Annotated in this window: 56 protein-coding genes (2 of these 56 cut by a window edge); 11 read left to right on the top strand and 45 right to left on the bottom strand. The window is 49.4% G+C overall.

What is annotated here, in order from left to right; all coding sequences use genetic code 11:
* The 9 genes in view from rsmB to DSZ37_RS08515 are tightly spaced (at most 21 nt apart) and all read right to left on the bottom strand, a layout consistent with a single transcriptional unit that may run on beyond the window.
* Positions 1 to 1,190 carry the 5' portion of a 16S rRNA (cytosine(967)-C(5))-methyltransferase RsmB gene (gene rsmB, locus DSZ37_RS08555; protein ID WP_109726489.1) on the bottom strand. 103 nt of this gene lie to the left of the window's left edge, so 1,190 of the gene's 1,293 nt are visible here — the first part of the coding sequence; its start codon is at positions 1,188 to 1,190; its stop codon lies off the left edge, out of view.
* On the bottom strand, positions 1,190 to 1,951 hold the full coding sequence (locus tag DSZ37_RS08550) for a zinc metallopeptidase (protein ID WP_242978600.1): 762 nt from the start codon (positions 1,949 to 1,951) through the stop codon (positions 1,190 to 1,192). Before DSZ37_RS08550 ends, rsmB begins: the two co-directional genes overlap by 1 nt.
* 12 nt (positions 1,952 to 1,963) lie before the next feature.
* A complete protein-coding gene (gene fmt, locus DSZ37_RS08545) occupies positions 1,964 to 2,893 on the bottom strand; it encodes a methionyl-tRNA formyltransferase (protein ID WP_109726488.1) in 930 nt (309 codons plus the stop codon).
* The gene (gene def / locus DSZ37_RS08540) at positions 2,893 to 3,360 is read right to left on the bottom strand and encodes a peptide deformylase (RefSeq protein ID WP_109726487.1); all 468 of its coding nucleotides are present in this window, start codon (positions 3,358 to 3,360) and stop codon (positions 2,893 to 2,895) included. Before def ends, fmt begins: the two co-directional genes overlap by 1 nt.
* Before the next feature lie 21 nt (positions 3,361 to 3,381).
* Entirely contained in the window at positions 3,382 to 5,832 is a 2,451-nt protein-coding gene (gene priA / locus DSZ37_RS08535; protein ID WP_109726486.1) for a replication restart helicase PriA, read from the bottom strand.
* Positions 5,832 to 6,041: a DNA-directed RNA polymerase subunit omega gene (gene rpoZ / locus DSZ37_RS08530; RefSeq protein ID WP_109726485.1), complete on the bottom strand. Its 210-nt coding sequence runs from the start codon at positions 6,039 to 6,041 to the stop codon at positions 5,832 to 5,834. The genes priA and rpoZ overlap by 1 nt, the downstream gene beginning before the upstream one ends.
* Positions 6,034 to 6,639 carry a guanylate kinase gene (gene gmk / locus DSZ37_RS08525; protein WP_109726484.1) on the bottom strand — a complete coding sequence of 202 codons (606 nt, stop codon included), beginning with the start codon at positions 6,637 to 6,639 and terminating at the stop codon, positions 6,034 to 6,036. Before gmk ends, rpoZ begins: the two co-directional genes overlap by 8 nt.
* The gene (locus tag DSZ37_RS08520) at positions 6,632 to 6,889 is read right to left on the bottom strand and encodes a DUF370 domain-containing protein (RefSeq protein WP_028519597.1); all 258 of its coding nucleotides are present in this window, start codon (positions 6,887 to 6,889) and stop codon (positions 6,632 to 6,634) included. The genes gmk and DSZ37_RS08520 overlap by 8 nt, the downstream gene beginning before the upstream one ends.
* A gap of 4 nt (positions 6,890 to 6,893) precedes the next feature.
* Complete coding sequence (locus DSZ37_RS08515) at positions 6,894 to 7,772, bottom strand: YicC/YloC family endoribonuclease (RefSeq protein WP_109726604.1); 879 nt, start codon at positions 7,770 to 7,772, stop codon at positions 6,894 to 6,896.
* Positions 7,773 to 8,281: 509 nt separating this feature from the next.
* Here DSZ37_RS08515 and DSZ37_RS17980 point away from each other — a divergent pair.
* A complete protein-coding gene (locus tag DSZ37_RS17980; RefSeq protein ID WP_242978598.1) occupies positions 8,282 to 10,741 on the top strand; it encodes a cellulase family glycosylhydrolase in 2,460 nt (819 codons plus the stop codon).
* A 550-nt stretch (positions 10,742 to 11,291) separates the two neighbouring features.
* Here the strand turns inward: DSZ37_RS17980 and DSZ37_RS08505 are convergent.
* Complete coding sequence (locus DSZ37_RS08505) at positions 11,292 to 13,844, bottom strand: glycoside hydrolase family 48 protein (RefSeq protein WP_109726483.1); 2,553 nt, start codon at positions 13,842 to 13,844, stop codon at positions 11,292 to 11,294.
* Between the two features lie 575 nt (positions 13,845 to 14,419).
* Between DSZ37_RS08505 and DSZ37_RS08500 the strand changes: the two genes are divergently transcribed.
* The 4 genes from DSZ37_RS08500 to DSZ37_RS08485 are packed head-to-tail and all read left to right on the top strand — an operon-like array spanning position 14,420 to position 19,081.
* Positions 14,420 to 15,463 carry an ABC transporter ATP-binding protein gene (locus tag DSZ37_RS08500; protein WP_109726482.1) on the top strand — a complete coding sequence of 348 codons (1,044 nt, stop codon included), beginning with the start codon at positions 14,420 to 14,422 and terminating at the stop codon, positions 15,461 to 15,463.
* 1 nt (position 15,464) lies between these two features.
* On the top strand, positions 15,465 to 16,199 hold the full coding sequence (locus DSZ37_RS08495) for an ABC transporter permease (protein ID WP_109726481.1): 735 nt from the start codon (positions 15,465 to 15,467) through the stop codon (positions 16,197 to 16,199).
* Between the two features lie 6 nt (positions 16,200 to 16,205).
* On the top strand, positions 16,206 to 17,711 hold the full coding sequence (locus DSZ37_RS08490; protein WP_109726480.1) for a Gldg family protein: 1,506 nt from the start codon (positions 16,206 to 16,208) through the stop codon (positions 17,709 to 17,711).
* A complete protein-coding gene (locus DSZ37_RS08485; protein ID WP_109726479.1) occupies positions 17,711 to 19,081 on the top strand; it encodes a DUF4340 domain-containing protein in 1,371 nt (456 codons plus the stop codon). Before DSZ37_RS08490 ends, DSZ37_RS08485 begins: the two co-directional genes overlap by 1 nt.
* A 370-nt stretch (positions 19,082 to 19,451) precedes the next feature.
* On the opposite strand, the gene DSZ37_RS08480 is transcribed toward DSZ37_RS08485, so the two are convergent.
* Entirely contained in the window at positions 19,452 to 19,727 is a 276-nt protein-coding gene (locus DSZ37_RS08480) for a sporulation transcriptional regulator SpoIIID (protein WP_109726478.1), read from the bottom strand.
* Positions 19,728 to 19,882: 155 nt separating this feature from the next.
* Here DSZ37_RS08480 and DSZ37_RS08475 point away from each other — a divergent pair, with 155 nt between their 5' ends.
* Positions 19,883 to 20,326 (top strand): SpoVA/SpoVAEb family sporulation membrane protein, encoded by a 444-nt coding sequence (locus DSZ37_RS08475; protein ID WP_109726477.1) that lies wholly within the window; start codon positions 19,883 to 19,885, stop codon positions 20,324 to 20,326.
* An 85-nt stretch (positions 20,327 to 20,411) separates the two neighbouring features.
* On the opposite strand, the gene DSZ37_RS17490 is transcribed toward DSZ37_RS08475, so the two are convergent.
* Entirely contained in the window at positions 20,412 to 20,600 is a 189-nt protein-coding gene (locus tag DSZ37_RS17490) for a hypothetical protein (RefSeq protein WP_146198171.1), read from the bottom strand.
* A 586-nt stretch (positions 20,601 to 21,186) separates the two neighbouring features.
* On the opposite strand from DSZ37_RS17490, the gene nifJ reads away from it, so the two are divergent.
* Entirely contained in the window at positions 21,187 to 24,714 is a 3,528-nt protein-coding gene (gene nifJ / locus DSZ37_RS08470) for a pyruvate:ferredoxin (flavodoxin) oxidoreductase (RefSeq protein ID WP_109726602.1), read from the top strand.
* Between the two features lie 195 nt (positions 24,715 to 24,909).
* On the opposite strand, the gene DSZ37_RS08465 is transcribed toward nifJ, so the two are convergent.
* The 3 genes from DSZ37_RS08465 to DSZ37_RS08455 are packed head-to-tail and all read right to left on the bottom strand — an operon-like array spanning position 24,910 to position 25,999.
* A complete protein-coding gene (locus tag DSZ37_RS08465; protein ID WP_109726476.1) occupies positions 24,910 to 25,338 on the bottom strand; it encodes a hypothetical protein in 429 nt (142 codons plus the stop codon).
* 17 nt (positions 25,339 to 25,355) lie between these two features.
* Positions 25,356 to 25,781, bottom strand: a complete 426-nt coding sequence (locus DSZ37_RS08460; RefSeq protein ID WP_109726475.1) for a hypothetical protein — start codon at positions 25,779 to 25,781, stop codon at positions 25,356 to 25,358.
* Positions 25,782 to 25,792: 11 nt separating this feature from the next.
* Positions 25,793 to 25,999 carry a helix-turn-helix transcriptional regulator gene (locus tag DSZ37_RS08455; protein ID WP_028516074.1) on the bottom strand — a complete coding sequence of 69 codons (207 nt, stop codon included), beginning with the start codon at positions 25,997 to 25,999 and terminating at the stop codon, positions 25,793 to 25,795.
* 342 nt (positions 26,000 to 26,341) lie between these two features.
* On the opposite strand from DSZ37_RS08455, the gene DSZ37_RS08450 reads away from it, so the two are divergent.
* Complete coding sequence (locus DSZ37_RS08450) at positions 26,342 to 27,022, top strand: dockerin type I repeat-containing protein (RefSeq protein WP_109726474.1); 681 nt, start codon at positions 26,342 to 26,344, stop codon at positions 27,020 to 27,022.
* Between the two features lie 179 nt (positions 27,023 to 27,201).
* Here the strand turns inward: DSZ37_RS08450 and DSZ37_RS08445 are convergent, their stop codons facing one another.
* Both DSZ37_RS08445 and DSZ37_RS17695 read right to left on the bottom strand, forming a co-directional pair.
* Entirely contained in the window at positions 27,202 to 28,839 is a 1,638-nt protein-coding gene (locus DSZ37_RS08445) for a recombinase family protein (RefSeq protein WP_109726473.1), read from the bottom strand.
* Positions 28,840 to 28,935: 96 nt separating this feature from the next.
* Entirely contained in the window at positions 28,936 to 29,094 is a 159-nt protein-coding gene (locus tag DSZ37_RS17695; protein WP_173385565.1) for a hypothetical protein, read from the bottom strand.
* 818 nt (positions 29,095 to 29,912) lie between these two features.
* On the opposite strand from DSZ37_RS17695, the gene DSZ37_RS08435 reads away from it, so the two are divergent.
* On the top strand, positions 29,913 to 32,111 hold the full coding sequence (locus DSZ37_RS08435; protein WP_242978597.1) for a DEAD/DEAH box helicase family protein: 2,199 nt from the start codon (positions 29,913 to 29,915) through the stop codon (positions 32,109 to 32,111).
* Positions 32,111 to 32,635, top strand: coding sequence for a hypothetical protein (locus tag DSZ37_RS08430; protein ID WP_109726471.1), 525 nt, complete (start codon positions 32,111 to 32,113; stop codon positions 32,633 to 32,635). The genes DSZ37_RS08435 and DSZ37_RS08430 overlap by 1 nt, the downstream gene beginning before the upstream one ends.
* A 290-nt stretch (positions 32,636 to 32,925) precedes the next feature.
* Here DSZ37_RS08430 and DSZ37_RS08425 read toward each other — a convergent pair whose 3' ends face one another.
* The 5 genes from DSZ37_RS08425 to DSZ37_RS08405 form a co-directional block, all read right to left on the bottom strand.
* Positions 32,926 to 33,375, bottom strand: coding sequence for a hypothetical protein (locus DSZ37_RS08425; RefSeq protein WP_109726470.1), 450 nt, complete (start codon positions 33,373 to 33,375; stop codon positions 32,926 to 32,928).
* Positions 33,376 to 33,379: 4 nt separating this feature from the next.
* Positions 33,380 to 33,877, bottom strand: a complete 498-nt coding sequence (locus tag DSZ37_RS08420) for a hypothetical protein (RefSeq protein ID WP_109726469.1) — start codon at positions 33,875 to 33,877, stop codon at positions 33,380 to 33,382.
* Between the two features lie 292 nt (positions 33,878 to 34,169).
* Positions 34,170 to 36,518: a glycogen/starch/alpha-glucan phosphorylase gene (locus tag DSZ37_RS08415; RefSeq protein WP_109726468.1), complete on the bottom strand. Its 2,349-nt coding sequence runs from the start codon at positions 36,516 to 36,518 to the stop codon at positions 34,170 to 34,172.
* A gap of 51 nt (positions 36,519 to 36,569) precedes the next feature.
* The gene (malQ, locus tag DSZ37_RS08410; RefSeq protein WP_109726467.1) at positions 36,570 to 38,069 is read right to left on the bottom strand and encodes a 4-alpha-glucanotransferase; all 1,500 of its coding nucleotides are present in this window, start codon (positions 38,067 to 38,069) and stop codon (positions 36,570 to 36,572) included.
* Positions 38,062 to 38,736, bottom strand: a complete 675-nt coding sequence (locus tag DSZ37_RS08405; RefSeq protein ID WP_109726466.1) for an EcsC family protein — start codon at positions 38,734 to 38,736, stop codon at positions 38,062 to 38,064. The genes malQ and DSZ37_RS08405 overlap by 8 nt, the downstream gene beginning before the upstream one ends.
* 90 nt (positions 38,737 to 38,826) lie before the next feature.
* Here DSZ37_RS08405 and DSZ37_RS08400 point away from each other — a divergent pair, with 90 nt between their 5' ends.
* Positions 38,827 to 39,249 (top strand): putative ABC transporter permease, encoded by a 423-nt coding sequence (locus DSZ37_RS08400; protein ID WP_242978595.1) that lies wholly within the window; start codon positions 38,827 to 38,829, stop codon positions 39,247 to 39,249.
* A gap of 3 nt (positions 39,250 to 39,252) precedes the next feature.
* Here the strand turns inward: DSZ37_RS08400 and DSZ37_RS08395 are convergent, their stop codons facing one another.
* The 23 genes from DSZ37_RS08395 to DSZ37_RS08285 form a co-directional block, all read right to left on the bottom strand.
* On the bottom strand, positions 39,253 to 39,687 hold the full coding sequence (locus DSZ37_RS08395; protein WP_109726465.1) for a zinc ribbon domain-containing protein: 435 nt from the start codon (positions 39,685 to 39,687) through the stop codon (positions 39,253 to 39,255).
* A gap of 124 nt (positions 39,688 to 39,811) precedes the next feature.
* A complete protein-coding gene (locus DSZ37_RS08390) occupies positions 39,812 to 40,246 on the bottom strand; it encodes an amino acid-binding protein (RefSeq protein ID WP_109726464.1) in 435 nt (144 codons plus the stop codon).
* Between the two features lie 42 nt (positions 40,247 to 40,288).
* Positions 40,289 to 40,519, bottom strand: a complete 231-nt coding sequence (locus tag DSZ37_RS08385) for a hypothetical protein (protein ID WP_109726463.1) — start codon at positions 40,517 to 40,519, stop codon at positions 40,289 to 40,291.
* A gap of 43 nt (positions 40,520 to 40,562) precedes the next feature.
* Positions 40,563 to 41,870, bottom strand: a complete 1,308-nt coding sequence (locus DSZ37_RS08380; protein ID WP_109726462.1) for a phenylacetate--CoA ligase family protein — start codon at positions 41,868 to 41,870, stop codon at positions 40,563 to 40,565.
* Positions 41,871 to 41,935: 65 nt separating this feature from the next.
* Entirely contained in the window at positions 41,936 to 42,295 is a 360-nt protein-coding gene (locus DSZ37_RS08375) for a four helix bundle protein (RefSeq protein WP_028519622.1), read from the bottom strand.
* A 48-nt stretch (positions 42,296 to 42,343) separates the two neighbouring features.
* The gene (locus DSZ37_RS08370) at positions 42,344 to 42,919 is read right to left on the bottom strand and encodes an indolepyruvate oxidoreductase subunit beta (protein WP_109726461.1); all 576 of its coding nucleotides are present in this window, start codon (positions 42,917 to 42,919) and stop codon (positions 42,344 to 42,346) included.
* Between the two features lie 28 nt (positions 42,920 to 42,947).
* Positions 42,948 to 44,306 (bottom strand): hypothetical protein, encoded by a 1,359-nt coding sequence (locus DSZ37_RS08365; protein WP_109726460.1) that lies wholly within the window; start codon positions 44,304 to 44,306, stop codon positions 42,948 to 42,950.
* Positions 44,307 to 44,328: 22 nt separating this feature from the next.
* The gene (locus DSZ37_RS08360) at positions 44,329 to 44,724 is read right to left on the bottom strand and encodes a hypothetical protein (RefSeq protein WP_109726459.1); all 396 of its coding nucleotides are present in this window, start codon (positions 44,722 to 44,724) and stop codon (positions 44,329 to 44,331) included.
* Positions 44,702 to 44,929, bottom strand: coding sequence for a hypothetical protein (locus DSZ37_RS08355; protein WP_109726458.1), 228 nt, complete (start codon positions 44,927 to 44,929; stop codon positions 44,702 to 44,704). The genes DSZ37_RS08360 and DSZ37_RS08355 overlap by 23 nt, the downstream gene beginning before the upstream one ends.
* Positions 44,930 to 45,206: 277 nt before the next feature.
* A complete protein-coding gene (gene iorA / locus DSZ37_RS08350; RefSeq protein ID WP_109726457.1) occupies positions 45,207 to 46,937 on the bottom strand; it encodes an indolepyruvate ferredoxin oxidoreductase subunit alpha in 1,731 nt (576 codons plus the stop codon).
* 242 nt (positions 46,938 to 47,179) lie between these two features.
* Positions 47,180 to 48,007 (bottom strand): HAD family hydrolase, encoded by an 828-nt coding sequence (locus DSZ37_RS08345; RefSeq protein WP_109726456.1) that lies wholly within the window; start codon positions 48,005 to 48,007, stop codon positions 47,180 to 47,182.
* A 316-nt stretch (positions 48,008 to 48,323) separates the two neighbouring features.
* Positions 48,324 to 48,752 (bottom strand): Hsp20/alpha crystallin family protein, encoded by a 429-nt coding sequence (locus DSZ37_RS08340; RefSeq protein ID WP_242978594.1) that lies wholly within the window; start codon positions 48,750 to 48,752, stop codon positions 48,324 to 48,326.
* A 204-nt stretch (positions 48,753 to 48,956) separates the two neighbouring features.
* Entirely contained in the window at positions 48,957 to 49,487 is a 531-nt protein-coding gene (locus DSZ37_RS08335) for a hypothetical protein (protein ID WP_109726455.1), read from the bottom strand.
* 139 nt (positions 49,488 to 49,626) lie between these two features.
* On the bottom strand, positions 49,627 to 51,408 hold the full coding sequence (locus DSZ37_RS08330; RefSeq protein WP_109726454.1) for a sensor domain-containing diguanylate cyclase: 1,782 nt from the start codon (positions 51,406 to 51,408) through the stop codon (positions 49,627 to 49,629).
* 35 nt (positions 51,409 to 51,443) lie between these two features.
* Positions 51,444 to 51,920: a Cys-tRNA(Pro) deacylase gene (gene ybaK / locus DSZ37_RS08325; protein ID WP_109726453.1), complete on the bottom strand. Its 477-nt coding sequence runs from the start codon at positions 51,918 to 51,920 to the stop codon at positions 51,444 to 51,446.
* 20 nt (positions 51,921 to 51,940) lie between these two features.
* Entirely contained in the window at positions 51,941 to 52,171 is a 231-nt protein-coding gene (locus DSZ37_RS08320; RefSeq protein WP_146198170.1) for a hypothetical protein, read from the bottom strand.
* Between the two features lie 64 nt (positions 52,172 to 52,235).
* Positions 52,236 to 52,847 (bottom strand): epoxyqueuosine reductase QueH, encoded by a 612-nt coding sequence (locus DSZ37_RS08315; RefSeq protein ID WP_109726451.1) that lies wholly within the window; start codon positions 52,845 to 52,847, stop codon positions 52,236 to 52,238.
* Positions 52,847 to 53,713: a PSP1 domain-containing protein gene (locus DSZ37_RS08310; RefSeq protein ID WP_109726450.1), complete on the bottom strand. Its 867-nt coding sequence runs from the start codon at positions 53,711 to 53,713 to the stop codon at positions 52,847 to 52,849. Before DSZ37_RS08310 ends, DSZ37_RS08315 begins: the two co-directional genes overlap by 1 nt.
* Positions 53,714 to 53,721: 8 nt before the next feature.
* Entirely contained in the window at positions 53,722 to 54,717 is a 996-nt protein-coding gene (locus tag DSZ37_RS08305; RefSeq protein WP_109726449.1) for an ATP-binding protein, read from the bottom strand.
* Positions 54,718 to 54,719: 2 nt separating this feature from the next.
* Positions 54,720 to 55,637 (bottom strand): diacylglycerol/lipid kinase family protein, encoded by a 918-nt coding sequence (locus tag DSZ37_RS08300; protein ID WP_109726448.1) that lies wholly within the window; start codon positions 55,635 to 55,637, stop codon positions 54,720 to 54,722.
* 55 nt (positions 55,638 to 55,692) lie between these two features.
* Entirely contained in the window at positions 55,693 to 57,234 is a 1,542-nt protein-coding gene (locus DSZ37_RS08295) for a GDSL-type esterase/lipase family protein (protein WP_109726447.1), read from the bottom strand.
* A gap of 78 nt (positions 57,235 to 57,312) precedes the next feature.
* Positions 57,313 to 57,660: a hypothetical protein gene (locus DSZ37_RS08290; RefSeq protein WP_109726446.1), complete on the bottom strand. Its 348-nt coding sequence runs from the start codon at positions 57,658 to 57,660 to the stop codon at positions 57,313 to 57,315.
* Positions 57,660 to 57,671 carry the 3' portion of a cellulase family glycosylhydrolase gene (locus DSZ37_RS08285; protein ID WP_109726445.1) on the bottom strand. The gene runs 2,049 nt beyond the window's last position, so 12 of the gene's 2,061 nt are visible here — the last part of the coding sequence; the start codon falls outside the window, past its right edge; its stop codon occupies positions 57,660 to 57,662. Before DSZ37_RS08285 ends, DSZ37_RS08290 begins: the two co-directional genes overlap by 1 nt.

Genomic DNA, 57,671 nt, shown 5'->3' with positions numbered 1-57,671 from the left:
ACAGCCTCCACCTCGGGATGCTCGCGGAGCAGTCTCTCGCAGACCTCCTCATTCTCAGCCCTTCTCACCGTACAGGTGGAATAGACCAGAGTGCCGCCTGCTTCGAGATAGTTCAGCGCATTGCACACTATTTTATATTGTATGTCGGGGAGCCCCGCAAAATCCGAGATGTCCTTGTATTTTATCTCGGGCTTGCTGCCGATGACTCCCAGTCCCGAGCACGGGACATCGCAGAGTATCTTGGTAAATCGGGGCAGTTCGGGGTTGAACCTGGTTGCGTCTCCTGCCGCTGCCCTGATATTGGTGAGCCCCAGTCTCTCGGCGCCCCTGCGGATCAGCTCCGCGCGCTTTTCGTGGAGGTCGAAGGCGTATATCTCGCCCTTGCCGCCCATGAGCTCCGCCATGGTGAAGGTCTTTCCGCCGGGAGCGGCGCATATATCCAGCACCCTGTCCTCCTCCGTGGGAGCCACTGCCTGACAGCAAAGCTGCGAGGCAAGCCCCTGAACGTGGAACCAGCCCTTGCGGAAGGCTTCCGTAGAAGCTGCGTCGCCGCCGCTTGTCTTAAAGCAGCAGTCCGCGATTTTCTCGGCACCGAATCCCTCAAGAGCACCGAGAAATTCTTCCTCAGTACATCTAATCGCATTCATGCGGAGATATGTGACACTTTTTTCCAGAGAAGCCGCAAGAAATTTTTCCGCAGCCTCGCTGCCGTAGTCCGAGCTGAGGCTCCTTACCAGAGCCACGGGCGCGGAGTACTTTACGGACATGGCTTTTTCCCTGTCTTTCGGGAGCTTTATCTCCCTGCCGCCGCGGATGAAGCTCCGCAGCACCGCATTGACCATACCCGAAGCGCTTGTCTTGCGGAATTTCTTAGCAAGGGAAACGCTCTCGCTGACAGCCGCGTTATCGGGGACGCTGTCCATATACATTATCTGATATATACCGCAGCGCAGTATATTCAGGATGATACTGTCGAGTTTCGCTATGGGACGGGAACTGAGACCGCCGATGATGTGGTCGAGGGTCAGCTTCCGCTCGATGACTCCGTAGTAGATAGCGGAGCAGAGCTTCTTTTCCCTGTCGTCAAGGTCCGAGTTTTTCAGACCGCTGTCCAGCTGGAGATTTGAATAGCTGCCGCTGCCGAAGGTCTTATCCAGCAGCTTCACAGCAAGGTATCTTGCATCTCCCATTATCTTCTCCTGACAGACATAAGGAGTCTGAGGAGCTGGATCATGGATGTCACAAGACTTGTAACGTATGTGAGAGCAGCTGCGGTGAGGACCTTCTTAGCCTGAGGCACCTCAGCAGACTCAAGGATACAGTCTCTTTCAAGGGTCTTGAGAGCTCTGCTGCTTGCGTTGAACTCACAGGGCAGTGTTACCAGCTGGAATAAAATAACAGCAAGGAACATAGCAATGGAGACATATATCAGTGAAGTACCTATAGTAAGGCTGCTGAGCACCACACCGATGATGAGCACGAAATACCAGAGCCTTGAACAGATATTGGTGATAGGCACCAGCTTTGTCCTCCAGATTATGGGTGCGTAGTTCTCGGCGTGCTGACAGGCATGACCGCACTCATGGGCGGCAACACCGATGGCAGCTACCGAACGCTGACCGTACACCGAATCGGAAAGTCTGACAACATTATCCCTCGGGTCGAAGTGGTCGGTAAGATTGCCTCTGATACGTTCTATCCTTATATGGTACAGCCCGTTTGAGTCCAGTATCATTCTTGCCACCTGATCGGCGGTAAGACCTCTTGCATTATACACCTGACTGTACTTCTTGAATGTTGAGCTTACATTGGCTTGTGCAATGATGGGAAGTATCATCATTACAAGGAAGAGTATGAAATACAGACCGTAGTTACCGCCTGCCGAGCGTGTGCCGTAGCCGTAATAGCCGTAGTATCTCAGAGCTGCCGAAACGAAATTCATAATATACATATATCTTCCTCCTTATCCGAGGAGCTCTCCCTCAGTGAGCTTCCTGCCTCTGAGAAAGTCCTCTGTTTTCATGCGTTTTTTGCCCTCGGGCTGTACCTCGGTGAAGATGACCGCCCTGCCGTCGCCGCACTTTACCGCGAATCGCTTCGTATCCACCACAGAGCCGTTCTCTGCGCTGTCAAAGCTGCCCTCGGCGATACGGGAAGCGAACACCTTCAGGCGCTTGCCCTCCAGCATAGTGAAGCCAGTTACGCCGCGGATGGTGTTGTGTACCTCCGCCGCTGTCTTTGAGAAGTCCAGAGCGCTCATCTCCTTGCGTATCATGGGAGAATAGCAGCTCAGGCTGTCGTCCTGCACCTCGGGGGAAAGGCTTCCCTTTTCCAGTGCATCTATTGTCTCTGCAAGCACCTCTCCGCCCATTGCGGAAAGCCTTGCATAGAGCTCCTCACAGGTCTCGTTCTCGCCTATGGGAGTCGCTCTCTTTATGAGCATATCGCCCGTATCAAGTCCCTCGCTCATCTGCATCGAGGTGACGCCTGTCTCCTTTTCGCCGTTGAGGAGCACCCAGTTTATGGGAGCCGCTCCCCTGTACTTTGGCAGAAGCGAAGCGTGGATATTGATACAGCCGTATTTCGGCAGCTCCAGTATCTCCTTGGGGAGTATCTGACCGTATGCCGTTACAACTATGAGGTCGGGAGCTATCTCCCTCAGCACCCTCATGGACTCCTCTGCGTCCTCGCCCTTTCTCAGCGAGAGGGGCTGATACACGGGGATATCATATTCTGCCGCCGCAGCCTTTACGGGAGTTGGTATGAGCTTATAGCCGCGTCCCTTGGGCTTGTCGGGCTGGGTGAACACCGCTGCCACCTCATGTGCGCTCTCAGCGAGAGTACGCAGGCACGGAACGGCAAAATCGGGAGTTCCCATAAATACTATCTTCATTACTTGCTCTCCTCGGGAACAAAGAATTCCTCCACTATCTCAGTGAAGATATGACCGTCAAGATGGTCGTTCTCATGGCAGGTACACTGTGCGCCCAGCTCGGTGAAATCGCGCTCGAACCAGTTTCCGTTCCTGTCCTGAGCCTTCAGGTGGCACTTTGCAGGCCTTGTGACATATCCCCATACATTGGGGCAGGAGAGGCAGCCCTCCTGAACGCGCTGCTTGCCCTCCTTCTGAGTCACCTCGGGGTTTATAGCCTCGACGATATCGTTTTCGTCAAGGTGCATGATGAATATCCTGCGGCAGATGCCTATCTGGGGAGCCGCAAGTCCCACACCCTCAGCCTTGTTGAGTGTCTCGTGCATATCATCGAGGAGCTGAGCCAGCTTCTCGTCAAACTTATCCACAGGCTTGCATACCTTGTGGAGTATCTCGTCCTTATCGGTTAAAATTCTTCTAAGTGCCATTCGATCATTTCCTTTTGCATTTCAGACGCCCACATCGCCGTTCATATCGGCGTAAAGGGACGTATTTCTCATTTCCTTCAGCTTTGCCGACTCTGTGAGGATACCGCTTATAAATCCTCTCATCTCGGCGGTGTTCTTGCATTTCATTATAATACGGTAGCGGTACTTTCCGTTTATCCTGCCGTATGAGCAGCGGACGGGTCCCAGCACTCTCACAGGAGTTTTGGGCTGTATCTCCCTGAGCCTGCCGTTCATGAGCCGCAGCACAGCCTCCGCGCCCAGTCTCACGGTGATGTCCTCATTTCCCGAAAAGCAGAAAATGCACATATCGCAGAGGGGCGGGAATATCATAGCGCGGCGTATGGCTATCTCCTCGTTGTAGAAGCCCTTGTAGTCCTGAGCCGCCGCAAGGTTCATGATATAATGCTCGGGGATAAAGGTCTGGAGTATAGCTCTACCTCGGCTGCCTCCGCGTCCGCCTCGTCCCACCACCTGAGTGATGAGGGAGAAGGTGCGCTCATAGCTTCGGAAATCCCCCGCATACAGCGCCTTGTCCACAGACAGCACGCCCACCAGAGTGACATTGGGGAAATCGAGTCCCTTTCCAATCATCTGGGTGCCTATCATTATATCGTACTTTCCCTCGCGGAAGTCGGTGAAGTTCTTCTCGTAGGAGTACCGTGAAAAGGTGGTATCCGCGTCCATGCGGAGCACTCTCGCCTTGGGGAAGAACATAGCCAACTCCTCCTCAAGCTTCTGTGTGCCGAAGCCCATATTTTTCAGGCGCTCCGAGCCGCAGGACGGACACACCGTCACAGGTTCGCTGACGTAGCCGCAGTAATGGCACATCAGCTTGTTGTTTTTCTTGTGGTATGTCAGCGGCACCGAACAGTTGGGACAGTACACGGGCTGATAGCAGTCACAGCAGCTTATGATGGTGTGATATCCGCGCCTGTTGAGCAGCAGTATGGACTGCTCCCCCTTTTGCAGGTTAGCGTTCAGCTCCTCAGCCAGTCTGCGGCTGAATTCCGTGCGATTGCCCTCGCCGCGCTCAAGGTTCATATCTACTATGCTCACCTCGGGCAGGGGCGCATTGCGGTACCTTTCCTTCATCTCAAGGAGCCTGTACGCTCCCCTTTCGGCGAGGTAATAGCTCTCGATGGAAGGAGTTGCCGAAGCCAGCAGCAGTGACGCACCGTGAAAGGCGCAGCGCTGCTTGGCGATGTCATGAGTGGTATATCTGGGGGAGCTGTCCGACTTGTAGGAGCGCTCGCCCTCCTCATCAATGATGATGAGTCCTATATTGTCAAGGGGCGCGAAAACGGCGCTTCTCGTACCGATAACGATGTCTGCATCGCCCCGTTTTATTCTCTTGTATTCGTCAAGTCTCTGACCCAGTGACAGACCGCTGTGAATGACAGCGACTCTCTCTCCGAACATCGACCTGAAGCGTTTCAGTATCTGCGGTGTAAGTCCTATCTCGGGGATAAGAAGCATAGCCTGTCTGCCGCTTTTCACGGTATCGTCGATGAGCTTTTCAAAGACCGAGGTCTTGCCGCTTCCAGTAACGCCGTGAAGCAGGAACACCGCAGGCTTCCCCGTGGCCATCTGCTCGTATACCGCGTCCCTTGCCCTCTGCTGCTCGGCAGAGAGGACAATATCCTCGGGGCGTCTCACCTCGTCGGCGAAGTCCTCCACCCTTCTCAGCACCTCCGCCTCGTACTCCTCGGCGGCGCCGTTGGCGCAGAGCCTTTTCACCACAGCCTCGGTGACGCCGCACATATATGCAGCCTCCCTGACCGCAGCTGCTCCGAACTCCGCAAGGAAGTCCGCGACAGTTTTCTGCTTGGGTGTGAGGTCAAAATCCTCGGGTGTGCTCATATACTTGTCCGTAAGGCGTACCATTCTCACTGCCGCGTCGCCCACAGCCTGCCTGAACACGTTATCCGAGTCAAGGGCGCCTGCGTCGCAGAGCTCGTCGGTGAGCCGCCTTCCGTTGTCAATGATATGCTTCTCCACAGCCTCATTGAGCTCCTTGCTGCCCTCGGTGCAGGAGAGCACCTGAAGCAGCTCAGCCGCCTGAGGGCTGAGGGAAGAAATGTCCGTGAAATTCTTAACAAGCCTGAACGTCTCTTTTGCGCTGACGCTCATGGCAGGCGGAAGCATGGCTTTTACCGCATCAAAATAAGTACAGAAGGTCTGCTCGCGAAGGTAGAAGGCAAGTCCGAGAAGCTCCTCCGAGACTACGGGAGTCTCGTCCACAAGGGACACAAGGGATTTAAGCCCCTTTGCCTCGCCCTGTGAGAGCTTCATGACAACACCTATCCTGCGCTTGTTCCCTCTGCCGAAGGGTACCAGCACCCGACAGCCGCAGGCAATGTCAGCCGCAAGCCTGTCAGGGACTGCATAGCTGAACAGCATATCGAATGAATAAGCTGTTCCGCTGACTGCGGTCTCCGCAATAAGGGACATTACTCGTTAGTCTGGGGAGCCGCGTTCACTATCTTGCACTTGCCGCTTGCAAGCTCCTCAACAGCTGTCTTGACAGGCTTCTCCTCAAGAGTCTCATTGTTCTTGCAGAGCTCATCGGTGATCTGTCTTGCACGCTTCGCAACAGCGATAACGAGCGAATAGCAGCTCTCGTTCTTTGTGATGATCTGGTTTACTGCGGGTCTAAGCATTTTTCAACACCTCTTCTATAATATCGCCCGAAAACTCCGCTTTAAGCTTTTCTGCGCGCATTACCGCGAAGAAGTCGCTTACGGCGTCCTCAAGGGCGTCGTTGACAATGACGTAATCGTATTTGGGAGCCTGTTCTATCTCCCATGCAGCCTGTGAAACGCGCTTTTTGATGACCTCGTCGGTCTCTGTACCGCGCTTTTTCAGCCTGCGTCTCAGCTCTGCCACAGAAGGCGGCAGAACGAATATGAAAATTGCATCGGGACGCTTTTCGCGAACCTTCATAGCGCCCTTTGTCTCTATTTCAAGTACCACATTGAGTCCCTGTTCAAGGCGGTCGTCCACCTCACTCATGAGAGTTCCGTAGAGATTATCACAGTACTCTGCGTACTCAATGAACTTGCCGTCTGCTATCCTCTGCTCGAAGTCCTCCCTCGTAAGGAAGTGGTAGTTGACACCGTCCACTTCGCCCTCGCGGGGAGCCCTTGTAGTTGCGGAAACAGAAAGTGCAAAGCTCTTGTCCTTGAACACCTCCGCAAGTATGGTACCTTTTCCGCAGCCCGAGGGAGCGGATAATACAATAAGTCTGCCCTTATTCATCGTCGTCGGAACCTCCCGATCCGTTTATCCTTGCTGCAAGAGTCTCGGTGATAAGTGAGGACAGGATAATGTGACCGCTGTCCATTATCATAACGGCTCTTGTCTTTCTTCCATAGGTGGCGTCAACAGCTCTGCCGTCGTCGCGAGCCTCCTGAACGAGGCGCTTTATAGGCGCTGATTCGGGGCTTACCACGGCGACTATCCTCTCCGATGACACCATATTTCCGTAGCCTATATTTATGAGCTTCATAGGCTTACTCTATATTCTGGATCTGCTCGCGGATCTTCTCGATCTCAGCCTTCATATCAACGACTACCTTGGTGATATTAAGGTCCTGAGCCTTTGAACCGATGGTATTGACCTCACGGTTCATTTCCTGCACGATGAAGTCCAGCTTTCTTCCCACTGCCTCGTCGCCCGAGATCATTGACTCCAGCTGAGCGATATGGCTCCTGAGACGGACGGTCTCCTCGTCAACAGCGATCTTCTCGGCGAAAACAGCAGCCTCGGTAAGAACTCTCTGGTCGTCAATATCCTTGCCCTCAAGGACCTCGCTGAGCTTCTTGTAGAGCCTGTTCCTGTAGTTTTCCACGGTAAGGGGAGAAAGCTCCTCCACCTTGCCCACCATAGCGAGGATACCCTCAGCCTTTTCGGTGATGTCATTTTTCAGGCGCTCGCCCTCCACCTGACGCATTTCAACGAAGCGCTGTATAGCCTCGGAAGCCACCTTTGAGACGTCCTCCCAGACCTGTTCCTCGTCGTCGGGTGTTTTCTGTATATTGAAGATATCAGGAAGCTTCATGAGCTTTGAGAGGGTGATGTCGTCCTCCACGCCGAGCTCATCGGCAATGCTTCTGAGAGCGTTCACATAGCCCTCTGCCGCACCCTTGTTGATGGCGATCTCGGTATCCTTTCCCTCGATATTGTTTATGGTGACGGATACCTCCACCTTGCCTCGGGATATCCCGTTTTTCAGCAGAGCCTTCAGCTTTTCGTCGATGTAGCTGTAGGTTCTTGGGACTCTTGAGGAATACTCGTAATATCTATGATTGACGGAGCGGATCTCCACAAGGATATCGCGTCCGTTAAGTATCTGCTGCGCTCTTCCGTAGCCTGTCATACTTCTAAGCACCTTATCGCCCGCTTTCTGAATGATATTTTTACGCATAACTATGCTATTATATTATTATAACATCATTCTGCCTAAAATGCAAGCTTTTTTCGGAAAATAATGGGGACTTTCCATGCATTGGTCCTACCGCTTTATGCACCTGTCCCCAGCTTAAATTAAAGCTTAAACAGCATTATTTTAAGTTGAGCCGCCGAGTGCTCCGTGACTGCCGCTCATCTTCCTGTTTTATGGCGGATACAGCAGTTTTTATAATAAACTCGCAGTAAATTAATCCTGCTTCATTTAACCCGTTGTATTGACACATCGCACAAGCCGCACTCCGCGATATTGTAGAATTTCCCGAATTATTTGCAGTTTGTCCCATTTGCTATTACAAGTATTGACTTTTCGTGCTTTGTATTGTATCATTTAAGCAGCAGCAGGGTTTAAGTCCGAGGCTGCAAGGGATATTGATTTGGAGACTTCCTGCACTGAGTCGCCAGCAACATTCTTAGAATAGGAGGAATAATATGCGAGAAAAGAACAAATTCATCAAACGCGTGGTGAGCCTTTCCGCGGCAGCATTATGTATGCTGGCTTCGCTGAAGGCTGCACCGACCACACAGCTCACAGCCGATGCCGCCGACTATATGACAGCATTCGAGATAACCGAGAACATGAAGATAGGCTGGAATCTCGGCAACACTCTCGACTCACACGGCGGATTTGCCACAGGTCTGGCAACCGAGACCAGCTGGGGCAACCCGAAGACCACAAAAGCAATGATAGACGCCGTAAAGGCAAAGGGCTTCAACACTGTACGAATCCCCACAACATGGTACAATCACCTTGACGGCGACAATAATGTGGATCCTCAGTGGATGGCAAGGGTCAAGGAGGTAGTGGACTACGGTATCAGCAACGATATGTACGTTATCCTCAACCTCCACCACGAGGACTGGATCGACCGCGGCGATCTTGGGACTGCCTACGACCAGATGAAGCCCCGCTTCATAAAGCTCTGGACGCAGATCGCCGACACCTTCAAGGACTACGATCAGCACCTCATCTTCGAGGCGATGAACGAGCCCCGTGCAAAGGGCACTTCCCACGAGTGGTGGGGACCTCAGCAGAACGAGGTGGACACAATAAACAAACTGGACGCGGATTTCGTGCAGCTCATAAGAAGCTCCTCATCGGAAAACAACAAGAATCGTCTCCTCATGGTGCCGGGCTACTGCGCTTCCGCAGACTCCACCATTTACACGAGGATAAACGTTCCCAACGATGAACTTGTGGCAGTTTCCATACACGCCTATGTCCCCTACGACTTCACCATGAACACCGCCGTAGGCGACCACAGCACATTTACAGACCAGTACAAAAGCAGCCTGCTGGGCACTCTCAACGGACTCAAGAGCACTTTCATCGACAGAGGAGTTCCCGTTGTCATCGGCGAGATGGGCACCTCAAACTTCAATAACACCGAAGCCCGTGTACAGTGGACAGACACATACATCACCAGAGCAAAGGAGATCGGTATCCCCTGCGTGCTCTGGGACAACAACGTAGTAAGCTCATCACAGTCCGCAGGCGAATGCCACGGCTATCTGGACAGAAGCTCCTGCACATGGTACTCTGTTTCAGAGCCTGTTGTAAATAAGATGATGGAGGTCATCAACAACGATTCCATTCTCTGGGCAGGCAAGCCAAAGACCACAACGACTTCCACGACCTCAACTTCCACAACATCGACTTCCACAACGTCAACTACTACGACCGCAGCAGTGACAACAGTCACCACCACCGTAACACAGCAGACAGTAACTCCCCTGCCCACAGGCTCGGGAATGATGGTCTCGGGACAGCAGATACTTGACGCTAACGGCAATCCCTTTGTAATGAGGGGAATAAACGTAGCTCATGCGTGGTACAAGAACAATACGGAGCAGTCCATCAAGGCAGCTGCCGCAAAGGGAACCAACACCATCCGCGTAGTCTGTGCAGACGGCGCAAAATGGGACAAGACCTCGGCTACCGAACTTGAGCAGATAATCGGCTGGTGCCGTGAGAACAAGCAGATATGCATTCTCGAAGCCCACGACGCTACGGGAAGCGACAACATAGCCGACATCGTAAAGGCTGCTGAGTACTGGTGCGAGATGAAGGATATACTTAACAAAAACAAGGACGTGGTTATCCTCAACATCGCAAACGAGTGGTACGGTCAGTGGAACAGCGGCACATGGGCAGAGGGTGCCAAGTCCGCCATAAAGACAGCCCGTGACGGCGGTATCGAGAACATGATAATGATAGACAGCGCAGGCTGGGGACAGTATCCCAAGTCCATCGGCGAAAAGGGCGCAGAGGTATTCACTTCAGACCCGCTGAAAAATACTGTATTCTCCGCACATCTCTATGAGTATGCAGGGGGAAATGCTCAGCAGGTAAAGGAAAACCTTGACTCGGCGCTGAGCTGCGGAGCTCCCGTGATAGTCGGCGAATTCGGCTATAAGCACACCGACGGCGATGTAGACGAGGCAGCAATAATGAGCTACTGTGCCGAGAAGAACATGGGCTATCTTGCGTGGTCATGGAAGGGTAACAGCGGCGGCGTTGAGTATCTCGACCTCTCAAACGACTGGGACGGCAACAGCCTTACCGAGTGGGGACAGATATTCTTTGGCGAGATAGCAGGAAAGGCTTCCCCCGCCACCAATTACAGCGGCTCACAGCCTGTGGAAAAGCCTGTGTACGGCGACACAAACTGTGACGGAACAGTTGAGCTCGCAGACGCAATACTCATCATGCAGGCGCTTGCAAATCCCGACAAATACGGAACAAGCGGCTCAGACTCCAACCATCTCACCGAGAAGGGACGCACAAACGGCGACTGTGATACAAGCGTAAAGGGACTCACCTCCAACGATGCGCTGGCGATACAGCTTTTCCTTCTCCACAGCATCACCTCACTTCCGACATCACTGTAACAGAACACCACATCTCAATACAGAAATTTTGCCCCGAGCGTGTCAAAGCGCTCAGGGGCATTGTGTTTATTCGGGTAAATCATAATTTAGCGCATACGCGAAAAATTGGAAATGTAGGGGACGGCGTCCTCGACGTCCCACGAAATTTGTATTGTAGGGGGTGGATATCATCCGCCGTTAAGGGACGCCCTCACTTGCAGGGCGTCCCTCTTTCAAAAACAGTCCACCGGACTGTTTTTGAAATTCACCCTTGCGGAGCGCTTTGTTTTATTTCGCCGCCTTAAAAGCTGAAAGCGGCGACCAGAGGCGCTGCCTCTGGACTCTGCCAAAGGAACACAGTCCCTTTGGAATCCCTTACATAGGCTCGGCGTACTTATTGCGCTGTAAGCGATGTACAAATATCATTTTTGATATTATTAAGCGAGTTTACGAGCGACAACGTGGCAAGCGGTCGAGCTGGCTCAGCTCGAAATTATGATTTATGTTAACGGTTTTTAGCACAAAAAAGCTGCACGGACGAGCCGTGCAGCTTTGTTTTACTTAATATAGATTAAGCGTTAGGATTCAGAGTAGATCTGAGGTGGAGGAGGTACTCCTGGATGCGGAGAGCATCGTTAGAAGTAAGTCCCTTAACTGTTAAATCAACATCACCATTCAGCTTGCCCTGCTCAGTAATGTTATACTTGTTGGGGTTAGCAAGATACTGCATGATGAGGATAGCATCAGCCAGCTCAACTACACCGTCACAGTTTGTATCGCCCCATACGGGATCCTTAACAGGAGTTGTAGATGTGGTGGTAGTTGTAGTTGTAGTTGTAGTTGTTGATGTAGTTGTAGAAGTTGTTGTCACAACAGGTCCGGGTGTAACCTCAGGATAGAGGAGTGCCATAGTACCGTATGCCATGATAGCATCACCAGCGTGCCAGAATCTGTGGTACTGGAACTGGTAGTCCTTGATATTAACCTCGCCGTCACCGTTGTTATCAGTGCCTTCGCCGTCGTTGTACTTCTTAGCCTTCTGCCACTCAGGATCCTTCTCGTAGCTCTTACGGATGGATGAGAATGTAGCGCCGGGCTCGAGCTTAGAGCCGTCAGGCATTTCGCCCTTATAGTATGAAGGAATGTAAACCTTCTCATCGAATACTCTCTTGAGGCTGGGATTGCAATCAGTAAATGTGATACCGATCTCGTCACGTCCCTCGTTGTACTGAGCTGTAAGGAGTCTGTTTGCAAGATAGAGGCCCTTTTCAGCAACTGATGTGCCTTCCTCCTGAGCGAACTTAGGATCTACGCCCTTAGCAGCTGCGTAGTAGATAAGTGTATTACAGAGTGAGGATACGCATCCAACGTCTCCCTGACCATAACCGCCGATTTTGCAGTTGAGGTGCTGGTTAGCTGTTTCGCTGTATGTACCGCTCCATGAATCAGGATAGCAAGTCTTATAATCTGTATCGCTTTCGCCCCAGTCAAGAGTAGAAGGAATACAGTATGAGAACTCATTTCCGTCCTTATCAACATAATCAAAGTGAGTGTTCTCCTCGAACCACTTGATCCATCTCTCAAGGAGCTTATCAAGAGCTTCGTCGAGCTTGAGACCGCCATATGTCTGACCTGTTGCATCGCCATCCTTGGATACGATGTAGTACAGCTCAGCAAGACGCTGTGTTGACCATACCTGGTTACCGATCCAGTGGTTGGAACCGGGGTCAGCATATACAGGGTGATGAACGTAAGCCATTCCGTAGAATGTAGGATGACCTGAAGGATACTCCTCGTAACGTCCTCTCCAGCTGTTTGTACAACCACCTGCGAAGGGACCCTGCTGTGACTGGAGCCACTGATACATTTCAATCTGTCTCTTGAGAGACTCCTTATAGTCTGTGCTTGCGTCTGTACCCTTCATACCAGCGTTGATAGAGCTGTCGTAGAGAAGACCGTAAGCAGCAAGAGGATTCTGGTAGAACTGATGTGAATGTGAGCATCCGATCTGCCAAGCCCAGCTGTAGTCCTTGAGAGCTCCGCCCCAAGCTGTATACCAAGCCATGAGATAGTGCTTGGAATCCATACCTGCGGACTTGCTGGAAGAAGTTGTATCAGCTGCGATAGCCTTGTAGTACTTATCGAACATATCGTTACGGCACTGGTCACCCATCTTACCTGCGAGAGCAGAGATAGATGAATCGCCTGCGTTATATCTGTTTGCAAAGTAAACAGCCTGGATAGCACGGTCCTCAGCGTCAGGAGCGTTTGTGAATGAGTACTGAGCAGGAACAGCGTTAAGGCCATTGAAGATAGCCTTGATACCGTTACCGTTGTTCTCATTTTCGCTCTTCATACCCCACTTGAGTTCCTCAAGACAAGGAGCAGGAACAGTCTCGAAACAAGACTCCTGTTCGCCTCTCTGGAAGGTATTGATAAATGTGAACTTGCCTGCACCTTCTGTGCCCTTGCTGAATCCATACCAGTCATCAACGTCAGCCAGCCAGTTCATCAGGTAGTAACCCTTGTCACTGCCGTATGCTGACTTGAAGATGTCGAACATAGGATTGATAGCTTCCTTCTCACCTGTGAAAGGCTTAGCAGGATAGTCGCTGGGCTGATCGTGCTCAGCAGCAGGATCAGACTTGAGTCTGGGCTGTGTCCAGAGTGTCTCATACTTGATATCGCTTCTGTTAGCAGCCTTTGACCAACCGGGGATCATAGCCTCCATTGTGTTCCAAGCCTTAGCGAGATCGCCCTTGGAGCCGTTGATAACGCCCTTAGTAGCGAGAACATCGTGCATAGCAGCCATCCATACGATGTATGACATAGCCTCAGATGTTGTCTCGTGACCGTAGTCAGGAGCCTCAACGATGAATGTTTCTACTGAATGGTAAGGAATACCGAAGCCGCTTCCGTTTGTCTGGCTGCTGAGGTAACCGTTCTGAACACCGTTTGTGATTACATCATCATACAGTGATGAGAACATCTCAGCGTAAGAACCGTTTGACTTTGCTGCCTCAGCTGTAGGAGCTGCTGAAGCGATAGCAGGCATAACTGCTGTTGCGGACATTGCAGCTGCAAGAACGCCAGCTGCGAGAGCCTTATTCTTTTTGCTTATCATTTGTTTTTACCCCTCTCATAATAATATAGTGGTTAAAAAATGGATGATTTGCCTCCTCTATGGAGACGCATACGAAAATACTTCGTACACTGTGTGCATTTTCACGCAGACTGCACACAATTCTCAAACTATTTTCAAGATAATTATATTCCACATTTCAGTTTGTGTCAACAGTTTAGATTGTTTTCACATTTGCGCCAAGATATTTTTGGTGCAATGCACACATTGTCAAAATCTTTTTTGTACATTTTGTCCATCCGAAAAATCCAAGTAAATTCTAATTTATTAACGAAATATTAACCAGTTTCGTTTTAAAACAAAATTCTGAAACATTCATCACGCCCTCAATAATCTTTCACAAAACCCACACACTTTGGCTATAATATTTAGCTTGGCGCAGTTTTTCATTTTCAGTACGTTGTTTCGCCGCACTTTTTTGAATTAACATTCAGTTCATATTTTGTTCATCTTGTGTTAATGTTATTCTGCGATAATAAAGCAGTATGCTATGATGAGATAATAGCACCATGCTTTTAATGTTTATTTTAGATTTTTCGATCGGAAAGGAGCAGCTCATGATTACTATTGAAAATCTTACGAAGTATTACGGCAGCAACCGTGCCGTGAATCATATAAGCTTTACAATAAATGATAATGAGATACTCGGCTTTCTCGGACCCAACGGTGCGGGAAAATCGACAACCATGAACATGATCGCAGGATACCTGCCCATGTCAGACGGCAAGGTGACCATCTGCGGCGCCGACGTCACAAAAAATCCCATGAAGGCAAAGCGCAACATCGGATATCTCCCCGAGATACCCCCTGTTTACCCCGATATGAAGGTGCGCGAATACCTCTCATTCTGTGCGGGACTGAAAAAGGTTCCCGTGACCAAGAGAAAATCCGAGATCGAAAGGGTCATGAAGCTCCTGAAGATCAAGGACGTTGAGGGAAAGCTGATCCGCAACCTGTCCAAGGGCTATAAGCAGCGTGTGGGATTTGCACAGGCTCTCCTCGGAGACCCCAAGTTCCTCATACTTGACGAGCCCACCGTCGGACTCGACCCCAATCAGGTAGCAGAGGTCCGCGCACTCATCAAGAGCCTCAAGAAGGACCACTCCGTAATATTCAGCTCCCACATCCTCAGCGAGGTAAGCGCAGTCTGCGACCGCGTTGTCATTATTAATAAGGGAGACATACGCGCGATAGACACCATCGAGAATCTTGAAAATTCCTTCACCACCACCCTCATCCTCCACATCAAGGTCAAGGGCAGCAAGGCGAAGGCTCAGTCCATCATAGAGATGACCAAGGGCGTAAAGGAGATAACCGCCATAGACGCCGACGGCGAGGATGTATTCTCCTTCACCGTACAGCTCGAGGGCGACTCCGACGCAGTCAGGGACGCTGTTATGGCTGAGTGCCTGAAGAACGGCATCAGCATCATCGAGATATACACCGACAAGCCCAACCTCGAAAACGTATTCATCGAACTCATCAACCGCCCTGTAAAGAAATCGGGACTTCAGGAACTCCTTGATGAGACTCCCGATGAGTCAGAGAGCGCAGAGAGCGATGACGACGAGGACGACGAGACAGAAAAGGAGGAGGAATAATATGTTTCCTATTTATAAGAAGGAGCTGCAATCATTCTTCTACACTCCTTTCGCATACGCAATGGCAATGCTGTTCATGCTGCTGTTCTCGCTGAGCTTCTCAACGGGTATCGCAAAGCTTGACTCCTCAAACACATGGGCATTCTCCTTTACCGAGATGTTCTATTCGGTAATACTCTACTTCATATTCCTGCTGCCCATCCTCACCATGAGGACTTTTGCCGAGGAGCGCAAGAACGGCACTGAGGTGCTGCTCATGACATCCCCTGTCAGCACCGCTAAAATAGTTATCGCAAAGTTCCTTGCAAATATCACCGTATACCTCTTTATGCTTGCGGGAACCATCATATTCCCCATCATCACAGCCATGAAGGGCGAGGTAGTAGTGAGCCAGCTCATATGCGCCTACATCGGCATATTCTGCTGGGGCGCAATGTACATAGCACTGGGTATGCTCATCTCCTCCTTCACAGAGTCGCCGATCATCGCCGCTATCATCGGCGAAGTCATAATGTTCGCGCTCCTCTTCGTTGACGATATCGCCAACACAGCATTTATTTCCCAGTACCCCAAGCTGAGATCAGCTATCTACGCATTCGCTGCCCAGCCAAGATTTGCCTACTTCTCAGAGGGCTTCATCCGCCTCTCCGATCTGGTATTCTTTGCATCGGCAATAATCGTGCTTCTCATATGGACATACATCTCCATTGAGAAAAGACGCTGGAACAGGGGGTAAGCTGAAATGAAACAGAAGAAAAAACTCAACCTTTCAGGCACATTCGCCATCGTTCTGGCACTCCTTGTGCTCCTGATATTCATACCTATAAACCTCATCGTCAGCTACTTCGACAAGGGCTTCGACATGACCCCCTCCAAGAAGTACACTCTCGATGACAAGACGGTAGACCTCATAAACAGCAACTCCGACAAGACCATAGAGATTTACTTTCTCTACAAGCTGGAGGAGCTTACAAGGTCTGACGCCAACGAGCTCCTTCCTCTCTATCACACACTCACACAGCTCAAGGAGTTTGACAACATCAGCTTCAAGAGCTTCGACCCAAACGAGAACGCAGCTCTCACACAGTCCCTTGACCCCAACGGCACACTCTCTCCTCAGGAGGGCGATATCATCGTAAAGTGCAACGGCATCTCCAAGAAGGTCAGCCACAGCAAGATCTTCCAGGAGAACACCAAGGGCGTCCGTGAATACGCAGGCGAGCAGCTCATCGACTCCGCCATCGCTATCTGCGCCAGCGGACAGCTCCCCGGAATATACTTCCTGACAGGCCACGGCGAAGCTCCCATCGAGGATCACTATTCACTGTTCGTGACCAAGATGAAGGAGAACGATTACAGCGTCGATGAGCTTGACCTTGACAAGACAGGCGTTATCCCCGACAATGCCAACATCATCTACCTTGCAGGCCCTCAGCAGGACATCACCGACAAGGAGAAGGACCTCCTTTTTGAGTACATCGAAAACGGCGGAGCACTCTCCTTCCTCATCGACCCCTGCGACACAAAGGGACGCTTCTACAACATAGAGGCTGTAATGGAAAAATTCGGACTCATCCTCGATTATAACATCGTTACCGAGTCAAACTTCGACAATATGCTTCAGGACACTGACTCCAAGCAGAGCGAGTATTACTTCCGCGTGGAGTATCAGGCAGGAAGCCGCTACAATGACGAGTTCACACAGGACCTTACCTCCGATATCATCGATCAGGTAAACGCAGGCAACTTCATTGCAGGCATCGCCAATACCAGAAGCCTTACCGAGATACCCGACTTCGCAGGCGGCGAATACACCGAGATATCCTCACTTATAAAGAATATCTCCTCAAACGGCGAATATACCACCGTCAGCAAGGCAATGGGCGGTGACGATGTAACAGCACAGCAGGCAGACGAGATGCTGACTAATTACGCTCTCGACTTCGGCTACTACTCGTACAACAAGCACACAGGCGCAAAGATGTTCACACTTGGCACATCCGCTGTCATCGACGACAACTACGCCAACGCATATACCACAGGAACACAGATGCTCGCACTGTTCAGCAACACATGGCTCTACGACAGTGATGTTCAGTTCGATGTGGGCAACAAGTTCAATTCCTACGACAGCATGACCTTCAAGAGCGGCGAAGAAGCCACAAGAGTAATGGTAATAGTATACGTCATTCCTCTTGCCATCGCCGTTATCGGAATACTCGTATGGCTTAAAAGGAGACATTCCTGATGAAAAAAGCAATTATCGCCCTTATCGTTCTTATTCTTGCAGCAGGAGGCTCCGTAGGCGCCTTCTTGGCTGTAAAGAACGGCAAGGAAAAAGAAAAACAGCAGGCAAGCAAGGTGCTTGCCGAAAACGAGCTGTTCAGCTTTGATCCCTACTCCCCCACCAAGATAGTTTTCTCAAAGGGAGATGAGGTCTACGAAGTTGTAAAGCAGAACGACAAGTGGACTCTCACCAGCGGAGAATTCGCAATGGATCAGGATTACTGCCAGCTCATATGCACATATTTCTCGGACCTTACCGCCGAGACCAACTACGGAGAGATCACCGATGAAAAGCTGGAGATGTACGGCCTTACCGATCCCGACACCATCGAGGTCACCGAGCCGGGCGGAACCCACATTTTAAAGGTGGGCGACCCCAGCCCCATGGGCGACTACTACTACGTCACCGCAGACGGCAGAGACAAGGTCTACGCCATCAGCTACATGGAGGGAAGCGTTCTCAAGCTTGACAGGCTCCTGCTCAAGAACAAGGAGCTCCTCACCTACTCACTTTATGATATAAAGGAAGTCATAGTCAAAAAGGACGGCAAGACCACCCTCGACCTCTCATTCGATCCCGATACACAGGAATGGTCACTGCCCGATGAGTACTCCTCATTGAAGGTGGATCCTACAATGATAACCACAGTGCTCAATAACCTCGTCAGACTTGAGTCCGAGGAAATGCTCGACGAAAAGCTTGAGGACCTGAGCAAGTACGGCCACGACAAGCCCCACGGAGAGCTTATCGTAAAAGGCATCGACGGCACAGAGAGAAAGCTCTCTATCAGCTTCAACGACGAGAAGCCCGATTACTGTATGGTGCTCTTTGAGGACGGTCAGGTGGAGCTGTACTACAAGGCTGATCTGAGCATAGTGGACAAGACTCCCTATGACTTTATCGTGCAGAACACAATAGCAGCGGACTCGGCATCCACCAAGAAACTGCAGCTCAGCTACAACGGCAATGATGACACCTTTGAAATTGATATGGATAACCAGAAATGCAAAGTAAACGGCAAGGAAGTCGCCATCGATACCATGGACAACTACGTTGCCTTTGATAACTTCTTCAAGGCTGCATCCGTATACAATTTCGCAGGTCTCGATATCGAGGCAAAGCCCCAGCTGAAGGACCCCGTCATGACAGCAAGGTTCACAGATACCGACGGCAATACCGTAAAGATGGATCTGGTAACAAGAGATGACTCAACGCTCTACGTTTTCAAGGACGGCAAGTACATCGGCGCATATGTTAACGATACTATGCTGAAGGGCAGAACATCCCTCAGCGAATTCTATATCAAATTCAAGAAGATAGCAAACTTCTGATAAAAAGCAGCACCCTTATACGCTGCGCTGATATAGAAGCTTTATGCCATAGTATTTCTGATATTCAGTCAGAAGTACTATGGCATTTCTATTGACAGACCTTCAATACTGTGCTATAATTGCTACTAACAAAAATCAGAATTTAGCGCGTATGCGAAAAATTGGAAATGTAGGGGACGCCGCCCTCGGCGTCCCACGAAATGCATTACACGTCCAACGGGACGCCGAGGGCGGCGTCCCCTACACATATAAATTCTGATTTAGCTTAGTAACAATAAGTACTATGCCCCTGAGCTCTTTGAAATGCTCAGGGGCATAACTTCTATATGAGTACCCGCCATAGAGGTGCTGCTTTTTTATATTGATCCGCTCAACGGAAGGAGCTTTTACGGCGGCAGGCGATCTCCGCGTACTTGCGTTTAGTGGCGAGACCGCCGCGGATATGGCGTTCCTGCTTGTTTTTTTCGAGGACTTCCTTGACTCTGCGGAAGAGCTCGGGGTCCTCCCTGCGAAGTCTCTCGCTGACGTCTTTATGAACGGTGCTTTTTGATATCCCGAACTTTCGTGCAGTGCCACGGACCGTTTCGCCCGTTTCGGTAATATACCTGCCCAGCATGACAGCCCTTCCCTCAGGCTGATCCTTCAAATAAATCACCTCTTTCCCATGCATTTACTAATGTATATGCCGCAGGTCAAGGCAGTAAGAACAACATTTTTGCATATGGCAGTATCCCACATTTCAATAAATATCCGCATAAAAAAGAAAATTCCGCAGATAATACTGCGGAAGGAGCTGATAATATGAAAATAACACCGGAGCTTTACAGCGACATGACCAAGCAGGTCTCGCCCAAGTCAAACTACAAGGTGAACCTGACCTGTGCCTTTCTTGTGGGCGGAGCAATATGTGCTCTCGGACAGGTCATAATGGAGTTTATGGAAGCCTTCGGGCTTGACCGCACCGAATCGGGAACATGGACGTCCATAATCCTTGTGGGTCTCAGCGCCCTGTGTACGGGCTTTGGCTGGTATCAAAGGCTGGCAAAGCGTGCAGGCGCAGGCACACTTGTCCCCGTCACGGGCTTTTCCAACGCCATAAGCTCATGCGCCATAGAAGCGCGCTCGGAGGGACTCGTCCTCGGCGTGGGAGCCAAGATATTTACCATAGCAGGTCCCGTTATACTTTATGGCTGTTCAGCCGCGACCCTCTACGGACTGATCTACTATTTAGTGGTTAGTTTTTAGTGCTCAGTAGGGACGCCCATTGGGCGTCCGCATAGTAAATGCCGTACATTTACGCGCCGTAAGCGATGTACGGCTGACTCTCTTATTAATAGTAAGCGAGTTTACGAGCGTCAACGTGATCAGCAGTCGGCACTGCGGCGATACATAGCATACTATCTGCCGCATATTTACGCGCCGTAAGCGATGTACGGCTGACGTTACTATTAACAGTAAGCGAGTTTACGAGCGTCAGCGTGGTCAGCGGTCGAGTAGGCACTGCGGCGATACATAGCATAATATCCGCCGCACATTTATGCGCCGTAAGCGATGTACGGCTGACTCTCTTAATTTATAGTAAGCGAGTTTACGAGCGTCAACGTGGTCAGTGTGCAGCGTCACGCTGCAAAAAAATAAGCAGGGCAAAAGCCCTGCTTGTTAGATAAACAGATGAAAATAAATATGTGTAGAACAAAAGAAAGGAGACAACAAAACGAGTGTTAATAATTAAGAATTATTTAACACTACAGTTATTATACTGTATTTTCCCTTTCCCGTCAAGCAAATCCGCACACTTTTGTAAAATTGCACAACTTTGAGCAGAATTACTCTGGCATTTTTCATAACATTCTCGTAAAAAATACTGACAAGTGTATAATTTTACAAAAGGAGTCTTTAAAAAAGTCTGACAAGACCTCGCAATATAGGCAATCTGCCAAAAATTAGCCTGATAAATTTGTAACAAAGAAGCAAAAAAGGTGTTTACAAAAAATCAGATTTGTGGTATAATAATTCTCAGTAGTTATACATGGTTAACGCCCACCACGTTAAGCATTCCTATAACCCAACTTTTATATTTTTTCAGGAGGTATATTCCTATGGCAATCAAAAGAAAAATGAAAACAATGGACGGTAATAATGCCGCTGCATATGTTTCTTACGCCTTCACGGAAGTTGCCGGTATCTATCCGATCACACCTTCCAGCCCGATGGCAGACTATGTTGATCAGTGGTCAGCTCAGGGTGTCAAGAACATTTTCGGCACTACCGTTAAGGTTGAGGAGATGCAGTCAGAAGCCGGTGCAGCAGGTACTGTTCACGGTTCTCTGAACGCAGGTGCTCTCACCACAACCTATACTGCTTCTCAGGGTCTTCTCCTTATGATCCCGAATATGTACAAGATCGCCGGCGAGCTGCTTCCCTGCGTGTTCCACGTTTCTGCACGCTGCGTAGCTTCTCACGCACTTAACATCTTCGGCGACCACTCTGACGTTTATGCTTGCCGTCAGACAGGTTTTGCAATGCTCGCTGAGACAAATCCTCAGGAAGTTATGGACCTTGCTGCTGTTGCTCATCTGGCTTCCATCAAGAGCCGCGTTCCTTTCATCAACTTCTTCGATGGTTTCCGTACATCACACGAGATCCAGAAGATCGCGATCTGGGATTACGAGGACCTCAAGGAAATGTGCGATATGGACGCTGTAAAGGCATTCCGTGACCGTGCTCTCAATCCTGAGAATCCTACAATGCGCGGTTCTCACGAGAACGGAGATATCTTCTTCCAGCACCGTGAGGCTTGCAACTCCTACTACAACGCTGTTCCCGGAATCGTTGAGGAGTACATGGACAAGGTAAATGCAAAGCTTGGCACTGACTATAAGCTCTTCAACTACTACGGAGCTCCCGATGCAGAGCGCGTTATCGTTGCTATGGGTTCTATCTGCGATGTTGCTGAGGAAGTTATCGACTACCTGAACAAGAAGGGTGAGAAGGTCGGTATCGTTAAGGTTCGCCTGTTCCGTCCTTTCTCTGCTGAGAAGCTGGTTGAGGCTATTCCTGCAACAGCAAAGACAATCGCTGTACTCGACAGAACCAAGGAGCCCGGCTCTCTCGGTGAGCCTCTCTACCTCGATGTAGTTGCTGCTCTTAATACTACAGGCAGAACAGGTATCAAGGTCATCGGCGGCCGTTACGGTCTCGGTTCCAAGGATACTCCTCCTGCATCTGTATTTGCTGTATATGCAGAGCTCGCTAAGGCTGATCCCAAGCCTCAGTTCACACTCGGTATCGTGGATGATGTTACAAACCTCTCACTGGCTGAGGAAGATGCTCCCAACACAGCAGCAGAAGGCACGATCGAGTGCAAGTTCTGGGGCCTCGGCGGCGACGGTACAGTTGGTGCTAACAAGGACTCCATCAAGATCATCGGCGACCACACTGACAAGTACGTTCAGGCTTACTTCCAGTATGACTCAAAGAAGACAGGCGGTATCACTATCTCACATCTGCGTTTCGGTGATAAGCCCATCAAGAGCCCTTACTACATAAACAAGGCTGACTTCGTTGCCTGTCACAATCCTTCATACATCCTCAAGGGCTACAAGATGGTAAACGATGTAAAGCCCGGCGGTGTATTCCTTATCAACTGCCAGTGGAAGCCCGAGGAGCTCGATCAGCACCTCTCAGCTGATACAAAGCAGTACATCGCAAAGAACAACATCCAGCTCTATCTGGTTAACGCTATAGACCTTGCACAGGAGATCGGTCTTGGCAAGCGTACAAACACAATTCTCCAGTCTGCATTCTTCTCACTTTCAAAGGTTCTTCCCGAGGCTGAGGCTATCAGCTACATGAAGGAAAAGGCTCAGAAGTTCATGAAGAAGGGTATCGAGATCGTTCAGATGAACGAGAAGGCTATCGACGCAGGCGCAAACGCTTATGTCAAGGTAGACGTTCCTGCTGAGTGGGCAAATGCTGTTGATAATTCAGCACCTGCTAAGCTCGAGGGCCCGGAGAAGCTCGTCAAGATGGTTGAAGGCATCATGAACCCTGTTGGCAAGATGCTCGGTGATACTCTCCCTGTATCTGCATTCTCAGATCACGTTGACGGTACATTCGAGCAGGGTGCTTCCGCATACGAAAAGCGCGGAGTTGCTGTTATGGTTCCCGAGTGGAATCAGGACACCTGTGCAAAGTGTAACAAGTGTTCATTTGTCTGCCCTCACGCAACTATCCGTCCCTTCGCTCTGACAGAGGCTGAGGTCGCAGCTGCTCCCGAGAACATCAAGATCGCTCCCAAGCCTATCGTAAAGAGCGATTACAAGTACACTCTCGCTGTTTCCGCTATGGACTGCATGGGCTGCGGCGTATGTATCGGTGTCTGCCCCACAAAGTCACTCAAGATGGTTCCCAGAGAGTCACAGGAGCCTCAGCAGGCAGTATTCGATTACTGTGTTGCTAAGGTAACAGAGAAGGCAGATGTAGCAACTGATGCAAATGTTATCTCCAGCCAGTACAAGAAGCCTCTCCTTGAATTCTCCGGTTCATGCGCAGGCTGTGCTGAGACTTCATATGCAAGACTCATCACTCAGCTCTTCGGTTCAAGAATGTACATCTCCAACGCAACAGGATGTTCTTCTATCTGGGGCGGTCCTGCTGCTACATCACCTTACACTGTTGATGCAAACGGCCACGGTCCTGCATGGGCTAACTCACTGTTCGAGGACAATGCTGAGCACGGTCTCGGTATGTATCTCGGTCAGAAGGCTATCCGTGAGAGACTCATTGAGGAAGTAAAGGAAGTTGCTGCAAACGACAAGGCATCCGCAGAGCTCAAGGCAGCTGCTGATGAATACCTCGCAACAGTTAACGACGGTGCTAAGAATACAGCTGCAACAGCTGCACTCGTTGCTGAGCTCGAGAAGTGCTCTGACAAGTGCGATACTTGTGCAGATATCCTTGAGAACAAGAACTACCTCTCCAAGAAGTCCGTATGGATCTTCGGCGGCGACGGCTGGGCTTATGATATCGGATTCGGCGGTCTTGACCACGTTCTCGCAACAGGCGAAGATGTAAACATCATGGTATTCGATACCGAGGTTTACTCCAACACAGGCGGACAGGCTTCCAAGTCCTCCAACATCGGTCAGGTTGCACAGTTCGCAGCAGCTGGTAAGGCAATCGCTAAGAAGCGCCTTGCTGATATCGCTATGAGCTACGGCTACATCTATGTTGCACAGATCGCTATGGGTGCTGACATGAACCAGACACTCAAGGCAATCAAGGAAGCTGAGGCTTATCCGGGTCCCTCACTCATCATCGGCTATGCACCTTGTGAGATGCACTCTATCAAGGGCGGTATGACTAACTGTCAGGCTGAGATGGAGAAGGCTGTTAAGTGCGGCTACTGGAACAACTTCCGTTATGATCCTCGTCTTGCTGCTGAGGGCAAGAATCCCTTCCAGCTCGACTCCAAGGCTCCCACAGAGTCTTATCAGGACTTCATCATGAACGAGGCTCGTTACAGCGCACTCACACGTTCATTCCCCGAGCGTGCTAAGGAGCTGTTCGCGAAGGCAGAGAAGACAGCAGCTAATCGTTACGAGTACCTCACAAAGCTCGCTGAGAAGTAAGCAGCGTGAGCTGAACACGTTGACGCCCGCAGGCTCGCTCACTCTCTGCAAAACGGATAGTCTGCCATCGCTTACGGCAGTTTAACGTGAATTATGCACATACGAATATAAAAGTACTCCCCGATACGGACAAGTATCGGGGAGTTTTTGTATTGTAGGGGACGGCGTCCTCGACGTCCCTTGTATTATTGTTATTTACATCTTCTTATTGTAGTATGCAAGGGCTCCAAGGTAGACCAGAAGGTACACGCCCATAGCAGCACCGAGAGTCCAATATACCGTATTGTTGATGTATGAAGCGGCAATAGCGGCTATACAAAGCAGGAAAAGAGTAAGCAGCGAGGTGAAGTTTCCCGCCTTCTGCTGTACAGCTATGGTCCTTTCGTCGGTATTGCGTACATACCATTGCTTCAGCGCAGCATCGTCCTTCACAGCTTTTTTCATACGCATAATATTCATTATCAGAACGGTAATACCGCCCACAAAAAAGCCCATGTTGGTCTCGCCCCTGAGAACGCCCCTATGCACCAGCACCTGAAGAACTATCAGCGCTATCAGTAGTGAAGCCGCCAGTATCCGGCATAATATGATCTTTGTCCTGAGTTTTTTTCTGAATTCTTCCATGATAACTCTCCTCTTGCTCACATTTTACTGTTATAATAACTGCTTACCGCGATATACACCATAAAGATGAACGCCAGACATACCGAAAGCGTACAGCTGACGGTCTCGCTCAAAAAGTTAGCGATGATAGTGGCAGCGGAAATACCGAGAAGTATAACACGAAAGGTAGTTGTGGAAGCCTCTTTGGTTATCTGAGCACTTCTCTCGTCGGTATGCTTTATATACATCTCTTTCAGCTTTGCTTCATTGCTGAGCGCCATTTTCGATGTTACTACATTGCCAATAGCGATGGCAAGCACTGCACCTAATATTCCGCTTGTTGCGTTAAATCCGTCATTCGCCCTGCCGAAAGCCGTAAGCAGGATAATTCCTGCCACCATGACAGCAGCAAGAAGAATGAAAAAATATATCCTTTTCTTTATTGTAAGTCTGAAATTCTCCATAATGATCCTCCTTATAAGTTCTCCTCGCCCTCGAAAATAAACAGCTCCTCTATGGTGACTCCGAAGAACTGAGCCGCCTTGTGAGCAAGTGTGAGTGAGGCGTTGTATTTACCGTTTTCCAGTGATATTATAGTCTGCCGCGTGACGCTGAGCGCGTCAGCAAGCTCCTGCTGAGTGACCTTTCGCGCCTTTCTCAGCTCCTGAATCTTATTCTTCAACTGATCACCCTCCTTACGAAGTAAAGTCTGCTTTACATCTCCTGTGATCATAGTATAGCACGCTTTACATTTTTTGTCAAGCCAGCTTTACATATTTTTATATTTTAACATAAAAGCCTACCCTCACTTGCATAACAAGAAGTTTATACTTGATAACATCTCATTGAATTATGTGCCGCCATACCTTCTGCTCATTTGTACATACGTCTGCATTTTCAGCAGACCGCACTCAAAAAACGCAGGATTTTACTATTTTTCATTGACAAATAGTAATAATAATGCTATAATCAACATAGAGTTTGCGCAACCTCTGAAAATACTTTACAAAGGATATGAATTAAAATGAAAAAGACTTTTACCAAGATCGCAGCAGCTCTTTCAGCAGCAGTACTCGGCGCACTTCCCATGGCTAACGCTTTCACAGCAAGTGCAGCAACTCCCGCAAACGAAGTAAAGACATACAGAACATACTGGTACTACAGCGGCGGTGCTCCGCAGACAAAAAGAGTTGACGTAGAGTTTTACACCAGAAATCCCCTAAAGGTTCAGGGCGGTGCAAGAACAAACAATTGCCTTAACGGCTGGATGGACTATGAGACAGGAAGCGGTACACAGTACGGTGTGCTCCATTACAAGCGCTGGAAGACAAGCGACATCACTACAGGCGTAGGCACTATGTTCAAGACAGTCAGCGAGATCAAGTCAAGCAGCCGTACACATGATGATCTTTTCAGCAATTGCACTATCACTGCATATGACGCTAACGACAATGTTATCCCCTACACAGAGTATTCATTCTCTCCCTCAACATATCTCGTTGGCGATATCAACGGTGACGGAGAAGTAGGTCTCTACGACTGGGTAATGCTCAAGGCAATCGTTGACCACAGCTATGTACCTACAACAGGTATCACTATCCGTGCATCTGATATCGACGGTGACGGCGATCAGGATGCAACAGACGTACAGTTCCTCGAGGGCTATCTCCAGGGCTGGTATACTCTCACACAGATCCATGCATAATTCATATACAAAAAAAGCACCCGCGACTGCGGTGCTTATATAGCAGTTTATGCGTATTATCGGGGGAAAACTTTTCTGAGGAAAGGTTTTCCCCCGAACCTGAAGCATATTCTTAGGGAAGTATATTATTTATTATGTCTCCGAGGGAGTGTTCCCTCGGAGATTTGCTTTATCTGGCGTTAAATCTTAAATGTCTCGATCATAATACCGTCGAGTTTGATTTCCTTGTCTGCTAAGAATGAGAAGTGAACAGTTATATCGTTCATACAGCTCCTTGAACGCTTTTCCGTCTTTTCATGGACTTCAATTCGCCTTATGAACGCTCTGAGAAGCTGTGGAGTAACTTCCGACACGTCAATGTATTTCTTTGCGTTGTCAATGAATTCTCTGACACACTTCTCCCTTACCGCCAAATAGCTTGTATGTGAGTCGAGTTCATGAAGCTTTGTCTTCAGTTCAGACTGCTTCTTTTCGTAGCCAGCCGCAAGACTGTCATAACGCTCCGGAGTCACTCTGCCTGTAACTCTGTCCATGTAGAGCATACTGATAGCGCTTTCAAGGGCGTTTATCTTTGCTTCATACTCATTACGCAGGGCTTCGCCGTTTTTAGTTCGGGACACGGCTTCGTTCTCGCCGTTGCTCATAGCCATCTCGTAGAACTCATCTGAGTGCTCCCTCGCATACTTTGTAACTCGCTGTATTGCTTCCAGTACGATCGCATCTACCACTTCTTCCCTGATATAATGAGCGGTACAGTTGCTCTTTCGCTTTTCGTATCGACCGCACATAAAGTTGTTATATGTCTTTTTGTTTCGGTGAAGATAGAGCCTTGAACCGCACTCCGCACAGTAGAGATACCCTGCATATTTGTCCATTTCTCCGTTGCCGTTAGCACGTTTTCTGCCGACAAAGTGTTTTTGAACAAGCTCGAACAATCCTCTGTCGATAATTGGCTCATGGGTATTTTCAAATATGAGAACCTTTTCCGGATCATTTTTGATACGCTTTTTGAGCTTATTGGACTTGGTATAGGTCTTGAAATTGACTGTATCACCGCAGTACATCTGATTCAGAAGCATACTGCGAACGGATGCAATCGACCAAGCGTAAGGCTTGTCCAATTTTGGATTTCCCGAACGACTGCCAGTCTTATTAAAGGCGTATACGCTCGGAGACAGCACTTCTTCCTCTTCAAGAGTATTGCATATTTTCTTCATACCGATACCGCTGGCGTACATCTCAAAGATTCGTTTGACAACAGGTGCAGTCACAGGATCGGGAATAATTCGCTTTTGATCGTTCGGATCTTTCATATACCCATAAGGCAATGAAGCTCCGACACGCTCACCACGTTCTCCCTTAGCTTTCTGTATCGTTCTGATTTTTCTGCTCGTATCCTGTGCAAAGAAATCGTTGAAGTAATTCTTGATGCCCGACATATCATTCAAGCCGTTTATGCTGTCAACACCGTCTGAGATAGCTATGAACCGAACGTCGTATGATGGGAATAGTATTTCCATAAGCCTTCCTGTTTCAAGGTGGTCTCTGCCGAGACGGCTCTGATCTTTGACGATTACTGTGCTAATTAGACCTTTTTCAATATCGGTCAGCATTTTCACATAAGCTGGTCTATTCTTATTAACTCCGCTGTATCCGTCATCTATGTAGTATTGACAATTCTTGAAGCCATTTTTGTCGGCATACTCTTTCAGCAAGAGCCTTTGATTCTCTATTGACAGCGACTCTCCTGCACGCAAATCCTCCTGACTAAGGCGGCAGTACAGCGCTGTTATCTGATTCGTGTTTGATTCTTTCATATTGTCCTCCTTTTCCGAAGCTGTTGCTTCTGGAATCAAACCGAATAGGAGCTACCAACAGTATACTCCTATCCGACTCGAAAGTCCAGAACTTTTTCAGCTTACTTTTTCGCCATTTATCAAGTGTTTCAGCTTATCGTAAGCTGTCTCAGTCTCATCTTTGGGAAGAGGAAATGTAAAGGTCACATTATAAATCTTCCCGTTAATTTCAATTTTGTTATCAGAATAATATCTGACTTCTTCTTTTTCAGCCATTCGTTCATACTCCTTCCATTGATCCCGTTCATGTTTCTGATGTGATTTTCGTTGTTCATTTTCATCATTCCTTTCACTTTTATTGACTTGTAATGTTAGGGGGTTCGGGGTTCGCCCCGACAAGCAATGCGGCAGGCGGAATGCCGTCTGCGATGCTTGCCTTCCAAAAATGGAAGACTTTTTGTCACTCGGTACTGCTTCTGTCATTTGCAAATAATAACGCCACCGTTCGCTGCTGATGCAGCCGCCCACACTCGCTCCATGTTGCGCGACAACCGCTTCCACCGCCGCATTTGGGATAACTACCCGATTTCAGTGTAGGCGGCAAAAACGGGCATTTTTGTGCGTGACGGTAACTTTGCCGTGACAGTAACTCTACCGACACGGAAGTCTACCGACACGCCCTGCAGATGAAGCTATATAGACGTTTGCAAGCTGTCTGCAAAGTCGGGCGTGACGGTAACATTTCTACCGTCACTACTGTCACGCTGCTATTTGCTGAGAGAAAAAGTGGGAGCAGTATTCTTTTTCCATTTGGCATAAAAAATACCGCAGTCAGATTTACCGACTGCGGCGTTCGCCTTCTAATATGTATTATGGGAACTTTTTTTCATTTGCATAAAATGTGGAGACATTTATTTTTCGTTTGTGGAGACATTTTTTAGCAACTATTCAAATTTATAAATCGTAAAATTAAACAACAAACAGCTTGATTTGTTGTGCATATGTACATTTTTGTGCTGATATAATAAAAACGCTTGTTTAAAAATGCGAGATATGGTATAATTATGATATATTATAAATATGAGGTGATCATTATGCCAATTTCTGTTGAAAACTTGAACGCCCAAACCGTTACGCCGTCAAACGGAACAAATCCACGTACACTTTATGAGCATCAAGTAGATGCGCTTAAAGCAATGAATGCGATAAATAAGAAGCAAGAGTTCCGTACACTTCTTGTATTACCAACTGGTGGTGGTAAAACATTGACGGCTGTCTATTGGCTTTTGCAGAACGCAGTGGATAAGGGCAAGAAAATACTTTGGATAGCACACCGTCACCTCCTTCTCGAACAGGCGGCTGATACATTTATCAACAATGCTTATACCAACATTATGATAAACCATACATCTTTCCGTTATCGTATCATATCAGGAATGCATGATAAGCCTATTCATATCAAAACTGATGACAACATACTTATAGTCAGCAAAGATAGCATAAACCGCAGTCTTGAAAGACTTGATAAATGGCTTAAGAATGAAGATGTATTCCTTGTTATTGATGAAGCTCATCATGCTGTTGCTAAGACATATCGTAAGACCATACAGTATGTCGAGAAATACGCAAAATCTATGAAGCTGCTGGGACTTACAGCAACGCCATTCCGTACATCAGAAAAGGAAAGAGGTGCTCTTTACCAAATATTTACTGATGACATAGTTTATAAGATTGATTTAAAGACTCTTATTGACAGGCACATCCTCGCATATCCCAAATTCATTGAGGGGTGTGAAACTGGTATTGAATTAGGCGATAGAATTGGACTGAAAAATATACAGGAAATCGAAAACTTTGATGCGCTGCCAAAAAATATTCAGGATTTCTTGCAAGATAATACTAAGCGCAATGCTTTTATTGTAAATCACTATGTTAAGAATAAGGATAAATATGGTAAAACCATCGTATTTGCAATAAACAAGACAAATGCAATTGCACTAAATAAAATATTTCATGAAAGAGGAATACGTTCAGACTATATTGTTTCTGATGTGCGTAATGCTGATCTTGGAATTACAATATCAAGCAAAGAAAACGAGGAAAAAATCAAACTCTATCGAGATGGAAAACTTGATGTGCTAATCAATGTTAATATCCTCACCGAAGGAACTGACCTTCCACAAACACATACCGTATTCCTTACTCGACCGACTATATCAAGAGTTTTTATGACACAAATGGTTGGCAGAGCGTTGCGCGGTGAAAAGGCTGGTGGTACAACCGATGCATATATCGTTCCTTTCATTGATGACTGGAATGGAAAAATCGCGTGGGTAAATCCGCAGTCATTACTTAAAGACGAATTTGAACCACAGGATACCCCTGCAAAGAAACAGCAGTATGAGCTGCGTGTGATTTCAATTTCCAAAATCGAAGAATTCGCGGCAATGCTTAATGAAGGTATTGATACATCTGCACTTGAACAGATCGAGATGATAGAACGTATTCCTGTTGGATACTATATGTTCAGTACACTTGAATGGAATCATCAGATACTTGTTTATAACAGCACTCAGTCATCATATCAGTCATTAATAGCTGACCTTTCACAGATAATGGAATTGTATGGGATTGAAGAGGAAACCATAGCAGATGATGTGTTACCAGAAATGACAGATTATTGTATGGAACAGTATTTTGATGAAGACTTGGTACCTGCTTGTCAGCGCAGCGACGTTGAACACTTGCTTCTATTCTATGCACAGAAAGCGGTTGATCCTTTATTTGTTCCTCTTGACAATATTGTGCGGAAAAAGCTGGATGTCTCTGAAATTGCCAAGAAATTTGAAGAAGAGGCTATGACAGGTCGTGAACGCAAGGCATATCTTGATAGCTTATGGGATGCCGAGGACAGCGTATATAAGATCTATTATTCCAGTCCATATATTTTTAAACGCATGATAGATATTGAAATGGACAAACTCGAGGGATATATGGAAACTGACTATGCTGCACCACAAACAAAGGCTGAACTTCGCGAACTGGAAGGCCTTCCATTAGAGGAAATCATCAATAGGTATCCTAATGTAGGCATACCGCTGAAAATGAGAGTATTTGATAAGGCTCGCAAAGCTGACGGTAATTATGTGTGTGCAAGCTGTAAAAAAGTATTTAGCAACAGAAAGGACTTGCAAGTTGACCATATCAAGCCAATGGCTAAAGGCGGAAGAACTGTTGAATCCAATCTTCAGATATTATGCCGTTTCTGTAATCAGCGGAAGGGTGATAAATAGTGGTTTATACCAAATATAAGTTTACACCTTGGGATATTGCAAGATATCTTATAATTCTTAATTCTTCTCGTTCTCGTGAAAACGAAATAATATCAGACTTTTTTCAAAATTACAATAACGAAATAGTATGGGATTATCGCAAAGACTTTAATAAGTTCCGGAACGAAGTATATAATTCAATGATAATACTAAGTGCACGACCATATGAGCAGGCTGAAATACAAAAGACGCTGAAAGACTTAAAAATTAAAACTAACGATTATAAACTCGATAAGTATGGTACATATTTCAAACTGAAAAAACTCAAAATCCTTTATTCAGAAAAATCATATTGTAGCATTAATCTTGAAATAATGATAAATGAATTAGGATATAAAAGACGTAATTCTATATTAATTGAAAATATACTTCGTGCAGTTAATGCCTTGCATTTACAATTCTATCTTAAACAATACACTCCATGTGATATAGCTCGAATCAAGTTGAATCAAACAGTAATAATCCGCGTTAGTGATATTTATTAATGTTAGAAAGCCGCCACTTAATACAAGTGGCGGCTTTCGTCCTATTCGGTTTGTTTTCCTTTACTACGATAAGAATATGCTACACCCCTTTTCCAAAGACTTTATAACTGAATTCAGCCCCGACAGGGCGCTCACGGTAATACTCTACCGTTTTTCACATCTTGTGAGGAGCTCCCTGTCGGGGCTGAATTTAATGCTGAAAGTTTTAGGAAAGGAGTTTGAGGAAGAACCCTTTTTCAAAAGGGTTCTTCCTCAATATCACCCGTAAAATTACCATATAAGCATCACAGTTACGGGGACAATTTTTTGTATTTTGCAGACATTGCAACATAGAGCACCTGCCAGAACAGCATAAAGGGAAAAATGGGGATAAGTATACAGCCAAGAAGTATGCCGTATAAAACTAAAGTGCCCCAGAGAACGCTCCAGTCGAAGCCGCTGCCGCCGACTGCGCCTGCGATACCTACTATGAGCAGCACCGCTAAGGGCAAAAAGCTGAGCCAGAAGCTCACCTTATACAGTGCAGATATGGGAGCCTTTCCTGCCTCACGGCGCTTTCTGAGTCTCCACGACACCAGCACGCCGATAACACCGAATACTCCGCCGAACATGAGGTAATATGGCAGAGCTTCCTCAAGGTTATCAAGGTATCCGAGCCCTTTCCCGAGCATCAATAATGAAAGTGATAAAACTGTACAGCCGCCGAATACAGCTATAAGTATCTTTTCATATTTTTTCATAAGCTCAGCTCCTTTCAGCCTTCAGCCGTTTCCATGCTTTTATCCTTCTGACGATGTAGAACACCTGCCAGAACACGCAGAACGGGAACACGGGGATAACAACGAACACAAGCCCCATAATCATAAACGCGCCCTCAAAGGCTTCCCATCCGTAGCACACCGACCACAGGAATGTAAAGCCTGCCTTCATGCAGTAAACGGAGTAAGCAAGCAGCAGTAGAAATGGGATAAACGAGCAGAAGAAGGACACCGTGTAGCCCATTGATATCTCTTTTTTTCCGCTGTTTCTGCGTCTGCGGAGGAGTACCGATATGAGCACGCCTATCTGTGCAAGAACACATATTACGACCAGCGCTCCCCATATTGACATATAGCCCATTCCGAAGTAATCGGGCAGCGGCACACGGAAGCGGTCCATGACAGCGTCCGCAATACACTTTACGATATAAGCAGCGATACCGCCTGCCGCAGTGTAAAGAACTATCTTTTCAGCTTTTTTCATAACATCGCTCCCCTTTCCGAGGTGCCGCCTGCACCTCCTCTGTTATACCCATGATACCACAGGAAGGGGAGATTTTGAAGATGTCACCCGTCACTTCCGCAGTGACATCTGTCACTAAAAAAGCGCCTGTACCGTGAAAGCTCACAAATACAGGCGCATTTCTTTGTGCAAAACACAGAACTTCCGAAAAACTTTTCGGTTATGCAACGTTTTTCCGTTGGTTTCAGTGTTATTCCGCACTACTTATGAGAGCACTTCCTCGCCGACAGGTGACTTAGCAACTCTCAACTCATTACTGCTTTATTCCCCAGATATTGGCTGCGTAGTCCGCGATAGTGCGGTCGGAGCTGAACTTGCCCGAATTGCACATATTCAGCCACTGCTTACGGGCGAAGGCAAGTCTGTCAGCGCTGAAGTCGTTTATGCAGCGGAGCTTGGTCTCAACGTAGTCCCTCATATCGCCAAGGAGGTAATAATGGTCGGGAGCGTGCCAGCTTGCGCCGTCAAGGAGAGCGGTGTAAAGCTCGCGGAAGTCGCCGCTGCCGCCGTCGGAAACGGTACCGTCGATAAGTGATGACACGACTTTTTTCACCATGGGGTCATTGGCGAATATGCTTCTGCTGTCGTACTCGGGAACTATCCTTTCAAGGTCCTCAACGCGGGCGCCGAAGATGTAGTTGTTCTCCTCCCCTGCTTCCCGTACTATCTCGATGTTGGCACCGTCGAAGGTACCGAGGGTCACAGCGCCGTTGAGCATGAGCTTCATATTGCCTGTGCCGCTGGCTTCCGTGCCCGCGGTGGATATCTGCTCGGAGACGTCAGCCGCTGCCACCAGCTTTTCGGCGTAGGAAACATTGTAGTTCTGAACAAAGACCACCTTTATGAGGTCACGGGTGTCTGGGTCTGAGGAGACTATCCTGCCCACCTCGTTGATGAACTTGATTATTGCCTTTGCGCGGCGGTATCCCGGAGCAGACTTGGCTCCGAAGATGAAAGTCGTAGGAGTGAAGCCCTGAATGCTGCCGTCCTTTATGCCGTAGTATATCCACAGGATAGAGAAGGCATTGAGGAGCTGTCTCTTGTACTCGTGAAGGCGCTTTATCTGGATATCGAAAACAGAATTTGCGTCTGTGTCTATGCCGTCATGAGCCTTGATGAAGTCTGCAAGCTGCTGCTTCTTGCCCTGCTTGATGTCGATGAAGCGGCGGAGCACATTTTCATCTTCGGCAAACTTAGCAAGCTCGCGGAGCCTGTCAAGGTCATTTATCCAGTTATCGTCACCCAGCAGCTCGGTTATAAGGGCGGAAAGCTCCCTGTTGCAGAGGGCTATCCAGCGGCGCTGAGTGATACCGTTTGTCTCATTGCGGAACTTCTCGGGCGCAAGGCTGAACCAGTCTGCAAGAACGGAGTCCTTGAGTATCTGGGTGTGTATCTCTGCAACGCCGTTGATGTGGCTGGAAGCATAACACGCCATATCCGCCATGTGGATAAGACCGCCCTTGATTATCTTTATGCGGTCGGTCTTGTCCCTCTGTACGCCTCCTGCGTACATATCCGCGATAAGAGCTTCATTTATCTGAATGATTATGCTGTATATCCTCGGGAGAAGCTCCTCCACCAGATCGGTGCGCCACTTTTCGAGGGCTTCCTGCATAACTGTGTGGTTTGTGTAGTTGAATATCTTTTTCGCCATATCAAGGGCTTTCTCAAAGGTGAAGCCCTCATTGTCCACCAGCTGTCTTATGAGCTCGGGTATAGAGATAACGGGGTGGGTGTCATTGAGCTGAACGGAGATATAGTCCGCTAAGTTTTCGAGAGTTCCGAAGCGAGCCTTGTGCTTTCTGATAATGTCCGTGAGAGATGCACTGCTGAAGAAGTACTGCTGCTTCAGACGGAGCTTCTTGCCCTCGTCGGTATCGTCATTGGGATAGAGCACACGAGAGATATCCTCGGCATATATCTTCTCCCTTGACGCCTCAAGGTAGTCCTGCTTGTTGAACAGGTCGAAGTCGAACTCCTTCACGGGCTCAGCCTGCCACAGTCTGAGAGTTCCCACATTCTCGGTGCGGAAGCCGAAAATGGGCATATCATAGGGCACAGCCTTAACGGTCTGACCGCTGTACTCAATGAGGACGGTGTCCTCGTCACAGCGCACCGACCACGGATCACCATAGCGTGTCCAGTCGTCGATGTCCTCCTTCTGGAAGCCGTCCTCGATGGACTGCTTGAACAGACCGTACTTGTAGCGTATACCGTAGCCGTCAAGGGGCAGAGCCAGAGTTGCGGCACTGTCAAGAAAGCAGGCTGCAAGACGTCCCAGACCGCCGTTTCCGAGAGCGGCGTCCTCTATCTCCTCAAGGACTGCAAGGTCTATACCCAGCTCCCTGAAAGCCTCGTCCACCTCGTCATAGATACCCAGCACCAGCAGATTATTATAAACAGCCCTGCCCACAAGAAACTCCATAGACAGATAAGCAGCGCGGCGCTTTGCAAGATGCTGCTGACGGGCGTTATTCCAGCGGTCAGCAAACATCTCCATAACGGTCTTACCCAGTGCGTCGTGAAGCTGCTGCGGCGACGCAGACTTTATATCCTTGGGAAGCTTCCCCGTAAATTTCTCAATAAAAGCATTTCTATCCATTTTTAATATCTCCTTTTCGGAACAGTGCAGAGCAGCTGTCCTGAATAATACTCAGCGGTTGAAAAGCCTGTTAAGGCGTCTTATCTTCTTAGCCAGATCGGGTGTGAAGTCCGACTTCTGTGTGCGGAACTGCCAGTTGCCGCCCAGAGTCGAGGGGGTATTCATCCTGCCCTCCTTGGGACTGTCAAGGAAGTCCTGTATCTGAGCCGCAGCCACCTGCGCCACGCTTCCCCATGCCGCACGGATGACCGCCCCGGGGATGTCCTTTTTCTTCTTGACGTTCAGATACTTCATGGCGAACTTCAGCGACTTCTTGTCCAGAGTGTCCACCCAGCCGATGAGGGTCTCGTTGTCGTGAGTGCCCGTATATGCAAAATAATTGGTGCTGCTGTAATTATGGGGCAGGTACTCGTTCTCACCGTCGGAGAACGCGAACTGGAGCACCTTCATGCCGGGATAGCCGCACTTGTCCAGCATTGCCCTTACCTCGGGAGTGATGAAGCCAAGGTCCTCGGCGATGATGTTGAGCCTGCCCAGCTTCTCCTCAGCCAGCTTGAATAGCTCATAGTCGGGCCCCTTTTTCCACTCGCCCACGGTAGCGTCCTCGTTGCCATAGGGAATGGCGTAATAGCTCTCGAAGCCGCGGAAGTGGTCTATGCGGACGATATCGTATAGCTTTGCAGCTGCACCGATACGGTCTATCCACCACTCATAGCCCGTCTTTTTGTGATAGTCCCAGTTATAGAGGGGATTGCCCCAGAGCTGTCCCAGAGGTGAAAATCCGTCGGGCGGACAGCCTGCCACAGCGGTGGGACGGCGCTTTCTGTCGAACTGGAAAAGCTTCGGCGAAGCCCATGCCTCAACGCTGTCCAAAGCACAGTAAATAGGGATATCGCCTATTATCTCGATTCCGTTGTCGTTGGCGTACTTTTTCAGCTCTCTCCACTGTCTGCTGAACTCGAACTGTATGAACTTATTGAAGCCGATGTCCTTTTTCAGCTCCTTTTTCGCAGCTGCCACAGCCTTGGGACGGTGCATTGAGATATCCTCGTCCCACTCATACCACGGCTTGCCATCGTAGCGGAATTTCAGCGCCATGAACAGAGCATAGTCCTCCAGCCATTTCTTGTTCTCCTCGCAGAATTTCCTGTACTCGGGAAACTTTGACGGCTTGAAGCGGTCATAAGCCATTCTCAGCACATCGAAGCAGTGGTCGTACTGAAGGCTGTAATCCACCTTGTTCCTCTCGCTCTCCCAGTCATAGGAAGCGAACTCATGGTGTTCAAGGAGACCGTCCCCCTCCAGCACCTCAAAGTCGATGAAGTAGGGGTTGCCTGCCTTCACCGAGAAGGACTGATAGGGCGAATCGCCGTAGCTTGTGGGCGAAAGGGGCAGTATCTGCCAGCATTTCACCTCTGCGGCTTTGAGGAAGTCCACGAACTCAAATGCGGCTCTTCCCATTTTGCCAATGCCGTACTCCGACGGCAGGCTGGATATATGCATAAGTATGCAGCTTTTACGCATATGCTTCAACTCCGTTTCGTTAATCATTTTCTTCGCTTTCTGTTTTAGTGATTTGCAAAAGGTCTCCGTCTGCAAAAAGACTATATGCTCTTTTGGCAATTACTTTTGTTTCAGCAAAATCAAGACCGCCGTTGATTGCTGCGCCCACAACTGGCACCATCTTTCCAAGGTTTATCAAGCCCTTCTCTCCAAACTTTGTCAGGAATCTGAAACCTACTTTTTGATTTATTTTCACAAGAACTTCTCCGGGTATTTTTTTTATTGCTGAAGTAGTAAGCTTACGCCCCAAGTTAACGCCAAATTTCTTCACAAATTCATTAATTGAAATGCCCGCCAAACAGGCATATACAAAAGTCTGTACCTGATCACTTTTAAGGTCATAGCCTTTCATATACGCAGTGCAGGCTATCATACGCATCTGAACATAAAGCACACTTCCGACATTAGCAGGAATGGTTACAGGCAATGTTATTAAGCCGCCAAATCCATTGACCACACCTGATGTGGTACATTTCTTTATTTGATTTGTATGCATTTTCTTTATCGCAGTATCAACTTCGGGATTTTTTCTTAAATAATCCTCTGCTAATTCAGGTATGGGCTTACTGATTTTGGGTATACCATCTATTGATTTGACGTACAGCTCGTCCAGAAATTTAAGAATTCCACTTACATCTTTTTTGTCATTCTTCATACATTCACCATTTTAAACCTTTCAGTTGAAATGAATAAACCTTCTAAAAATGAGCAATAATCTGCATAAAAGAATTATTGAGGTGTTATCATGAAGCTTTCGCAGCTTTTCTTCTCGTTTCTCATGGGCTATTTCAGCTACAGTCTCATAGAGATACTGCTCCGCGGCTATACACACTGGACCATGTGTCTCACAGGCGGAGCCGTACTCACGCTGCTCTGCGCCGTCAACAGCCGCCCTGCCATGACGCTTATCAGGAGCTGCCTTGCGGGCTCGCTCCTCATAACCGCCATAGAGTTCACTGTGGGATTTTTCGACAATATCATTATGCACTGGAACGTGTGGGATTACTCGGATATGCCGCTGAATTTTCTGGGACAGGTCTGTGTGCCCTTTTCCTGTTTCTGGTTCCTGCTGTGCATACCTGCCCGCGGTCTTTGCATGGCAATGAACAGCCGCTTCGCAGGGATGATGTACAAAAAGGCTGTTCCGATAGCCTCAGAACAGCCTTAGTGATCAATAGTTCTTGTTGGGATCAGCGTTAAAGAAATTATTGCTGCTTTCTGTATAATAGTCGTTGGGTTCAAGGGACATGAAGTCCTCGTCCTCGATATCGGGGAGCCTTGCACCGCAGCGTCCGCAGAACTGGAAGCGCTCATTGACCTCAGCGTCGCACTTGGGGCATATCTTATATCCTCTGATGCCGTTGAGCTCAAATCTCATCTTCTTGATCCTTCTGCGTCTTGTGTCAATATCGTCGCAAAGTACCTTCAGAGCTGCCGGGTCCTCGCCGGGATTTTTGTAGTATTTCTTTCCGATATCGGTAAAGATCTCTACGATCCTTTCTTCCTCATAAAGGATCTTCCTTTTGAGGTTGTTTGCCTCAGAGATGCTTTTTGCTTTTTCGGATACACCTCTGCTTGCGTCATTAAATTTATCGAGAATACCCATTTTCCATCACTCCTGTCGAATATTTTCTCGTTAAATATTGCATTTTCATTATACAACATCAAGCTGAATTATGTCAAGAGTTTTCATAATAAATTTAAAAAGAGCTCTGCGTTTTGTGCAATACTTACATTTCAGCTATATCATTTTCGGTAAGCTGAATAATACCGCCTCTGTTGAGTGCTTCCGAGGCAAGGGCGTTGTCGTCCACACGGATAACGAAGGAGACTGCTCTGTCGGAAGTGCCGAGGAATGAGTACATATACTCCACGTTTACGTTGTCCTGACCCAGCACATCGAGGACGCGGCTGAGCTGACCGGGAGTATCGGGAATAGAGATCGCCAGCACCTCTGTTACGTTTACGGCATAGGATGCTTCCTTGAGTATCTCCACAGCCTTTTCCGTATCGTTGGCGATAAATCTGATTATACCGAAATCAGCGGTATCCGCAAGGCTGAGGGCTCTGAGATTGACGCCGCTCTCCTTGATTATACGCATAACGCCTGCCGCCTGATTTGGTTTGTTATCTACAAAAACTGAGATCTGTTTTACATTTGACATACTGTCTCTTCCTCCTTTTCGCTATGTCCTCCGCGGAGAGGATCACGCCTTGTTTGCAGACTTGTCCTCGTACATAACGAGGACAGAGAGCTCGTCCACATACTCGTTTACATGGGTCTGTGCGTCGTGGCAGAGTCCCGACGAGGTGCTGAACTTGATGTCTATGACATCCACCCCCGCGATGAACTGATTGAGCTCATTCTCAAAAGCCGCAAACCTCTGGTACTTCTCCTGCTCGGGCATATAATTTGTGGAAAATAACTTTATCTTCATAAATGCACCTCCTATAATAATTGATATCTTATCCCCCGTGATATCAGTCGTGGAGTTTTCTCTTGTCGATGACTCTTACCGCCTTACCCTCGCTTCTGGTGATAGACTTGGGCGATACGAGATGCACCTTGGGGTTGATACCCAGCATGGTCTTGATAGCAACGGCAAGATCGCGCTCCTGCTTCTGCATATCCTTTACCTTGTCCGAGAACTGGTCGGGGTTCATCTCTACGCTGATGTCGAGAGTATCGGTATTGTTTACGCGGTCCACCTCAATGAGGTAGTTAGGGGAATAGCCCTGCTCGATGAGAACTGTCTCGATCTGTGAGGGGAATACATTTACGCCGCGGATTATCATCATATCGTCGCTTCTGCCCATAGGCTTAGCCATCTTGATGAGAGTTCTTCCGCATGAGCACTTCTTTCTGCTGAGGACGCAGAGGTCTCTTGTGCGGTAGCGGAGAAGGGGGAAGGCTTCCTTGGTTATGCTTGTGAATACCAGCTCGCCCACCTGTCCCTCGGGGAGCACCTCTCCTGTTTCGGGATCGATGATCTCGGGGATGAAGTTATCCTCGTTGATGTGCATACCGTTCTGCTCGGAGCACTCGAATGCAACACCGGGGCCGCTGGACTCGGTAAGTCCGTATATGTCGTAAGCCTTGATGCCCAGTGACTTCTCGATGGTACGGCGCATTTCCTCAGTCCAAGGCTCTGCACCGAAGATACCTGCCTTGAGCTTGATATCGTCGGGAGTGAGTCCCATTTCCTGAAGTGTCTCTCCGATGTACGCCGCATAGGAAGGAGTACAGCAAAGGATAGTTGCACCGAGGTCACGCATGAACTGTATCTGTCTCTCGGTGTTTGCCGAGCTCATGGGGAGAGTAAGACATCCTACCTTGTGTGAGCCGCCGTGGAGACCTGCTCCGCCTGTGAACAGTCCGTAGCCGTAAGCCACCTGACATACATCGTTTTCGTCGCCGCCTGCGGCAGTGATAGCTCTTGCACAGCAGTCCTCCCACATATCAACATCATTCTGTGTATAGAATGCGACTACTCGCTTGCCTGTTGTACCGCTGGTGGAATGAATCCTTACGCACTCGCCAAGGGGCTTGGCAAGAAGTCCGTAAGGGTATGCCTCTCTGAGATCTGCCTTGCTGAGGAAAGGAAGCTTGTGAAGGTCATCCGTTCCCTTGATGTCCTCGGGCTTAACGCCCTTTTCATCCATGAGATCGCGGTAGTACTTAACGTTTTCATAAACGTGCTTTACCTGTGCAACGAGGCGCTCGTCCTGAAGCTTTTTCATATCTTCCCGTGATGCACATTCGATCTCCTTGTTCCAATATTTTTCCATTGGACTTCATACTCCTTTGATTTGGATTTTTTATGTGAAGTTTATTATGTTCAAGTTTTTAGTTGTCAGAGCTTAGTACTTAGTTTAGAGATCATAGAATTGATCATTTTGCCGATCTCATCACATAATCCCAATGCAGTTTCAGCGCTTTCCGAAGAAAAATATCCGAGTTCGATACATATGAGCATCTGTGTTTCAAGCTCAAATTTTGATCCTCTTGCGATAGAAAGGTAATGTACGAATTCTTTTGCCGTACTCCTGCCCTGACCTTCTGCAATATTTGAAGGAATAGATATTACCGCCCGCCTCATTTGCGAATCAAGAGCATATAACTCCTTCCGCGGCAAAGCTTCAAGAAGCAGGTAAACAGCCCTGACTAATTGCATGGACTTCTGCCATACTATAAGCTCGCGATAGCTATTCATGATCTCTCCCCCGACTCTAAGCACTGATCACTATGCACTATGCACTGATCACTTAGCAGCCTTTCCCAGCTCGAATGCCTTCTTGTTCAGCTCAAGGAACTTGGGCGGTACGCACTGCTCCAGTGCCTTCTGCCACAGCTCGTCGGGATAGTCCATACGGGAAGCAAGTACGCCCATGAGAACTACATTCGATGCCTTAGCGGTACCTGCCTGCTCTGCCAGTGAGAGAGCGTCAACTGCTACCAGCTCTGCGCCTGCTGCCTTCAGCTTCTCAACAAGATTCTCGGGATACTGTGCAGCACCTGTGATAACTGGCATGGGGTCTATCTGCTGTGTGGAGGTGATGAGCTTTCCGCCCTTTTTCAGATAAGGCAGACATCTTGCAGCCTCAAGCAGCTCGAAGGAGATAACAGCATCTGCCTCGCCCTTCTCGATAACGGGAGAGTATACCTTCTCGCCGTACTTTACATATGTTACAACGGAGCCGCCTCTCTGCGACATTCCGTGTACCTCGCTGACCTTTACGTCATAGCCCTGTGCAAGAAGCACATTTCCCAGAAGTCTTGAAGCGAGAAGCGAACCCTGTCCGCCTACGCCGACTATCATGATAGATTTAGTTTCCATTTTATATTACTCCTTAAAAGATTATTCTTTAATTTTCTCTTCCGAACTTCATGAACGTTCCTATGCCGCCTATCGCCGCAAAGACATAGTTCTCGGCAAGAGAACCGATATAGCGTCCGTTCATATTGAGCATATCCATGATATTTCCGAAGTTGTCCCAGCAGTTTCCGAAGGAGATCTCACCGTCGCCGCCTACTATCTCCTTGATGAATGTTTTGGTCTCGCCGCTGTACTCACCGCCCAGCAGCGATCTCATCGCCGATTCCGCTTCCTGTATAGCATCCTGCAGAGCAAGGGTCCACGATATTCTTACCGATAAGTATACAGCGATTATCATTACGACCGCACATATAACTATGCCGACCTTTGCGCTTACCCAGCTGTTTCGTGTCATGAGCTTGTAGCCGAAGAATATGCAGAACGCCATAGCCGCTCCGCAGATAGCTGCGATAAAGCCGAATCTCGCTACCATTATCATCAGCAGCATTCCGGGGATAGCGCCTATAATAGCTCCTATACCGCCCTTGACAGCCGTCATGAACTCCGTATCCTTGGTACCGACAGCTCTTGTCACCATGGAGTCATTGGAGTTGTAGTTCTTATAGGGGTCGTATCTGTAATCATCGCTGCTGTAGCCGCTCTGGTTGGTTCCATAGCCCGCGGTCTGTCTGCCGTAGCCGCTCTGTGGACTGCTGTAGCCTGCCTGCTGCTGAGCAGGAGGTGTATTTCCGTAGGGTGTGCTGCGCTGACCGTAATTTGTACGGCGCGGATCGTACTTGTAATCATCACTGGAATAGCCCATGTCATTGACCTTTGCAGGCTGAGGTGCGGACTGCTGTCCGTAGCCGCCCTGCTGTGCGCCGTAGCCCGTGGACTGAGGTGCGGACTGCTGTCCGTAGCTGCTCTGCTGTGCGCCGTAGCCCGTAGACTGGGGGGCGGACTGCTGTCCGTAGCCGCCCTGCTGTGCGCCGTAGCCCGTGGACTGAGGTGCGGACTGCTGTCCGTAGCTGCTCTGCTGTGCGCTGTAGCCCGTGGACTGAGGTGCGGACTGCTGTCCGTAGCCGCTCTGCTGTGCGCCATAGCCTGCGGACTGGGGGGCGGACTGCTGTCCGTAGCTGCTCTGCTGTGCGCCGTAGCCTGTGGGCTGGGGTGCGGACTGAGCATTCGCAGCTGACCCGGAGCTGCTTTCGCCGAGGTGTCCAAAGGCGTTATTCACCTGATCCAGTGCGCTGAGTATATCATCCGATGTGCTTGTGGGCGCACTTGCAGCAGCGCCTCCTGTGGGGTCGTATACGCCCTGTGCTGACAGTTGGGAATGCTGAGGCTGACCGCCGCCAACTCCGCCTGTGCCGCTTGGTACGTTTATTCCCGTCATAAGATCGTCCATTCCGATTTCCTCCTATATCATTTTAACCGATGATCTCAAGATCGCCGTCAACAAATCCCATAGCGATGCCCTTTGCCCCTTTGATCACATCGGCATATTTCCCGTTTCTGAGGTATTCCTCCGCCATTTCCCTGAACAGCTCCTGAGCGTGAGACCAGCCTGTGTCATCCTCATCGGAGGTGTCAACTGTGAAGATGTTCTCACCGCTGCTCCATACCTCCTCGCAAGCCCACTCGCCTTCCTTGTCCCCGGGGTCAAACTCCCCTGCGGCAACCAGCTGTACGCCGTAGATATGGTCCTCGTCGGACTCCTCATATAAATTGAAGCAGTAAGCCTGAGTTTCCTCGGGCATTTCGTTGTTTTCGAGAAGGTCGTCCAGCCAGTGGGCGAATTCCTCATATATCGGTAACTGTATCATCTTTTTTCCTCTTTGTTTTCTTAAATCTGAAAAATTCAAGCTTTCCGCACTTTGGACATTCATAGATGCTTGCTGTGAGAGCACCCGAAAGGAGGTTGTCCCAGTCGCCTATTATAAAGCCCGTGCGTCCAAGCTGTATTCTTTTCGTTCCCATGTACTTCATCTGTACATTGCAGTAAGGACAGTATATTGTTCTGATCTTCATAGTTATTCTCCGTTATTTGCTGTGTATGGCGGTATATTTCAGATAAAACGTCTTATGAGGAACGCTGTGTAAACTCCGCGGTGCAGGTCCGGAACGCCGAGGACGCCGTTCCCTACATTTTATTCAACAGCGCCTAACTTGCACTGTTCCCGGCGAAGTCCGGGACGTCGGGGACGCCGTCCCCTACATCTTATTCAATCGCGCCTACCTTACACTGTTCCCGGCGGAGTGCCTCCGCTCCCTGCGTGGTCAGGGAAGTTCAACACCTTGAAGTTACTTATTCAATCGCGCCTACCTTACACTGTTCCTGACATATGCCGCAGCCTACGCACTGTGTGTGGTCGATGACTGCCTTGCCGTCACGCATGGAGATCGCAGGACAGCCCAGCTTCATGCACATCTTGCAGCCTACGCACTTGTCTGCGTTCACCTTGAGAGGCGGATTGTGCTTTACATACTTGAGAAGTGCACAGGGACGGCGGGAAATAATTACCGATGCCTCATCCGCTGCAAGCTCCTCCTTGATAGCTGCCTCTGTCTCGGCAAGCTTGTAGGGGTCTGTGACTCTTACGCGCTTGATACCGATAGCCTTGCACAGCTCCTCCAGATTTACGGCAGCAGCAGGGTCTCCCTTCAGATTCTTTCCTGTGGTGGGGTTCTGCTGGTGACCTGTCATGCCTGTGATGGAGTTGTCAAGTATGATAACTGTTGAGTTTGAATTATTGTAGGCGATATTTACCAGACCTGTCATACCGCTGTGCATGAAGGTGGAATCGCCGATAACTGCCACGCTCTTGTGCTCGGACTCAGCTCCGCGTGCCTTGTTGAAGCCGTGAAGTCCCGAGATGGAAGCTCCCATACAGATAGTTGTGTCGATAGCGTTGAGAGGTGCGGCAGCTCCGAGAGTGTAGCAGCCGATGTCTCCCGATACGGTAACGCCCAGCTTCTTCAGGCAGTAGAACAGTCCTCTGTGGGGACATCCTGCGCACATTACGGGAGGACGAACAGGGATATTGTCCTCGAGAGCCACGAAATCCTTCTTCTCGCCCAGTATCTTCTCTGCGATGACGGACTGGGGAAGCTCGCCGATATAGCCGAATATCTCCTTGCCCTTTACGTTGTTCACGCCGATGTTGCGGCAGTGCTCCTCGATTATGCCGTCAAGCTCCTCGATAACGTATATCTGCTCGTACTTCTTTGCGAAGTCCTGAATGAGCTTCTCGGGGAGAGGATTTACCATGCCAAGCTTCAGCACGGAAGCCTTGTCTCCAAGAGCTTCCTTGACGTACTGATAGCAGGCGCCGTTTGTGATAACGCCGAACTCAGCCTTGTCGGAAAGCTCCACTCTGTTGAGAGGAGAGGTCTCTGCGTACTCGATGAGCTTCTTTGTGCGCTCCTCAACGAAAACGTGTCTGCCCTTTGCGTATGCAGGCATCATTACGAACTTTGAGGGATTCTTTTCATAGTCCTTGAGAGGAAGCTCCTGACGGTCCTCCATCTCAACGATGCTCTGTGAATGAGCAACTCTTGTGGACATTCTTACTATAAAGGGAGCGTCAAACTGCTCGGAAAGCTCGAAGGCAAGCTTGACGAACTCCTTACATTCTGTTGAGTCAGAGGGCTCCAGCATAGGCACCTTTGAAGCGATAGCATGGTGACGGCTGTCCTGCTCGTTCTGAGAGGAGTGCATACCCTGATCGTCGGCAACTGCGATTACCATACCTGCATTAACGCCTGTGTAGCCTGCTGTGTAGAGGGGGTCTGCGGCAACGTTGAGACCAACGTGCTTCATTCCGCAGAAGCTTCTTGCGCCTGCGATGGAAGCTCCGAGAGCTGTTTCCATGGCTACCTTTTCATTGGGTGCCCACTCTGCGTAGACCTCGTCGTACTTTGCCACCTCCTCGGTGATCTCCGTGGAGGGTGTTCCGGGATAGCTTGATACTACCCGACATCCTGCCTCGTATAAGCCTCTTGCAAAGGCTTCGTTTCCAAGCATAAGTTTCTTCATTTTATGTATATTCCTTTCATGTTATTTAGCATATTGATAATAGTTTCGTCAAGCCGTCAAGCGGCTTGAGGGCAGAGCACAAAAGAGCTTACAATGGAACGCCTTCTCTTGCAAGGCGCCTTGCGTATTCGGGGCGCTGCCCCGTACCCTGCACGAGGCTGTCTGCCTCGTGGCTCCGACCAAAGGAACACAGTCCCTTTGGAATCACTTTATTTTGGCTTCAGTATCATTAACAAAAAGTATCATTCTGACAAATGTACAGACTTCAGCCACTGTGCCACGCCGTCCTCATCGCAGGTGCCGATGATATGGTCGGCGGCAGCCTTCACCTCGTCCCTTGCATTGCCCACGGCGACCTTTACATCCGCCTGTGCAAACATGGGCAGGTCGTTGAGATTGTCGCCAAAGGCAACTACCTCGTCAAAGCCGTATCTCTCGCGGAGATATCTCACTCCGTTGGCTTTTGAAGCCTTATGGGAGAAAAGCTCCAGATACCACTTGTCCTCGTAGGTATCCTTATAGAATGCACAGTCCAGACCATCAATGCCATCTGCCGCCTGCTTTACGGGATAAAGCCTGTCATGGTCTCCCGTGGTGGTGAGGTATACCACCTCGCCGTCGGCATGGTCTATGAGCCTGTCGTACTGTACAAATGGCTTGTTGTAGCGGTTTTTGCGGACCTCCGCAAAGCTTCGCATGACAGCCGTGGTCATCTCGGAATAGCAGCAGGTCAGCACTCCGTCACATATCTTGTACATGAAGCAGCGGACGTCATTCTCCTCGAATGCCCTCAGCGCTTCATGGGACGCTGAAACGGGGATAAACTCGTTTTTCACGAATTCTCTCCTGTCCCTGTCGTATATGCTTACGCCGTTCATAAGTATGCAGGGCACACTTATTTTCAGCGGCGATGTGATATGGACTATGGAGTAGGGTGAACGGGCTGTGGCAAAGGTAAAATACATACCCTCCGAGATCAGCCTGTTGAGAGTATCTGCGGTCCTGACAGTGACGATACCGCCCGAATCCAGCAGTGTACCGTCAAGGTCTGAGATATAGAGCCTTTTCAAATTATGACCTCACCTCCCGAATCATCACATAGATACTCATGATATCATTATACCATACTTTGCGGAAAAAGTGAAGATTAAATTTTTACCTTGCCTGCAATTTGTCTATTCCGACGGAATTAGGGCGCCACGAATGTAAATACTGCATAATCCGACGCCCTCAGGGCAAAAAAATCCCCCGTCATCTCTGACGGGGTGAGGGGGAGCCCTTTCCGGCTGAATCGCGGCAAAAAAAATACCGAGCCCGCAGTTTCAGGCTCGGTAACCGGCTTTTCCCGCAAGGAAAAGTCATCGAAAGGTGCGTATATATGAAAGTTTACTTGATCTCAAGTCTCTTGGAAACGGGCTCCTCGGGCTTCTTTTTGGGAAGTTCAAGGGTGAGGATTCCGTTCTTGTATGCCGCGCTGATAGCCTCGGAATCAACGTCCGAGATATCGAAGCTCCTCTTGTATGAGCCGAAGGTGCGCTCGCGGCGGATATAATTGCCCTTTTCGTCCTTTTCGTCGCTGTTCGTGCTGTGCTCGGCAGCGATGGTGAGCTGTGTGCCGTTGATATCAAGCTTGATATCCTCCTTCTCGAAGCCCGGCAGCTCAGCCTCCATAACGTACTTGTCTCCGTCATCGCGGATATCGGTACGGCAGGAGTTTATCGGCATACTGTCGCCGAAAAAGTTATTGTCAAAATCATTGAATGCGTCCCAGAGACCGAAGCCTGTTCTTCCGAAAGGTGTAAGTCCATACATCATAAGTCATACCTCCAATATAGTTTCATATTTATCCGTAAGTTTATTCTATGCAGTTTTCCTCATTATATGCACTTTCCATCGGTATCGCTTCCTTTCGTTTCATTGTCTATATGATACTGCCGTTTTTTGAAAGGAATATCACAGGTTTGTGACAGGATAATGAAAATTAGCACTCTCAGGTCGAGAGTGCTAATTTGTCGTTTTTCAGAATGTATCGGAGAACCATTCGTAGACCTCGTTAAGGTCCTCATTGCCCGTGCTGACTTCTGTCATGCAGGTGTTTGCGTGTACGGTAACTGTCCTCAGCCTGCCGTCTTTGTCGTAATACAGCCCGTACCAGCGCTCCTCGGGAGCCTCCACGGCAGGAAGCGCTTCGGGATATTCAAGCTCTCTGCCCTCAGCTCCCGAAGCTTTTACAAGCTTGGTATACGCTTTTTCAAGGGCAGTCTTGTCGCAGTTCTTTACAAGCCTGATATCGGAGCTGCCGAGAGTTCCTGCGGCATACTCCTCCCTGAGCCTGTCAAGTCCCATTGCCTTTACATCGTCGGACACCGCCGTGTAGTAATTCCCTGCGCTGTCGCAGAACCACATGGCATATGTGTCCTCAAAGCTGTTAGTGTACATGAATGTTATATCGGGTATTCGTATTTTCTTCGGCTCATCGCTCATTCCGCAGCCTGTAAAGCAGCCTATGAGCAGTACTATCGCCGAAAATGCAGCCAGTGTTCTTTCCATGGTGCCCCCTCCTTTTTCGCGGCTTTCTATATATAAGTGCGTTTAGAGGGGCGTTTTCGTCACTTTTTTCCGAAACTTTGTATGAATAGACAAAACGAAAGCGCCGATTTTGCACATATTGCACTATCGGCGCCTATATTCATATGTATGCCTGCTTCTTCAGCAGGGCGGTCATGGTCCTGCCGATGATGGCAAAGTAGTTTATATCCGTCACCGACCACTTCTTGAAGCGGTCTATGTAGCAGAAGGAGATGACTCCCTTTACCATGCTGTCCTCGGTCATGAGGTACTGCACCGCTCCGCCGATATGCTGGGCGGTGAGCTGCGCAAAGGCGTTGTCATCACGTCCCTCCAGCTCGTTCACATTGTCGATGACGAATATGCCGTCACCCGAAAATCTGTCCGTATAGCCGTTCTCAAAGAGGTAGGCAGCATTTTTGGAGGCTGCATTTCCGCAGCTGAGCATGAGTCCCATATCGCTGCCCGAAAATACGCATATATCATCAAGTCCGAACTTGCTCCTGACCTGCTCCAGCAGCACCGACATATCGGGAACTCTGCCAAGCACAAGGTTCTCGCAAAGTGTGCTGACGAAGCCCAGCTTCTCCGAAGCCTCGCCCTTTCCGCTGAGAAAGGCTATCTTGCCGACAGCGTCACGCTCTACGGGGCCGTGCTTCTCCACATCGTATATGACGTAGCGGTTCTGCCCTTTTTCCTGCGCTATGAGCAGTGCCTTGTCTGCCTGCATGAACAGCTCGTCGTAGCTGCGGCTGTCCACGGGATAGGTGGATATGCCCATGGAGCAGGTAAGACGGAAATTCTGGAAGCGGTCCGCAAAGGAGAACTCCGTGTTCGTCCTGATGGCGCGGAGTATCCCTCGCAGGTCCTCCTCGTCACGGGTGTCCTCAAGGACTATGAGGAAGCTGCCGCCGCCTATCCTGCCTGCCACGCCGCGGCTGCCTATCTCCGTCTTGATTATCCGTGCGACGGTGTATATGACCTCGTCCCCGAAAAGGTGCCCGTAAACGTTGTTTAACTCGGTAAAGTTGTCGATGTCAAGCACCACAAGGCTTACTCTGTACTTGGGCTTCTCCGACAGTATCCTCTGGGCGAGTGATGTCACCGCAGGCTTATTGAGAAGTCCCGAAAGGGAGTCCCTGTTGGCTTCAAGGGCAAGATTTACGTCCTTGCTCTTGCTGCGGGAGCTGACTACGGAAATTATTCCGCTGACCTTGCGGCTGTCGGGCGAGTCATACCGCGTTATGCCGCGGAAAAGACACATCTCCCTCGTTTTGCCGCCCGTCAGTACGGAGGTCTCGAACTCATAGTCAAAGCGGTAGACTCCGCTGCTGATATCCCTGCACACTGCGTTGAAGGTCTCGATATACCGCGTCATGACCGCTCCGCTGTCAATGGCGTTCTTCCTCCATGTCTCAAGGTCCTCGTCAGTGAGGACTATCTCGCGGAAGCAGTCGAACATATATATCCGTATGTGCTTTGTCTCAAAGCTGTACTCAAAGGCAAGGTCGGATATGAGGCTGAGTACATGGCGGTACTCGCTGAGCCTGCGCTCCCTGTCGAATGCAAGTCCCTCCAGCGACATCACATCGCTGAATGTGATGCTGTAAAGGGGCTCCGTTCCCTCTGCCATGCGGAGCTTCACGGAAGCCAGTATCCAGCGGTACTCTCCGCTGACGCCCTTCATGCGTATGACGGTGCTCTTTATCTCGCCTACTGCCGCATTCTCCACGCAGTCAAGTATCCTCGGGTAGTCCTCGTCAAGGATCGTACGCCTTATGGAATAGGTGACGTCGTTGCCGAAAAATGTGAAGAAAGCCTCGTCACCGCTCTGGGTGTGGAGACTTCTGTCCACCACGGCTCTGCCTATGACGTAGAGGCTGCTGCTCATCTGTCCGCTCATATACTGTCCTCCTTTCCCTCCGTGCTATTAGCAGCTCAGAGTATGATATCCTCGAATTTGCCCCGTATAGCCTTCACCAGCTCCTGCGGCGAAAGACGTATCTGTGTGCCTATGCGTCCGCCGCTGATGTAGAACAGAGGAAGCTCCTCTGCGGTGCTGTGTATCACCGTCATGAACTGCTTCTTCATGCCTATGGGTGTGCAGCCGCCGCGGACGTAGCCCGTTATCTTGGTGATGTCCTTGACATGGAGCAGCTCCACGGACTTCTCCCCCACGCTCTTTGCCGCCTTTTTCAGATCCAGCTCCAGAGCTACGGGCAGCAGGAAGCAGTAATAGCTTCCGCTCTTTCCCTGTGCAACCAGTGTCTTGAAGGTCTCAGCAAGGGACTGTCCCAGCTTCTCGGCGGTGTGTATGCCGTCGATGAACTCCTCGCACTCGTAGGTCTGCACGGTGTATTCTATCTTGCTTTTATCCAGAAAACGCATTGCGTTGGTCTTTAGTTCCTTGCCCATTGTTTACTCCCAAATATACATTAATCAGGTCCGCCCCATTTTACAACCTCAAAGCCTGTCCATACACAGAACATATGCGTTATTATAAATGCGGCGGCAAAACCTATCCTCAGTTTTTTCAGGTCAGGTTCGTATCCGTTTTTTTCAGCATCACGGATATGTGCCTTAGCGCACAGAAAGTATATCCCGAACCATATAAGTATCTCACCGATACCGCTTAAAATAAGTGCAATATCAAAATTATCAAACATCTTATCCACCATAAAAAGGCGGATATTATCCGCCTCTGCACGGGACGCCGAGGAGCGGCGTTCCCTACTTTTTGCTAAAGACGCAGCCGCAGTAGTTCTGACGGTACAAGCCGTACTGCCGCGACAGCTCTATTGAGTGCTTATAGCCCTCGTGCTTCTTGAAATCGGAGAAAAGATATGGCACTCCGCATTCCTCCTGCACCTGCCCTCCGCACTCGTTGATGAAGGCACAGTCCTTGTGGGGACTTATGGTAAGGGTGGTGGTGAACATATCACAGCCCAGCTCCTTCGCCTTTGCTCCTGCCTTCCTCAGCCGGTAGGCTATACACCTGCGGCAGCGCTCTCCCCTCTCGGGAAGGTCCTCAAGTCCCTTTGCAAGCTCGTAGAATGGCGCAGGGTCATAGGGCTCCTCCACCACCTCTATGGTCAGTCCCATCTCCTTTACCAGCCTTTTCAGCTCGCTGAGGCGGAAGCTGAACTCCTCCTCGGGAGCTATGTTGGGATTGCAGAAATACAGCGTTATACGGAAGTATTTGTCCAGTACCGTAAGGGTATGGCTGCTGCACGGCGCACAGCAGGCGTGAAGCAGCAGCGACGGTCTCTCGCCGCTCTTTTCAAGCTCTGACAGCTTCCTGTCAAGGAGCAGACCGTAATTGGTCTTTGCCTGACCTGCCATTACTTGTCCTCAAGCTTTTTCAGTGCCTTGAGCTCCTCGCGGTTCACCTTTATCTCGGTGTCCTTCAGCAGCTTTACCTCGCTCCTGTCAAGAGTTACGGGCACCTCGGACTTGTCGGTCTTTACGCGGAGCTTTCCTGTGATGAGGTTAACGTCCTCGACTCTGCCCTTGTCACCGTCGGGAGTTACTACGATAGCGCCCATCTTAGGCGTTATCTTCAGCAGTGCCTCGTAGGCGTTCTGCTCGTTTTTCAGGCAGCACATGAGCCTGCCGCAGGTTCCCGATATCTTTGTGGGGTTCAGGGAAAGTCCCTGCTCCTTTGCCATTTTTATGGAAACGGGCTGGAAATCGCCCATATATGCCTTACAGCAGAATTCCCTGCCGCAGATGCCAAGTCCGCCCAGTATCTTTGCCTCGTCGCGGACGCCTATCTGGCGCAGCTCTATCCTCGTTCTGAACACCGCAGCCAGATCCTTTACCAGCTCGCGGAAGTCCACGCGGTTCTCCGCTGTGAAATAGAACAAAAGCTTATTGTTGTCAAAGGTACACTCAACGTCTACCAGCTTCATATCCAGATTGCGGAAGGCTATCTTCTCCTCGCATATCCTGAATGCGTCCTTCTCGCGCTGCTTGTTCTTTTCCAGCGTCTTCATATCGTTCTCGTCCGCAAGCCTGATTATGGGCTTGAGGGGCGAGGATATCATTGCGTCCTCTATCTGGCGGTTGGCAATGACCACCTCTCCGCACTCCACGCCGCGGACTGTCTCAACTATGGCGCGGTCTCCCACCTGTGCATTGATATTGCCCGGTGAGAAGTAGTATATTTTTCCTACGCTCTTGAAGCGTACTCCGACTATTTCTTTCATAAAAGCTCCTATCTGAAAGTCTGTGCGACTATATCCATTATCTCAGCCCCCAGCGCCGTAAGCGCAAGAGGTATGCTGACATTGCTCTCCACCGCTGCCCACGCCTTTTCCGTGCGCTCATGGAGCCTTGCTGCCTGCGACGGGGTGACGGTCTGTGAGAGCGCCCTTGCGGCAGCTCCCGAACAGCCTATGACTGCGGCATTCCTGTCCCTTGACAGTACTGCCGCGTCGCGGAAAAGCTTGTCCAGCATGGAAAGAACCTCCCTGACGTCGTTCCTTTCCTTTCCTGCGGAAAAGAGGTCTGCTGCCAGAGAATACTCATCCTTCCTTATTATACTATCAGCGATGGCTTTTGTCAAATCCACACGCTTTCTCAGCTCCTCGTCAGTGATGTAGCTCTCGCACATACCGATGTTGCCGTGGAAACACTCCACAGCCGCCTTTATGTCACTGCTGTCATAGCCCATGTCCGTCAGCGCCTGCTCCGCCTCGTCCTCTGTGCAAGGGGAGGTGGAAAGACACACGCAGCGCGAGATTATGGTGGGCAGGAACTCCGATTTAGAGCCGCAGGTGAATATGAAATAGGCATACTCGGGTGGCTCCTCTATGAGCTTCAGCAGGGTATTCTGAGTTCTTGTGTCAACGTTGTGGCAGTCCGCAAAGATGTACACCTTGCAGCCGCTGCTGTTGTTGGGCTTCACATAGGCGTCCGCTATGACCTCTCTGGCGCAGTTTACGCTGTATCCGCCCAGCTTTCCCGACTTCTCGGGATATATCACATCGGGGTGGATGCCCTTTTCCACGTTCAGGCAGGCATTGCACTCGCCGCAGGGTATGCCCTCATGGGGAAACTCGCACATCAGCGCCTGAGTGTAGTACTTCGCCATGAGCTTTCTGCCCGTGCCCTTTTCTCCGCATATCATGACGGAGTGAGCTGTCCTGCCGCTCCTTGACATTCCTGCAAGAATGTCAAGAAGTGCCCTGTTTCCGTATATTTTCTTCATGCTCAGTCCTTTTCAAAGGGAAGTCTGCTCTTGCCGCGGACCATAAAGGGTACCGCCTTCTTGTGGCAGCAGATACGGTTAACGACCTCCTCGCCGCCGTACTCGCCGTCCCTTGTCCATGAGAAAGGCTTGTCGGAGAGGTTGGTGATAGTCACCTCGTCGGTGCGGAAGAATACGATGTTCTTGTCGGTCATATCGTTCTTCAGCAGGGCAAGGGCGGTCTTTCCCAGCTCTGCGGCGTTCTTGGGCTTTCTTATGAGAGTTACCTCGAATACGCCGTCATCAAGGAGAAAGTTCTTCATGTTTATCATGCCCGCAACGGAAGCGGTATTGGTGACCATGCCGTAGACGAAGTCGCCCTCGATGGTCTTGTCCTTATACTCTATGCGCATGGGCTTTGCCTTTATGCTTCCCAGATGAGCAGCTCCGCCTGCGATATAGGCAGCGTGACCGAATACGTTCTTCACCTTCTGTGAGGTCTCGTAGGTGATATTTGTGAAGGCGCCGAATGCTGCAACATAGGAGAAATAGCTGTCGTTAAAGCCGCCTACGTCACAGAGCACAGGCTTGCCGTGGGTGATGACCTTTGCCGCCTTCAGCTGGTCCGAGGGGATGCCGAGGCTCTTGGCAAAATCATTGGTGGAGCCCGCAGGCACATAGCCTATGGGTATCTTCTTCTCGCAGCCCATTACGCCCTGTAAGCACTGGCTGAGTGTACCGTCGCCGCCTGCTACCACAAGCAGGTCATAGCCCTCCTTGCAGGCATATACCGCCTGCTCTACGGCGTCACCGCCGCTCTGGGTGGTGTGAACAGTTACCTCATAGCCCTCCTTCACGAATTCGTCTATTATAACGCCCAGCTTCTTGCTGATAACGGCTTTTCCTGCTACGAGATTTACAACGAAATATATCCTTTTCATGATTATCCTCCCTATACGACTCAGCGGACAGATGATACTGTCCGCTGACTGTTTCTTATAATGACTTTATATACTGATCGATGGACATGATACCTCCGCTCTTTACAGTGGAGATATATGCATAGTACGACAGTATCTTTGATGCATCTACTGCGTCTACCTTGCCGTTGTCGTCAACATCTGCCGCTTTGGTCTGTTCGGCGTTGAACTCGCCCTTGCCCGATGAACCCGACAGCTTTGCATACTCGGAAAGAACTGCCGATGCGTCTACTGCATCTATCTTGCCGCTGTTGTTGACATCTCCCTTGGGTATCTTCGGAGCGGGAGGTGTGGTAGTCGTGGTGGTCACAGGGGGCGCAGTTGCAGTAGTTGTGGTTGTGGTAGAGGTCGTGGTCTTTTTAGTGGTGGTTGTTGTGGTTGTGCTTGTAGTCGTGGTCGTAGTTGTTGTTTTTGATGTTGTTGAGGTCGTGGTAGTTGTTACAACGTCCTTTACTCCTGCTACTTTCTTGTATGTGGCAAGAGCTATCTCGGGATATGCGTCCTTGTCGGAAAGTCCGTTGAAGGTCTTTGAGAGAAGTCCGCTGTCGGTATGGAGACTGCCTATCTTGTCAAGGATAGCAGCTGCCATGGCGATATGTCCCTTCTGGTTGGGATGTACGTCTGCGGTGCTCAGCGAGCTTGTCTGAATGTCAACGAAATAGCTTGCATTTCCGGGGGCACTGGTGCTGGGCTCCTTCTCCTGCGATGTGAACTGTGACTTTACGTCAACTACCTCGATACCGTCGATGGCATTGAGCTTTATGTCGTATTCCTTCATCATAGCCTCGCAGCGCATTCTGAGTATGCTCAGGAATGTGGCATAGTCGGACTGCTTTCCGTAGGTCTTCTCTACATACGAGGGCTGGAGCTGGAGGGGCTGATAGACATTGGTGACAAGTATCCTTGTGTTGGGAGCTATCGCCTTGATATCCTCGACTGCCTTCTCAAGATTGGGAATGGTCTCACTGTCGAAAGTGCCGCCCGAGCCGTAGATGTTTGCGAATGCTGAGCCTATCTCGTCGGTGACCTCGCGCTTCTGAGCAAAGGTGCCCTTTGCCATATAGTCCATGAGTCCGCCCTCGCCCCTTATGTTGAGCATTTGTGTAAGGTCGGTCAGTGAAGGCTTCTCGGGGATATCGTCCTTTGTATAGCCGTCATTGAGGAACTTCTCCGAGGTCTTTCTGCCTGCGAAGTCCAGAAGATACTTGGAAAGAGCGTGCATCATATCGTTGCCGCCGATGGAGATGACTACCACATCAGCGTCGGAAACTGCCTTTTTCTGCGTATCTGTAAAGCTCTCTATCTCATTCACAAGGTCGGAGGTGTCATAGCCCGAAACTGCGTAGTTGGATACCTTGCAGCCAAGATAATCGCCGCATATATCGCCATAGTTGTATTTTACACTGCCCGTGCGGAGACCGCCTGCGGCTATGCTGTCGCCAAGCACCACCATGCTCTTGGGTGAAGCAGCTTTGTCTGCTGCATATACTGCCGGTGATGCTGTTATCGCTGTTATACTCATTGCTGCCGCAAGGACAGCCGAAACTATCTTCTTCATTGTATTCCTCCTCCGACTGCTTTGCAGTCATTCATAATATATACTGTTTCGTGTTCTGTGTCAACAGGTAAATAATGTTCAGATATCATATCCGAGGTCGCGGAGATACGCTTCATATGCCTGACGCAGCTTTCTTTCGTAGGCTGCTCCGCGAAGAGCACCTCTGAAGGAAAAAGCCGAATGCACAGGCACTATCTTGTTTGCGGCGCACCATGCCTTTTCAAACTCCTCGGGACTGAGCTTTTCCCTCGGACCTGCTTCGCGCCTTACGGCAGCAAGCTCGGATAAGCTGACATTTGCCATATCCTTTTCCAGCTCATCGGCGATATCACCAAAGCTGCTCTCGTAAAGCACATATCCGCACCTTACGCACTTTTCCTCGCCGCTGTCATTTTTTGCTCCGCAGGACGGACAGCGCTGCTTCATTACTTTGCGCC

The sequence above is a fragment of the Ruminococcus flavefaciens genome (assembly GCF_900116855.1).
GTDB classification, from domain to species: Bacteria; Bacillota; Clostridia; order Oscillospirales; family Ruminococcaceae; genus Ruminococcus; species Ruminococcus flavefaciens_R.
The sequence above is the reverse complement of the archived record's forward strand: the minus strand, read 5'-3'. Positions and strand labels throughout refer to the sequence as shown.

Bases quoted from the DNA above. Each gene is read 5' to 3' on its own strand.
- DSZ37_RS08550 (WP_242978600.1), bottom strand. From the start codon at position 1,951: ATGTATATTATGAATTTCGTTTCGGCAGCTCTGAGATACTACGGCTAT.
- fmt (WP_109726488.1), bottom strand. From the start codon at position 2,893: ATGAAGATAGTATTTATGGGAACTCCCGATTTTGCCGTTCCGTGCCTG.
- def (WP_109726487.1), bottom strand. From the start codon at position 3,360: ATGGCACTTAGAAGAATTTTAACCGATAAGGACGAGATACTCCACAAG.
- priA (WP_109726486.1), bottom strand. From the start codon at position 5,832: ATGTCCCTTATTGCGGAGACCGCAGTCAGCGGAACAGCTTATTCATTC.
- rpoZ (WP_109726485.1), bottom strand. From the start codon at position 6,041: ATGCTTAGACCCGCAGTAAACCAGATCATCACAAAGAACGAGAGCTGC.
- gmk (WP_109726484.1), bottom strand. From the start codon at position 6,639: ATGAATAAGGGCAGACTTATTGTATTATCCGCTCCCTCGGGCTGCGGA.
- DSZ37_RS08520 (WP_028519597.1), bottom strand. From the start codon at position 6,889: ATGAAGCTCATAAATATAGGCTACGGAAATATGGTGTCATCGGAGAGG.
- DSZ37_RS17980 (WP_242978598.1), top strand. From the start codon at position 8,282: ATGCGAGAAAAGAACAAATTCATCAAACGCGTGGTGAGCCTTTCCGCG.
- DSZ37_RS08505 (WP_109726483.1), bottom strand. From the start codon at position 13,844: ATGATAAGCAAAAAGAATAAGGCTCTCGCAGCTGGCGTTCTTGCAGCT.
- DSZ37_RS08500 (WP_109726482.1), top strand. From the start codon at position 14,420: ATGATTACTATTGAAAATCTTACGAAGTATTACGGCAGCAACCGTGCC.
- DSZ37_RS08495 (WP_109726481.1), top strand. From the start codon at position 15,465: ATGTTTCCTATTTATAAGAAGGAGCTGCAATCATTCTTCTACACTCCT.
- DSZ37_RS08490 (WP_109726480.1), top strand. From the start codon at position 16,206: ATGAAACAGAAGAAAAAACTCAACCTTTCAGGCACATTCGCCATCGTT.
- DSZ37_RS08485 (WP_109726479.1), top strand. From the start codon at position 17,711: ATGAAAAAAGCAATTATCGCCCTTATCGTTCTTATTCTTGCAGCAGGA.
- DSZ37_RS08475 (WP_109726477.1), top strand. From the start codon at position 19,883: ATGAAAATAACACCGGAGCTTTACAGCGACATGACCAAGCAGGTCTCG.
- DSZ37_RS17490 (WP_146198171.1), bottom strand. From the start codon at position 20,600: ATGCTATGTATCGCCGCAGTGCCTACTCGACCGCTGACCACGCTGACG.
- DSZ37_RS08465 (WP_109726476.1), bottom strand. From the start codon at position 25,338: ATGGAAGAATTCAGAAAAAAACTCAGGACAAAGATCATATTATGCCGG.
- DSZ37_RS08460 (WP_109726475.1), bottom strand. From the start codon at position 25,781: ATGGAGAATTTCAGACTTACAATAAAGAAAAGGATATATTTTTTCATT.
- DSZ37_RS08450 (WP_109726474.1), top strand. From the start codon at position 26,342: ATGAAAAAGACTTTTACCAAGATCGCAGCAGCTCTTTCAGCAGCAGTA.
- DSZ37_RS08445 (WP_109726473.1), bottom strand. From the start codon at position 28,839: ATGAAAGAATCAAACACGAATCAGATAACAGCGCTGTACTGCCGCCTT.
- DSZ37_RS17695 (WP_173385565.1), bottom strand. From the start codon at position 29,094: ATGGCTGAAAAAGAAGAAGTCAGATATTATTCTGATAACAAAATTGAA.
- DSZ37_RS08435 (WP_242978597.1), top strand. From the start codon at position 29,913: ATGCCAATTTCTGTTGAAAACTTGAACGCCCAAACCGTTACGCCGTCA.
- DSZ37_RS08425 (WP_109726470.1), bottom strand. From the start codon at position 33,375: ATGAAAAAATATGAAAAGATACTTATAGCTGTATTCGGCGGCTGTACA.
- DSZ37_RS08420 (WP_109726469.1), bottom strand. From the start codon at position 33,877: ATGAAAAAAGCTGAAAAGATAGTTCTTTACACTGCGGCAGGCGGTATC.
- DSZ37_RS08415 (WP_109726468.1), bottom strand. From the start codon at position 36,518: ATGGATAGAAATGCTTTTATTGAGAAATTTACGGGGAAGCTTCCCAAG.
- malQ (WP_109726467.1), bottom strand. From the start codon at position 38,069: ATGATTAACGAAACGGAGTTGAAGCATATGCGTAAAAGCTGCATACTT.
- DSZ37_RS08405 (WP_109726466.1), bottom strand. From the start codon at position 38,736: ATGAAGAATGACAAAAAAGATGTAAGTGGAATTCTTAAATTTCTGGAC.
- DSZ37_RS08400 (WP_242978595.1), top strand. From the start codon at position 38,827: ATGAAGCTTTCGCAGCTTTTCTTCTCGTTTCTCATGGGCTATTTCAGC.
- DSZ37_RS08395 (WP_109726465.1), bottom strand. From the start codon at position 39,687: ATGGGTATTCTCGATAAATTTAATGACGCAAGCAGAGGTGTATCCGAA.
- DSZ37_RS08390 (WP_109726464.1), bottom strand. From the start codon at position 40,246: ATGTCAAATGTAAAACAGATCTCAGTTTTTGTAGATAACAAACCAAAT.
- DSZ37_RS08385 (WP_109726463.1), bottom strand. From the start codon at position 40,519: ATGAAGATAAAGTTATTTTCCACAAATTATATGCCCGAGCAGGAGAAG.
- DSZ37_RS08380 (WP_109726462.1), bottom strand. From the start codon at position 41,870: ATGGAAAAATATTGGAACAAGGAGATCGAATGTGCATCACGGGAAGAT.
- DSZ37_RS08375 (WP_028519622.1), bottom strand. From the start codon at position 42,295: ATGAATAGCTATCGCGAGCTTATAGTATGGCAGAAGTCCATGCAATTA.
- DSZ37_RS08370 (WP_109726461.1), bottom strand. From the start codon at position 42,919: ATGGAAACTAAATCTATCATGATAGTCGGCGTAGGCGGACAGGGTTCG.
- DSZ37_RS08365 (WP_109726460.1), bottom strand. From the start codon at position 44,306: ATGGACGATCTTATGACGGGAATAAACGTACCAAGCGGCACAGGCGGA.
- DSZ37_RS08360 (WP_109726459.1), bottom strand. From the start codon at position 44,724: ATGATACAGTTACCGATATATGAGGAATTCGCCCACTGGCTGGACGAC.
- DSZ37_RS08355 (WP_109726458.1), bottom strand. From the start codon at position 44,929: ATGAAGATCAGAACAATATACTGTCCTTACTGCAATGTACAGATGAAG.
- iorA (WP_109726457.1), bottom strand. From the start codon at position 46,937: ATGAAGAAACTTATGCTTGGAAACGAAGCCTTTGCAAGAGGCTTATAC.
- DSZ37_RS08340 (WP_242978594.1), bottom strand. From the start codon at position 48,752: ATGATGTATGGACTTACACCTTTCGGAAGAACAGGCTTCGGTCTCTGG.
- DSZ37_RS08335 (WP_109726455.1), bottom strand. From the start codon at position 49,487: ATGGAAAGAACACTGGCTGCATTTTCGGCGATAGTACTGCTCATAGGC.
- DSZ37_RS08330 (WP_109726454.1), bottom strand. From the start codon at position 51,408: ATGAGCGGACAGATGAGCAGCAGCCTCTACGTCATAGGCAGAGCCGTG.
- ybaK (WP_109726453.1), bottom strand. From the start codon at position 51,920: ATGGGCAAGGAACTAAAGACCAACGCAATGCGTTTTCTGGATAAAAGC.
- DSZ37_RS08320 (WP_146198170.1), bottom strand. From the start codon at position 52,171: ATGTTTGATAATTTTGATATTGCACTTATTTTAAGCGGTATCGGTGAG.
- DSZ37_RS08315 (WP_109726451.1), bottom strand. From the start codon at position 52,847: ATGGCAGGTCAGGCAAAGACCAATTACGGTCTGCTCCTTGACAGGAAG.
- DSZ37_RS08310 (WP_109726450.1), bottom strand. From the start codon at position 53,713: ATGAAAGAAATAGTCGGAGTACGCTTCAAGAGCGTAGGAAAAATATAC.
- DSZ37_RS08305 (WP_109726449.1), bottom strand. From the start codon at position 54,717: ATGAAGAAAATATACGGAAACAGGGCACTTCTTGACATTCTTGCAGGA.
- DSZ37_RS08300 (WP_109726448.1), bottom strand. From the start codon at position 55,637: ATGAAAAGGATATATTTCGTTGTAAATCTCGTAGCAGGAAAAGCCGTT.
- DSZ37_RS08295 (WP_109726447.1), bottom strand. From the start codon at position 57,234: ATGAAGAAGATAGTTTCGGCTGTCCTTGCGGCAGCAATGAGTATAACA.
- DSZ37_RS08290 (WP_109726446.1), bottom strand. From the start codon at position 57,660: ATGAAGCAGCGCTGTCCGTCCTGCGGAGCAAAAAATGACAGCGGCGAG.